50 protein-coding genes, 1 rRNA gene and 1 riboswitch (1 of these 52 running past the window's edge) are annotated in these 51,843 nt (G+C 70.2%); of the genes, 19 read left to right on the forward strand and 32 right to left on the reverse strand.

The genetic code is table 11. The features are described from left to right. From ACWBNA_RS33240 to fabG, 3 genes are all read right to left on the reverse strand, one after another. Positions 1-527, reverse strand: the 5' portion of a protein-coding gene (locus ACWBNA_RS33240) for an ABC transporter substrate-binding protein (RefSeq protein ID WP_482708213.1). It extends 1,054 nt beyond the left edge of the window; only the first 527 of its 1,581 coding nucleotides appear in the window; the start codon lies at positions 525-527; its stop codon lies beyond the left edge, outside the window. A gap of 211 nt (positions 528-738) precedes the next feature. Continuing rightward, on the reverse strand, positions 739-1,497 hold the full coding sequence (locus ACWBNA_RS33245) for an SDR family oxidoreductase (protein WP_482708214.1): 759 nt from the start codon (positions 1,495-1,497) through the stop codon (positions 739-741). A 17-nt stretch (positions 1,498-1,514) separates the two neighbouring features. Further along, the gene (gene fabG / locus ACWBNA_RS33250) at positions 1,515-2,276 is read right to left on the reverse strand and encodes a 3-oxoacyl-ACP reductase FabG (protein WP_482708215.1); all 762 of its coding nucleotides are present in this window, start codon (positions 2,274-2,276) and stop codon (positions 1,515-1,517) included. A gap of 283 nt (positions 2,277-2,559) precedes the next feature. Here fabG and ACWBNA_RS33255 point away from each other — a divergent pair, with 283 nt between their 5' ends. Further along, complete coding sequence (locus tag ACWBNA_RS33255; protein ID WP_482708216.1) at positions 2,560-3,012, forward strand: excalibur calcium-binding protein; 453 nt, start codon at positions 2,560-2,562, stop codon at positions 3,010-3,012. A gap of 22 nt (positions 3,013-3,034) precedes the next feature. Here the strand turns inward: ACWBNA_RS33255 and ACWBNA_RS33260 are convergent, their stop codons facing one another. The 3 genes from ACWBNA_RS33260 to ACWBNA_RS33270 all read right to left on the reverse strand — a co-directional run bounded on the left by ACWBNA_RS33260 (position 3,035) and on the right by ACWBNA_RS33270 (position 5,691). Continuing rightward, entirely contained in the window at positions 3,035-3,451 is a 417-nt protein-coding gene (locus ACWBNA_RS33260; RefSeq protein ID WP_482708217.1) for a DUF3037 domain-containing protein, read from the reverse strand. Next, complete coding sequence (locus ACWBNA_RS33265; RefSeq protein WP_482708218.1) at positions 3,448-4,212, reverse strand: HipA family kinase; 765 nt, start codon at positions 4,210-4,212, stop codon at positions 3,448-3,450. The genes ACWBNA_RS33260 and ACWBNA_RS33265 overlap by 4 nt, the downstream gene beginning before the upstream one ends. Before the next feature lie 201 nt (positions 4,213-4,413). Beyond that, positions 4,414-5,691, reverse strand: coding sequence for a hypothetical protein (locus ACWBNA_RS33270; protein ID WP_482708219.1), 1,278 nt, complete (start codon positions 5,689-5,691; stop codon positions 4,414-4,416). Between the two features lie 318 nt (positions 5,692-6,009). Here ACWBNA_RS33270 and ACWBNA_RS33275 point away from each other — a divergent pair, with 318 nt between their 5' ends. Continuing rightward, on the forward strand, positions 6,010-6,498 hold the full coding sequence (locus tag ACWBNA_RS33275) for a Rieske (2Fe-2S) protein (protein WP_482708220.1): 489 nt from the start codon (positions 6,010-6,012) through the stop codon (positions 6,496-6,498). A 3-nt stretch (positions 6,499-6,501) separates the two neighbouring features. Here ACWBNA_RS33275 and ACWBNA_RS33280 read toward each other — a convergent pair whose 3' ends face one another. After that, entirely contained in the window at positions 6,502-7,152 is a 651-nt protein-coding gene (locus tag ACWBNA_RS33280) for a cysteine hydrolase family protein (RefSeq protein ID WP_482708221.1), read from the reverse strand. A gap of 139 nt (positions 7,153-7,291) precedes the next feature. Between ACWBNA_RS33280 and ACWBNA_RS33285 the strand changes: the two genes are divergently transcribed. Continuing rightward, positions 7,292-7,759, forward strand: coding sequence for a pyridoxamine 5'-phosphate oxidase family protein (locus ACWBNA_RS33285; RefSeq protein ID WP_482708222.1), 468 nt, complete (start codon positions 7,292-7,294; stop codon positions 7,757-7,759). 44 nt (positions 7,760-7,803) lie between these two features. On the opposite strand, the gene ACWBNA_RS33290 is transcribed toward ACWBNA_RS33285, so the two are convergent. Continuing rightward, complete coding sequence (locus tag ACWBNA_RS33290) at positions 7,804-8,706, reverse strand: LysR family transcriptional regulator (protein WP_482708223.1); 903 nt, start codon at positions 8,704-8,706, stop codon at positions 7,804-7,806. Positions 8,707-8,780: 74 nt separating this feature from the next. Here ACWBNA_RS33290 and ACWBNA_RS33295 point away from each other — a divergent pair, with 74 nt between their 5' ends. Beyond that, positions 8,781-9,968, forward strand: coding sequence for a DMT family transporter (locus tag ACWBNA_RS33295; protein WP_482708224.1), 1,188 nt, complete (start codon positions 8,781-8,783; stop codon positions 9,966-9,968). Here the strand turns inward: ACWBNA_RS33295 and ACWBNA_RS33300 are convergent. Then, a complete protein-coding gene (locus tag ACWBNA_RS33300) occupies positions 9,965-11,296 on the reverse strand; it encodes an aminotransferase class I/II-fold pyridoxal phosphate-dependent enzyme (RefSeq protein WP_482708225.1) in 1,332 nt (443 codons plus the stop codon). The genes ACWBNA_RS33295 and ACWBNA_RS33300 overlap by 4 nt on opposite strands. A 35-nt stretch (positions 11,297-11,331) precedes the next feature. Here ACWBNA_RS33300 and ACWBNA_RS33305 point away from each other — a divergent pair, with 35 nt between their 5' ends. Then, positions 11,332-12,015 (forward strand): pyridoxamine 5'-phosphate oxidase family protein, encoded by a 684-nt coding sequence (locus ACWBNA_RS33305; RefSeq protein ID WP_482708226.1) that lies wholly within the window; start codon positions 11,332-11,334, stop codon positions 12,013-12,015. Then, the gene (locus ACWBNA_RS33310; protein WP_482708227.1) at positions 12,015-12,647 is read left to right on the forward strand and encodes an FMN-binding negative transcriptional regulator; all 633 of its coding nucleotides are present in this window, start codon (positions 12,015-12,017) and stop codon (positions 12,645-12,647) included. Before ACWBNA_RS33305 ends, ACWBNA_RS33310 begins: the two co-directional genes overlap by 1 nt. Positions 12,648-12,687: 40 nt before the next feature. On the opposite strand, the gene ACWBNA_RS33315 is transcribed toward ACWBNA_RS33310, so the two are convergent. The 3 genes from ACWBNA_RS33315 to ACWBNA_RS33325 form a co-directional block, all read right to left on the reverse strand. After that, a complete protein-coding gene (locus ACWBNA_RS33315) occupies positions 12,688-13,635 on the reverse strand; it encodes a DMT family transporter (RefSeq protein ID WP_482708228.1) in 948 nt (315 codons plus the stop codon). Between the two features lie 210 nt (positions 13,636-13,845). Beyond that, positions 13,846-14,850, reverse strand: a complete 1,005-nt coding sequence (locus tag ACWBNA_RS33320; protein ID WP_482708229.1) for an EamA family transporter — start codon at positions 14,848-14,850, stop codon at positions 13,846-13,848. A gap of 72 nt (positions 14,851-14,922) precedes the next feature. Continuing rightward, a complete protein-coding gene (locus ACWBNA_RS33325; RefSeq protein ID WP_482708230.1) occupies positions 14,923-15,474 on the reverse strand; it encodes a Clp protease N-terminal domain-containing protein in 552 nt (183 codons plus the stop codon). A gap of 282 nt (positions 15,475-15,756) precedes the next feature. Between ACWBNA_RS33325 and ACWBNA_RS33330 the strand changes: the two genes are divergently transcribed. Then, positions 15,757-16,185 (forward strand): type II toxin-antitoxin system Rv0910 family toxin, encoded by a 429-nt coding sequence (locus tag ACWBNA_RS33330; RefSeq protein ID WP_482708231.1) that lies wholly within the window; start codon positions 15,757-15,759, stop codon positions 16,183-16,185. Between the two features lie 83 nt (positions 16,186-16,268). On the opposite strand, the gene ACWBNA_RS33335 is transcribed toward ACWBNA_RS33330, so the two are convergent. Continuing rightward, complete coding sequence (locus tag ACWBNA_RS33335; protein ID WP_482708232.1) at positions 16,269-16,889, reverse strand: PadR family transcriptional regulator; 621 nt, start codon at positions 16,887-16,889, stop codon at positions 16,269-16,271. A 175-nt stretch (positions 16,890-17,064) separates the two neighbouring features. Here ACWBNA_RS33335 and ACWBNA_RS33340 point away from each other — a divergent pair, with 175 nt between their 5' ends. Continuing rightward, positions 17,065-17,874 carry a PhzF family phenazine biosynthesis protein gene (locus ACWBNA_RS33340; protein WP_482708233.1) on the forward strand — a complete coding sequence of 270 codons (810 nt, stop codon included), beginning with the start codon at positions 17,065-17,067 and terminating at the stop codon, positions 17,872-17,874. Positions 17,875-17,911: 37 nt separating this feature from the next. On the opposite strand, the gene ACWBNA_RS33345 is transcribed toward ACWBNA_RS33340, so the two are convergent. Next, positions 17,912-18,733, reverse strand: a complete 822-nt coding sequence (locus ACWBNA_RS33345) for a CPBP family intramembrane glutamic endopeptidase (protein WP_482708234.1) — start codon at positions 18,731-18,733, stop codon at positions 17,912-17,914. A gap of 189 nt (positions 18,734-18,922) precedes the next feature. Beyond that, positions 18,923-20,440, reverse strand: a complete 1,518-nt coding sequence (locus ACWBNA_RS33350; RefSeq protein ID WP_482708235.1) for a glutamate-cysteine ligase family protein — start codon at positions 20,438-20,440, stop codon at positions 18,923-18,925. 549 nt (positions 20,441-20,989) lie between these two features. On the opposite strand from ACWBNA_RS33350, the gene ACWBNA_RS33355 reads away from it, so the two are divergent. From ACWBNA_RS33355 to ACWBNA_RS33365, 3 genes are all read left to right on the forward strand, one after another. Beyond that, entirely contained in the window at positions 20,990-21,574 is a 585-nt protein-coding gene (locus tag ACWBNA_RS33355; protein WP_482708236.1) for a hypothetical protein, read from the forward strand. Between the two features lie 415 nt (positions 21,575-21,989). After that, positions 21,990-22,196: a DUF5999 family protein gene (locus ACWBNA_RS33360; protein ID WP_217242136.1), complete on the forward strand. Its 207-nt coding sequence runs from the start codon at positions 21,990-21,992 to the stop codon at positions 22,194-22,196. Positions 22,197-22,434: 238 nt separating this feature from the next. Next, positions 22,435-23,484: a LacI family DNA-binding transcriptional regulator gene (locus tag ACWBNA_RS33365; protein ID WP_482708237.1), complete on the forward strand. Its 1,050-nt coding sequence runs from the start codon at positions 22,435-22,437 to the stop codon at positions 23,482-23,484. Between the two features lie 617 nt (positions 23,485-24,101). Here the strand turns inward: ACWBNA_RS33365 and ACWBNA_RS33370 are convergent. From ACWBNA_RS33370 to ACWBNA_RS33390, 5 genes are all read right to left on the reverse strand, one after another. Beyond that, positions 24,102-25,172 carry an endo-1,4-beta-xylanase gene (locus ACWBNA_RS33370; protein ID WP_482708238.1) on the reverse strand — a complete coding sequence of 357 codons (1,071 nt, stop codon included), beginning with the start codon at positions 25,170-25,172 and terminating at the stop codon, positions 24,102-24,104. An 88-nt stretch (positions 25,173-25,260) separates the two neighbouring features. Next, positions 25,261-26,025: a carbohydrate ABC transporter permease gene (locus ACWBNA_RS33375; protein WP_482708265.1), complete on the reverse strand. Its 765-nt coding sequence runs from the start codon at positions 26,023-26,025 to the stop codon at positions 25,261-25,263. Between the two features lie 68 nt (positions 26,026-26,093). Continuing rightward, the gene (locus tag ACWBNA_RS33380) at positions 26,094-27,092 is read right to left on the reverse strand and encodes a carbohydrate ABC transporter permease (protein WP_482708240.1); all 999 of its coding nucleotides are present in this window, start codon (positions 27,090-27,092) and stop codon (positions 26,094-26,096) included. 6 nt (positions 27,093-27,098) lie between these two features. Then, positions 27,099-28,391, reverse strand: a complete 1,293-nt coding sequence (locus ACWBNA_RS33385; protein ID WP_482708241.1) for an extracellular solute-binding protein — start codon at positions 28,389-28,391, stop codon at positions 27,099-27,101. 183 nt (positions 28,392-28,574) lie between these two features. Continuing rightward, positions 28,575-30,077, reverse strand: coding sequence for a glycoside hydrolase family 43 protein (locus ACWBNA_RS33390; protein WP_482708242.1), 1,503 nt, complete (start codon positions 30,075-30,077; stop codon positions 28,575-28,577). Positions 30,078-30,430: 353 nt separating this feature from the next. Here ACWBNA_RS33390 and ACWBNA_RS33395 point away from each other — a divergent pair, with 353 nt between their 5' ends. From ACWBNA_RS33395 to ACWBNA_RS33425, 7 genes are all read left to right on the forward strand, one after another. Beyond that, the gene (locus ACWBNA_RS33395) at positions 30,431-30,985 is read left to right on the forward strand and encodes a hypothetical protein (protein WP_482708243.1); all 555 of its coding nucleotides are present in this window, start codon (positions 30,431-30,433) and stop codon (positions 30,983-30,985) included. Between the two features lie 284 nt (positions 30,986-31,269). Beyond that, on the forward strand, positions 31,270-33,222 hold the full coding sequence (locus tag ACWBNA_RS33400; protein WP_482708244.1) for an APC family permease: 1,953 nt from the start codon (positions 31,270-31,272) through the stop codon (positions 33,220-33,222). Between the two features lie 89 nt (positions 33,223-33,311). Further along, positions 33,312-33,707, forward strand: coding sequence for a TOBE domain-containing protein (locus tag ACWBNA_RS33405; protein WP_482708245.1), 396 nt, complete (start codon positions 33,312-33,314; stop codon positions 33,705-33,707). Positions 33,708-33,878: 171 nt separating this feature from the next. Beyond that, a complete protein-coding gene (modA, locus tag ACWBNA_RS33410; RefSeq protein WP_482708246.1) occupies positions 33,879-34,700 on the forward strand; it encodes a molybdate ABC transporter substrate-binding protein in 822 nt (273 codons plus the stop codon). Then, a complete protein-coding gene (locus ACWBNA_RS33415; protein ID WP_482708247.1) occupies positions 34,697-35,554 on the forward strand; it encodes an ABC transporter permease in 858 nt (285 codons plus the stop codon). Before modA ends, ACWBNA_RS33415 begins: the two co-directional genes overlap by 4 nt. A 331-nt stretch (positions 35,555-35,885) precedes the next feature. Next, the gene (locus ACWBNA_RS33420) at positions 35,886-37,013 is read left to right on the forward strand and encodes an ABC transporter ATP-binding protein (protein ID WP_482708248.1); all 1,128 of its coding nucleotides are present in this window, start codon (positions 35,886-35,888) and stop codon (positions 37,011-37,013) included. A gap of 57 nt (positions 37,014-37,070) precedes the next feature. Continuing rightward, positions 37,071-37,490, forward strand: coding sequence for a TOBE domain-containing protein (locus tag ACWBNA_RS33425; RefSeq protein ID WP_482708249.1), 420 nt, complete (start codon positions 37,071-37,073; stop codon positions 37,488-37,490). Between the two features lie 125 nt (positions 37,491-37,615). On the opposite strand, the gene gcvP is transcribed toward ACWBNA_RS33425, so the two are convergent. Further along, complete coding sequence (gcvP, locus tag ACWBNA_RS33430) at positions 37,616-40,501, reverse strand: aminomethyl-transferring glycine dehydrogenase (protein WP_482708250.1); 2,886 nt, start codon at positions 40,499-40,501, stop codon at positions 37,616-37,618. A gap of 184 nt (positions 40,502-40,685) precedes the next feature. Continuing rightward, positions 40,686-40,781, reverse strand: a riboswitch (glycine riboswitch). Between the two features lie 114 nt (positions 40,782-40,895). On the opposite strand from gcvP, the gene ACWBNA_RS33435 reads away from it, so the two are divergent. Further along, the gene (locus ACWBNA_RS33435) at positions 40,896-41,267 is read left to right on the forward strand and encodes a PRC-barrel domain-containing protein (protein ID WP_482708251.1); all 372 of its coding nucleotides are present in this window, start codon (positions 40,896-40,898) and stop codon (positions 41,265-41,267) included. Between the two features lie 362 nt (positions 41,268-41,629). On the opposite strand, the gene ACWBNA_RS33440 is transcribed toward ACWBNA_RS33435, so the two are convergent. The 11 genes from ACWBNA_RS33440 to rrf all read right to left on the reverse strand — a co-directional run. Then, on the reverse strand, positions 41,630-43,027 hold the full coding sequence (locus ACWBNA_RS33440; protein WP_482708252.1) for a DNA polymerase IV: 1,398 nt from the start codon (positions 43,025-43,027) through the stop codon (positions 41,630-41,632). A 58-nt stretch (positions 43,028-43,085) separates the two neighbouring features. Next, positions 43,086-43,730, reverse strand: a complete 645-nt coding sequence (locus ACWBNA_RS33445; protein WP_482708253.1) for a MerR family transcriptional regulator — start codon at positions 43,728-43,730, stop codon at positions 43,086-43,088. A gap of 259 nt (positions 43,731-43,989) precedes the next feature. Next, entirely contained in the window at positions 43,990-44,463 is a 474-nt protein-coding gene (locus ACWBNA_RS33450; RefSeq protein ID WP_004002801.1) for a bifunctional nuclease family protein, read from the reverse strand. An 85-nt stretch (positions 44,464-44,548) separates the two neighbouring features. Further along, entirely contained in the window at positions 44,549-45,283 is a 735-nt protein-coding gene (gene ftsR / locus ACWBNA_RS33455) for a transcriptional regulator FtsR (RefSeq protein WP_482708254.1), read from the reverse strand. A 17-nt stretch (positions 45,284-45,300) separates the two neighbouring features. Further along, a complete protein-coding gene (locus ACWBNA_RS33460; protein ID WP_482708255.1) occupies positions 45,301-46,206 on the reverse strand; it encodes an FHA domain-containing protein in 906 nt (301 codons plus the stop codon). A gap of 61 nt (positions 46,207-46,267) precedes the next feature. After that, entirely contained in the window at positions 46,268-47,101 is an 834-nt protein-coding gene (locus ACWBNA_RS33465; RefSeq protein WP_482708256.1) for a DUF881 domain-containing protein, read from the reverse strand. A 5-nt stretch (positions 47,102-47,106) separates the two neighbouring features. Then, a complete protein-coding gene (locus ACWBNA_RS33470) occupies positions 47,107-47,439 on the reverse strand; it encodes a small basic family protein (protein WP_003988855.1) in 333 nt (110 codons plus the stop codon). Beyond that, complete coding sequence (locus tag ACWBNA_RS33475; protein WP_482708257.1) at positions 47,436-48,341, reverse strand: DUF881 domain-containing protein; 906 nt, start codon at positions 48,339-48,341, stop codon at positions 47,436-47,438. The genes ACWBNA_RS33470 and ACWBNA_RS33475 overlap by 4 nt, the downstream gene beginning before the upstream one ends. A gap of 95 nt (positions 48,342-48,436) precedes the next feature. Then, positions 48,437-50,932 (reverse strand): sugar phosphate nucleotidyltransferase, encoded by a 2,496-nt coding sequence (locus ACWBNA_RS33480; RefSeq protein ID WP_482708258.1) that lies wholly within the window; start codon positions 50,930-50,932, stop codon positions 48,437-48,439. 105 nt (positions 50,933-51,037) lie between these two features. Next, complete coding sequence (gene clsA, locus ACWBNA_RS33485) at positions 51,038-51,655, reverse strand: cardiolipin synthase ClsA (RefSeq protein ID WP_482708259.1); 618 nt, start codon at positions 51,653-51,655, stop codon at positions 51,038-51,040. 109 nt (positions 51,656-51,764) lie between these two features. Further along, positions 51,765-51,843: ribosomal RNA gene (rrf, locus tag ACWBNA_RS33490) — 5S ribosomal RNA — on the reverse strand; the annotation flags it as partial.

Genomic DNA, 51,843 nt, shown 5'->3' on the forward strand with positions numbered 1-51,843 from the left:
GGATCCACGATCGACATGGCGGGCGTGGTCAGCACCAGGGGGAAGGTGGCGTCGGGCTGGCTGAGATGGAAGACGACCTCACGGTCACCCTTCACCTGCACCCGGGAGAGGGTTCCCAGCAGACCCGCGGGACCGCCGTTGACGTTGATCTTCTTGATCCGGTCGAACGAGTGCTTGACGGCCTGGGCGTCCAGCGCGTGCCCGTCGGAGAACTTCAGGTCCTTGCGCAGCGTGCAGCTGTACACGGTGCTCGTGTCGTCCGTGAAGGCACAGCTCTCGGCCGCGTCGGGCTCGGGCTCGGCTCCACCGGGGCTGTAGTTCAGGAGGGTTTGGTACACATTGCGGAACAGCTCCCAGGAGTTGTCCCAGGACGCCGCGGGGTCCAGCGTGGCCGGAGCACTGGTGGTTCCCACGACGAGCGCCGTCTCGTCTCCGGAGGCGTCCGAGGTGAACACACCACATCCGGCCAGCATGGATATGGAGGCCAGGGCCGCGAACGGCGGCAGGTATCGGTTCCGGATGAACACGCGCTTGCTCCTCGAAATGCCGTACCAAGGGTCGGCAGACCATACCGCAGCGCTCCGCCCGCTGAACCTCCCCGGGAATCGCTCTCTTGATCGATTCGGTGATGACCGCGAATGACGACGTTGTCATCGCTCTGTGCACCTGTGCGGCTCCTGTACGTCGGCACGGGCGCCCCTTCCGGTCAAGGAGCGCCCGTGCCGAACCACAGGAAGGTCAGCCCACGCCGGCGTTCAGGAAGATGCCGCCGTCGACGACGAGCGTCTGGCCGGTGATCCAGTCGGACTGCTCCGAAGTGAGGAAGGCCGTGGCGCCGCCGATGTCGGAGGGCACCCCGAGCCGGGCCAGCGGGTACCCCGCGGCGGCCTCCTCCTCCCGGCCCTCGTACAGGGCCTTCGCGAACTGGGTCTTCACGACGGCCGGGGCGATCGCGTTGACCCGCACCTTGGGCGCGTACTCGTGCGCCAGCTGGAGGGTCAGGTTGATCATGGCGGCCTTGCTGATGCCGTAGGCGCCGATGAAGGGCGAGGCGGAGACGCCCGCGACGGAGGCGATGTTGACGATCGCGCCGCCGTTGTCCTTCTGCCAGGCGTGCCAGGTCTTCTGCGCGAAGCCGAGCGCCGAGACCACGTTGGTCTCGAACACCTTGCGCGCCACGTCCAGGTCGAGGTCGGCGATCGGCCCGAACACCGGGTTCGTACCTGCGTTGTTCACCAGGAAGTCGACGCGGCCGAAGGCCTCCATCGTGCGCTCGACGGCGACGGCCTGGTGGGCCACGTCGTGCGCCTTGCCCGCGACGCCGATCACCCGGTCGGAGCCGAGCTGCTCGACGGCCTCCTTGAGGGCCTCCTCGTTGCGCCCGGTGATGCAGACGCGGTCGCCGCGCGCGATGAGGGCCTCGGCGATGCCGTAACCGATGCCCCGGCTGGCGCCGGTGACCAGGGCGACCTTGCCCGAGAGTTCCACAGTCGTCATGTCCCTGTTCCTCAGCCCTAGTTGAGCGGTCCGCCGGCCACGTACAGCACCTGGCCGGAGACGAACCCGGCGGCGTCGCCCGTGAAGAAGGCGATCGCGTTGGCGATGTCGTCCGGGTTGCCCACGCGCTGGACCGGGATCTGGGTGGCGGCCGCGGCCTTGAACTCCTCGAAGCCCATGCCGACCCGCTCGGCGGTGGCGGCGGTCATGTCGGTGGCGATGAAGCCGGGCGCCACGGCGTTGGCGGTGACGCCGAACTTGCCGAGCTCGAAAGCGAGCGTCTTGGTGAAGCCCTGCAGACCGGCCTTGGCGGCGGAGTAGTTGACCTGGCCGCGGTTGCCGAGCGCCGAGGACGAGGAGAGGTTGACGACGCGGCCGAACTTGGCGTCCACCATGTACTTCTGCACGGCTCGCGTCATCAGGAACGAGCCCCGCAGGTGCACGTTCATGACGGTGTCCCAGTCGGAGACGCTCATCTTGAACAGCAGGTTGTCGCGGAGCACGCCCGCGTTGTTGACGAGGATCGTCGGGGCGCCGAGCTCCGCGACGACGCGCGCGACGGCCGCGTCGACCTGGGCCTCGTCGGAGACGTCCGCGCCGACCGCGATCGCCTTGCCGCCCGCCGCGGTGATCTTCTCCACGGTGTCCTTGCAGGCTGCCTCGTCGAGGTCGATCACGGCGACCGCGCGACCCTCGGCGGCCAGGCGTACGGCGGTGGCGGCGCCGATGCCGCGCGCTCCGCCGGTGACCACGGCGACCCGCTGCTCAGTGGTGGACATTGCTGGTTCTCCTCGCCCTTGAGAAGGACGCCCATCTGGTGAGCGACCGCTTAGTACCTTCAGCAGACGTGACGCTAGAAGCCCTGGCACCCGGTGTCAACGTCACACGAGCCCGGTGTGATCCATTACCTGTGCGGCCGACCCCGGGCAGGCCGCGCCCCTGTCATCGTGCCGCACCGGCGCCCGTCGGCGGCACCCGATCGGCCCAGCGCTGCGCGCCCCTGCGCCAGATGGCCCATAGCGTCGGAACGCGGGCCACTCGTGGCCGGAAAGGAGGCGCTCGATGCGCCGTCGTACCGGTGCCGTCGGCACGCTGATCGCGATCACCGCGATAGTGCCGTTGGCCGACATCGCTCACGCCCAGGATCTGGACTGTCGCGACTTCACCTACCAGGAGGAGGCGCAGGCCGTGTTCGACTCGGACCCCACCGATCCGAACCGGCTCGATGAGGACCAGAGCCCGGACGACGGCATCGCCTGCGAGGCGCTGCCCCGGCGCGGCGCCCCCGTCATCTCCTCGACCGCCCTCCCCGTCGCTCCCGCCACTCCCGCAACCACTCCGGCGACTGTCAGCCCCTCGACTCCCGCCGCCGTCACCCCGACGCAGGGCGTGCGCGGCGGGCTGGGCGGGGCGTCGGCCTCCGGACCGAGCGGCTGGACCATCGGAGGCGGCCTGGCCTTGGTCACCGGTGGCGTCCTCGCGGCCGGCTATGTGCTGAGGCGACGCCGGGCCTGACGGCCGCCGGGCGGCGCCTCCGTCACCGCACCAGCAGGCCGAGGAGCCGGTCGGTCTCCGCGGCCGGGTCGGTGGTCAGTCCGGTGTGCACGGGCCCCGGCTGGACGACCGTCGAACGGGGCGCGATCAGCCAGCGAAAACGCCGCCCGGCGTCGTCATGAGCGGCCTGACCTGCCGCTTCGCCGCCCGCGCAGACCCCCTCGACGGCACGCAGGGCGGCCCTGACGCCGGCCACGTCCGCGTCCGGATCCAAGGCGAGGAGCCTCGCCTCGTCGAGGTGGGTACGCGCACCGACGTACGACTTGGCACGGCAGTAGACCAGCACGCCGGCGTTGATGCACTCGCCGCGCTCGATGCGGGGTACGACGCGCAGCAGCGCGTACTCGAAGACGTCCCGCTCGTTGCGCTCGCTCCCCCGGATGATGTGGCGCTCGGTCACTTGCTTCCCTCGATGCCGTTGATGCGGTCGTGGACGACGGCGGCGCGCGCGGCCAGCGGACGCGCGTAGGCCCGACGGAGTTCGTCCCGTGTGTCGAAACCGGGCTCGTCCGACAGCCACACGTCCGGGATCTTGGCGGTGACCTCGGCCAGGAGCTCCTCGGTGACCAGCGGTGCGAGCGCGGCGGCGGCCGCGGCGACGTCCGGCGCGAAGGACGTGAGCACGTGCTCGGAGGCGTCGTACGGGCGGGCCGCCGAGGTCTCGGCGCCGGGCCAGTTGTGGTGCCAGATCATGGTCGCGCCGTGGTCGATGAGCCACAACTCACCCTGCCACATCAGCAGGTTGGGGTTGCGCCAGGAGCGGTCGACGTTGTTCACCAGCGCGTCGAACCAGACGATCCGCCCGGCCTCCTCGGGACTCACGCTGAAGGCGAGCGGGTCGAAGCCGAGGGCGCCGGAGAGGAAGTCCATGCCGAGGTTGGTGCCGCCGCTGGATTTGAGCAGTTCCTGAACCTGGGGGTCGGGTTCGCCGAGCCCCAGCACCGGGTCGAGACCGATCGTCACAAGGCGCGGCACCCGGAAGCCGAGCCGCCGCGCGAGTTCCCCGCACACCACCTCGGCGACCAGCGTCTTGCGGCCCTGCCCGGCGCCGGTGAACTTCATGACGTACGTTCCGCGGTCGTCGGCCTCGACGAGTCCCGGCAGCGAGCCGCCCTCACGCAAGGGCGTGACGTAGCGGGTCGCGGTGACCTCTCTTAGCATTTTCCCAGGCCACCTGTCTCTTCAACCTTGCAATCCACGACTTGCCCCGGAGGGGCGCAGGGCATGAAGTGAGCATAGTAACCAAGGGTGATCGCCGGTGAGGAGTGCCCGAGTCACCGCGCCAAGGTCACAACGGGCTCCCCTTCTGAGGGCCTGTCCGGCGGATCACGTCGGAGACCGGATGATCCGCCGGACAGTTTTTCAGGAGCCGTCCGCGCGGACCGCGTAGACGTAGCGTTTGCCGGTGTATTCGCTGGCGTTCCAGATCACGGACTCGCTGTACGACCAGCCGGACGCCCCGCTGCTGTGGTAGCTGAGGTCCTCGCAGCCGACGGTCAGGTCGCAGACGGTGCTCGCGGTGGAGCCGCCGGAGTTGAAGGTACGCAGAGCGCCCTTGCCCGAAGGGCCGTTGCTCACCGAGAGGTAGTGCTTGCTGTTGCGGGAGACGACGCCCTGGATCTTCTGCTGGTTGACGGTGACGGCTTCCGTCGCGGTGAGGGAGGCCGGCTGCCGGTCGGTGTAGTCGAGGTTCCAGCGGACCACCTTGGGTGTGGTGCTGCCCGGGCCCGTGCCGTTGAAGTTGCCGTCCGCGTAGTCGACGGTGCCGGAGAGCGAGTACTCGCTGACCACCAGGCTGTCGGGGCTGCTGGCGCGGTCGAGCCCGATCGCCGTGTAGCGCAGGTACGTTCCTGCGTTGTCGTAGGCGTGGCTCTGCGGCAGGACGTACTGGTAGCCGTAGCCGTAGTACTGCCCGTCGGTGTGCAGTCCGCACACGTCCTTCTCCGCGGTGGCGACCTGGAAGAGGCTGCGCAGGTCGAACACCCGGAGCCCCTTGTAGGTGTCGACGACGTAGAGCAGGTCGCCGTACCACATGATGCCGCCGGCGTGTTTGCGGATGGGATTGAAGGAGTACGCACCCGTGCTGGTCTTGACGGGTTCGACCAGCAGCACATGCCGGTACGTCGGTGCGGACGGGCTGCTGTAGTCGACGAAGGTCACTCGCAGGCCCTTGTCGAGCGGGTACTCGTCGACGCCGTCGGTGTCGGGATCGGTCTCGAAGTACCAGGAGACGAGGACGACCTTGTTGCTTCCCCCCTCCGGGTAGAGCCCGTTGCCGTAGGCGTCGGCGCTGGTGGTGACGCCCTGGGGTATCCAGTAGTCCACCGACTGGTCGTCGGTGTCCCAGGCGAAGCCGGTCTGGAAGGCCGTAGCGGTACTGGGCGCGCTGGTGAGGGCTTTGGCGCTGCGGTTGGTGTCGGCTATGACGGTGGTCGCGCCGACCTTGGTGAGGCTGTTCGCCAGGCCGGCCGCCAGATCGGCGAACTGGCCATAGCTGTTGGAGGGCCGACTGGTGAAGCTGTACTGGCCGGCGTCGATAGTGGCCGCGTGGGCGGTGGCGGGGGCGAGTGCGCTGCCGGCCACACCGATGAACGGTGCGGTGGCCATGCCCTTGATGATCGCTCTGCGCGTCATGGTCATGACGGGCAAAAGTAGAGGCATTCGAACACGCGGCACAACTACAGGTGTTCGATCGTGCGCTATGCAACAGTCGCTCGGCCTCGGCACCGTGGTGCCGGGAGTCAGCCGGCGACGGAGACGGCCCGGACGATGGCGACGGCCCGGACGGCGGTGCGCCTGCCCCGACAGGAAACCGACAGGGCCGGACAGCGAACCGATAGCTCCGCTTTACCCACGGCTCGACGAGAGCGGGTCAAGATTCCGACATCGTCTGAACAGGCGATCTACGCCGACCGTACCTGTCGGCAGATCACGCAACCTTCCGAAGGGAAGCGCACCATGACCAGCGCATCGTTCAAGTCCACCTCGGGGCCGGGCCGTCGTACCGTCGTGGCGGCGGCCGGAGCGGCTGGGCTCGCCGTCGTGCTGACCGCGTGCGGCGGCTCGGACGACGACTCGTCGAACTCGTCCGCCCCCGCCGACTCGTCCGGCAGCAGCAGCCCCACCGGGGACGGTTCGGCCGGCGGCAACGCCGGGGGCGGCACGGCGCTCGCGTCGACCGCCGACATCCCCGAGGGCGGCGGGAAGGTCTTCGCCGACCAGAAGGTGGTGGTGGTGCAGCCGACGGCGGGCGAGTTCAAGGCGTTCTCGGCCACCTGCACCCACCAGGGCTGCGCGGTGAAGAGCGTCGCCGACGGCGTCATCAACTGCCCCTGTCACAACAGCAACTTCTCGATCACCGACGGCAGCGTGAAGAGCGGTCCGGCGAAGAAGCCGCTGCCCGAGATGCAGATAACGGTGAGCGGCGACTCGATCACCCTCGCGTGACCGTCAGCGCCGGACCGTACGGCGCTGACGGCTGACGCAGGCCAGCACCTCGTCCGTGGTCGCGACCGTGGCGACCAAGGCGAGGGTGTTGCGGATCATCGCGGGGGTGTAGTCGGAGGGCACCCCCGCGATGGCGTCCGTCGGCACGAGGGCGGTGTAGCCGCGGTTCACGGCGTCGAACACGGCGTTGGGGATCGCCACGTTGGCCGAGACCCCGGTGACGATCAGCGTCCGGCAGCCCAGGTTGCGCAGCAACGCGTCGACCTCGGTGCCCTGGATCGGCGACAGCCCGTGCAGCCGTCGTACGACGAGGTCCTCCTCGGCGACCTCGATCGGCGCGGCCAGGCGCACCGCGGTGGTGCCGGACAGCTGCTGGACGGGCAGCCGTTCGGCGGCGCGGAACAGGCGGGCGTTGCGGTTGGCGCCCCGCCCGTCGGGGCGGCGCTCGGCGATCGCGTGGATCACCTGGACGCCGCCCTGGTGCGCGGCCGCGACGAGCCGGGCGACGTTGGCGAGGGCCCCCGACGAGCGTGCCTCCTCGGCGAGTTCGGGCAGGGCGCTGTCGGGTCCGACGACGCCCTGCTGGCACTCGACGGTGAGCAAGGCGGTGGTCGCGGGGTCGAGAAGCTCACTGAGCTGTTCGTACGACGGCACGGCTTCCCCTGGTCGCCGAAGGGGTGGAGGCGCGGTGAGACTAGCCATCATTGCGTTAGGACGGAAGACGACCCATCCTTTTTCTGACGTGATGTCAGAGGATCTCCTCTGACACGACGTGAGAGAAAGAGGGGGCCGCATGACCGTCACTCAGCGCCGGGGCCGGAAGATCATGATGACGCCTGGTGAGCTGGACGAGTTCCTCACCAGCCAGCGCACCTGCCGGGTCGCCACCGTGTCCGCGGACGGCGCCCCGCACGTGAGCACGCTGTGGTTCGCCTGGGACGGCACGTCGATGTGGCTCTACTCGGTGGTGCGCAGCAAGCGGTGGACCGATCTGCGGCGCGATCCACGCGTGGCGATCGTGGTGGACACGGGCGAGGAGTACGACGAACTGCGCGGTGTCGAGCTGTCCGGCACCGTGGACTTCGTGGGCGAGGCACCGCGCACCGGGGAGCTGCGCGCGGAACTCGACCTGCCCGAGACCCTGTTCGCCCGCAAGAACTTCCGCCTCGACGAGATGCCGCACGACGGCCGGCACGCGTGGATCCGGCTGACCCCGGAGAAGATCGTCTCCTGGGACTTCCGCAAGCTGGGAGCGCTGTAGCCGGGCCCTTTCGACGTCAGGGCCCGGCCCAGGCCGGCCCATGCCTAGTCCAGCTTCTCGGCCGACTCCTTGAGTGCCTTCACCGCCGCCCGGATCGACGGGCGGCGGTCGGCGTCCGCGCGCCAGACGACGTACACATGCCGGCGCACCCGCTGCCTCAGCGGAACGGTCACGACCTGCGCGGGCATCGGGTGCCGCCCCAGCAGGGGTGCGATGCACACCCCCAACCCCGCGGCGACCAGCCCGAGTTGCGTGTGCGTCTCGGCGGCGCGGTGGCCGACGATCGGCTCGATGCCCTTGGAGCGCAGCGTGAACATCAGCCACTCGTGGCAGAACTCACCCTCGCCCCAGGTGATCCACTCGTCCTCGGCGAACTCGGCGAGGTCCACCTCGTCGCGGTCCGCGAGCCGGTGGCCGGCCGGCATCGCCACGTCGGCGGGGTCGTCCAGGATCTGCGCCTTGACCAGGCCGTCGGGCAGCGGCATCGGCTTGTTGTACCAGTCGAGCACGACGGCGAGGTCGAGGTCGCCGCGGATCACCCCGGCGATGCCGCTCTCGGGTTCCAGCTCGCAGGAGCGGACCCGCAGCGCCGGGTGCTGCGCGCGCAGGGCGGCGAGCGCGGTGGGGAACAGGCCGCGCGCGGCGGTCGGGAACGCCGACAGCCTGAGTTCGCCGACGACCTGTCCGCGCTGCGCCTCCAGGTCGGACTGGGCGAGTTCGACCTGCGACAGGATGCGCGCCGCGTGCTCGGCGAGCAGCCGGCCCGCGTCTGTGAGCCGCACCCCCCGCCCGTTCTTGGCGAGGAGCTGCTGTCCGACCTCCCGCTCCAGCTTCGACATCTGCTGCGAGACGGCCGACGTGGTGATGTGCAGCCCCTCGGCGGCACCGCTGACCGAGCCGTGCCGGGCGAGGGCGTCGAGGGTGCGCAGGCGCTCCAGGTTCAACATGTAAGCAATACTACGAGATACCGCTCGCGAAATTTCGATTGTGCTACGAGGTCGCACACACCATCGTGGTGGCCATGAGCACCGTCACCGCCACCCGCACCGCGGCCCGGACCGCCTCCCGCCCCCGCCCCGCCGTCGACTGGCGCCTGCGCTTCGGAGCCCTCTCACTGATCTGGGGCTTCAGCTTCCTGCTCATCAAGGTGGGCACCGAGGGCTACGCCCCCTTCCAGGTCACGCTCGGCCGCCTGGGCTTCGGCACGGCGGTGCTCGCCGCCGCGATGGCCGTACGGCGGGAGCGCCTCCCGCGCGGAACCCGCACCTGGGCGCACCTGACGGTGGCCGCGTTCTTCCTGAACGCGCTGCCGTTCTCGCTCTTCGCCTACTCCGAGCTGACGATCCCGTCCACGCTCGCCGGCATCTGCAACGCGACCTCACCCCTGTGGGGCATGGCCCTGTCCCTGGTCGCCCTCTCCGAGGACCGGCCCACCCGGGTCAGGGTCGCGGGTCTCGGCCTCGGCTTCCTCGGCGTCCTGACGGTCCTCGGCGCCTGGCAGGGCTTCCACGGCCTGGACGCCACGGGCACGGCGATGGCCCTGCTGGCCTCGCTCAGCTACCCGATCGGCTGGATCTACGTCCGTCGCACCCTGGCCGGCTCCAGCCACTCGAACCTCTCCCTCACCGGCGCGCAGCTGTTGCTGGCCACGCTGCAACTGGCGGTCGTCACCCCGCTGTTCACCAGCCTGCCGAGCGACTTCCCCGTCACGCCCCTGCTGGCGATCGCCGCGCTGGGCGCCCTGGGCACGGGGCTCGCGGTCCTCCTCCAGTACGGCCTGGTCGCCGAGGTCGGCCCCACGACGGCCCAGATGGTCACCTACTTCATCCCGGTCATCGCCACCGCCGCAGGCGTCGCCATCCTCGGCGAGTCGCTCAGCTGGTCGACACCGGTCGGCGCGGCGATCGTCCTGGCGGGGGCGGCGTTGACGCAGGCGAGGCCGAAGAGGCGCGACCACCTCCCCGAGGCGGGGTCCGGGTCCACTTCGGCAACCGGGCCCGCTTTCGCGACCGAGTCCACTCCCGCAACCGGGCCCGCTTCCGCAACCGGGTCCACTCCAGCAACCAATCCCACTTCGGAAACCGAGCCCACTCCCGCAACCGGGTCCACCGCCCCATCCGAATCCCCGGTCGGCCCCGCATCCGTACCCGGCCCTCCTGCCGACATCCAGGACGGCCCCGCGCAGTCCCTCACCGACGTCAGGTCCTAGACGTAACTGCGCACCGGGGCCGGCCTGATGGCGGAGGCGACCGCGTCCGCCAGCGGGCCGGTCTCGGTCACGGTGAGTGTCGAGACGGTGATCCGGATTCCGGGCGGTGCGCTCATCCGGAAGCGGGCGCCGGGCGCGACGGCCCACCCGGAGTGCAGCAGCCGGGCGACGGCGCCGGTCTCGTCGGGCACGGGGATCCACACGTTCAGTCCGGAGCGCCCGTGGGCCTCGACACCGCGGGCCGCGAGCGCGTCGATCAGCAGATCCCGGCGCGCCCGGTACGCGGCCGCCACCGCCGGCGTGTCCAGCGCGCCGTCGGCCCACAGCCGCCGCACGGCCTCCTGCGTGATCCGGCTGACCCAGCCGGGCCCGAGCCGCTGCCGTCCGCGCACCCGGTCGACGGTGACGGCGTCCCCGGTGAACACGCCGAGCCGCAGGTCAGGACCGTACGCCTTGGCGACCGAGCGCACGAAGGCCCAGCTGTGGGTGACCCCCGCGAGGGGATGCAGGGGCAGGTCGACGATCTTGTGGCCGTGGTCGTCCTCGATCAGCAGCGTCCGCGGGTGCGCCCGCAGCACGGACCGCAGGGCACGCGCGCGCGTGGCGCTCACCGCCGCCCCCGTCGGGTTCTGCGCCCGGTCGGTGACGATCAGGGCACGCGCCCCGGACTCCAGGGCCCTGCGTACGTCGTCCGGGAGCGGCCCCTCGTCGTCGACGCCCACGGGGGCGGTGCGCAGCCCGAGCGCCGGGACCAGGTCGAGCAGACCGCCCCATCCGGGGTCCTCCACCGCGACGACGTCTCCCGGTTTGAGGTGGACGGCGAGGATCCGCCCGATGGCGTCCAGCGACCCCGACATGACGGCGAGGGGGCCGTCCGGCACCCCGTCGGCGTCCATCGCGGCCCGTGCGAGCCGTGCCAGCTCCGGCTCGACCGGAGCCTCTCCGTACATGACCGGCCGCCGGTCGCTCTGCGCGGCGGCCGCCGCGAAGGCCTGTGCGAGGGAGGGCAGGAGCGCGGGGTCCGGATTGCCGTTCGACACGTCCCGCACGCCCTCGGGTACGTCGACGCGGATGTGTGCGCGGCCGGTGGTGGCCGGCTTGGGCCGCACCCGGCTGCCCCGGCGCCCGGCGGTCTCGATGACCCCGCGCTCGCGCAGGGTGCGATAGGCGGCCGCGACGGTATTGGGATTCACGCCCAGTTCGGTGGCCAACTCCCGCATCGGAGGCAACAGTTGGCCGGGTTCCAGGTCACCGGCACCCACCGCCTGCTCGATGCTCGCCGAAATCTCTGCTGCACGCCGGCCTGTGATCCGGTAATCTCCTAGCACAAAGCGAATTATGCACTAGTGCAATGGAGAGCGCAATGCAGGGGACCCAGCAGACGACGACACAGCCCGCCGCCTACGCCCCGACCGACCGCACCGTCCCCACGCGCGCCGCGCACAAGGCCTCGTACGACAGGGAGCTGGTGCACGCGATACTCGACGAGGCCTACGTCTGCCACCTGGGTTTCGTGCGTGACGGCGCACCGGTCGTGCTGCCCACGCTGTACGGCCGGGTCGGCGAGCGGCTCTACGTCCACGGCTCGACGGGTTCGCGTCCGCTGCGGATGACGGGACAGGCCGTCCCCGGTCTCCCGGTGTGCCTGACGGTCACGCACGTCGACGCGCTGATCCTGGCCCGCTCGGCCTTCCATCACTCGATCAACTACCGGTCGGTCGTCGTACACGGCATCGCCCACGACGTGACGGACCCCGAGGAGAAGCGGGTCGCCCTGGACGCGCTGGTCGACCACGTCGTACCGGGCCGGTCCCGCGACTCGCGGCCGGCCAACAAGAAGGAGTTCGCCGCCACCGCGGTGATCCGCCTCGACCTCGACGAGGTCTCCGCCAAGCTCCGCACCGGCGGCGTCAACGACGAGCCCGAGGACCTCGCCCTCCCGCACTGGGCCGGCGTCGTCCCCCTGCGCAAGGGCTACGAGACTCCCCTCGCCGACGCCGGCCTGGCCCCCGGCACCGAGGTCCCCGGCTACCTCCAGGCCCTGTGATGCTGATCCACCCGTGGGACGCGCCCCGCGACGACGCCGAATGGCAGGGTTGGCTGGACGTCCACGACTTCGGGCAGCTCGCCGTCAACGGCCTTGCGGGCGAGCCGCCGTACGTCCAGCCCCTGCACTTCGCCTACGACGCCGAGCGCGGCGAGGTGCTCACGCACCTGGCCCGTCCGAACCCCCTGTGGGACGCCCTGGAGACGAACCCCGAGGTTCTGCTGAGCGTGGTCGACGACTACGCGTTCATCCCCGGCCCCTGGCAGGCGCCGCCGGACGTCCCCTCCGAGCACGGCACGCCGACGAGCCTGTACGCGGCGGTCCAACTCCGCTGCACGGCCCACATCGTGGACGATCCGGCCGAGAAGGCCGCGCTCCTCAACCGGCAGGTCGGCCACTTCCAGCCGGAGGGCGGTTCCGCACGGGCGGCGGTGGGTGAGGCGCCGTACGGCCGGTTGCTCTCCGGGATCCGGGGGCTGCGGCTCGACGTGGTCGCCGTACGGGCGAAGTTCAAGTACGCGGGACACCGGCCCGCAGCGGTCCAGCACCGGATCGCGGCCGGCCTCGCCGACCGCGGCGGTCCGGGGGACGCGGCGGCGCGCGAGCACCTGCTGAACCGGCGCGGAATCTGAGCGGCGAGTGGCCCTCCCCCACGGGAAGGGCCACTCGTCGTCACACGAGGACGGGTTCCCCCTGTGCCGCACCTCGGGCTTCCGCCACCGCGAGCCCGGCGACCGACCCGAGCATCAGCAGAGTGCCGGCCAGCGTGGCCGCGGTGAGCCGCTCACCGAGCAGCACCACGGCGAGCACCGCGGCTCCCACCGGTTCCAGCAGCATGACCACGGACACGGTGGTGGACCGGACGACGGCGGCGGCCGCGAAGTAGAGGACGTAGGCGAGAGCCGTGGGGACGGCCGCGATGTAGGCCAACAGGCACAGGAGCAGGCCGGGTTCCGCGGTGTGCGGCACCAGTCCCTCGGCCAGGGCGAACGGCAGCAGGCACAGGCTGGTGACCGCGAGCGTCCACACGGACGCACTCGCGGCATCCGCACCGCCGTCCCGGCCCCGGCTCCGCGTGACCAGGGTCATCACACAGCCCCCGGCCGCCGACACCAGCCCGAACAGCACCCCCCACGGGCGCACGGACGCGTCCTCGCCCCCGAGCATCAGCACCCCCAGTCCGGCGAGCGCCCCGACAACAGCGAACGCCCCGCCCCGCCCGAGCCGCTCCCCCAGGGTCAGCCTCGCCCCCAGCGCGATGAGGACGGGACCGGCGCCGAGGGTGACGACGGTGGCCACGGCGAGACCGGTGGCCTCGACGGACGCGAAGTAGGCCGTCTGGAACACGGCCAGACACAGACCCGTGACACCGGCCCGCCGCGCCTGGTGACGCAGTGGTTCCCGTACGGCCGTCCGCGCGCCGCCCGTTCGCGGGAGGCGGGCGGCGAGCAGCAGCACGAGCCCGGCGGCGCAGCGCCAGAAGGACAGGGCGACGGGTCCGATGTCACTGGCGCCGTAGGCCAGGGAAGCGACCGCGCCGGCGGTGCCCCAGGCGACACCGGCGACGATCAGGTAGAGAAGGCCTCGCCCGACGGGCAGGCCGGAAGCAGCATTCGACACGCGTTCTCTCCGCAGTGCGCAAGGTGCGCTGAAGTTCGGGAAAGGACGCCCGCTGTGCGGGGTCCACGGACTTCGTCTGCGGGCAGCACCGTTCCGCCCGGCGGTGTACTGCCGGGCTCGGGGGGCTCAGAACACCCCGCTTCGCCGGATGGCCCGCCTCAGGCGGCCGGCGGCGGAAGAACGATGCGGTGAGGATGCATGATCGGGAGCCTAGGTGGCGGTTCCGCGGGCCGACAACTCACTTTCCGTGCCGCCGCTCGCCACCGGCTCCGGGGAACCCTTGGCGGGCGCCGACGACTGGGCGATGAACGCTCCCGCCAGGACGACCGCGCCACCGATGATCTGCGGTGCCGAGAGGTGCTCGCCGAGCAGTACCCAGGCAAGGACGGTGGCGATGACCGCCTCGAGGCAGGCCACGACGCCGGCGACCTGCGGAGAGAGCCGGCGCACCGAGACCACCCCGGTGACGTAGGCGAGGACCGTGGCGACGAGCACGATCCAGGCGAGCAGCAGACCGGCGGCGACCGGCGTGCCGTCCATGTCCGCGCTGCGGGCGAGCAGGGACCAGTCCATGGTCCAGGGGCGCGCCACGACGGTCAGCACCAGGGTGCCGACGAGGAGGCCGTACGCGATGACCCCGAGCGGGTCGGGTGCCTCGTCGCCGGAGTCGCTGCCCTGGTCGGACAGGACGAAGTAGCCGACCTGGCAGCAGGCGGCACCGAGCGCGAGCAGCAGACCGAGGGCGTCGAAGCTCAGACCGGACCAGACCTCGACGACACAGGCGAGTCCGCCGACCGCGAGGACCACGCCGAGCGCGGCGGCACGGGTCACCGGCCGCCGCTGCACGAACCGCACCCAGCCGAGCACGAGGGCGGGCGCGAGGTACTCGACGAGCAGCGCGACCCCGACGGGGATGCGGGAGATCGCGGCGAAGTAGCAGGCCTGGACGCCGGCCACCGCGAGCAGACCGAAACCGGCGAGCAGGGCGGGGCGGCGGCGCAGCAGCGCTCGGTGGCGTACGGCGACCGGGAGCATCACCACGGCCGCGCCCGCCACGCGCAGCCACACCACGTGGAGCGGGTCGAGGCCCGCCTCGATCAGCGGCTTGGCCGCGACTCCGGATCCGCCGAAGGCGAGCGCGGACCCGAGCGCGAGGCTGAGCCCGACGCCCCTTCCGCGGTGGCCCTGACTGCTCTCAGACGTATGCACCGGCACATGATGACAGGCGATGACATGAGCGTCATCCCCGTTGACACCTGTCTCAGCGGCTGGACCGCGGGGCTACCCCTACGTCCCGCTCACCGGGTTCGCCGAGAAGTGGCGGTTCACCCGCGCGAGCACCTCGGCCGCGTCGATCCCGGCTCGGCCGAGCACCTCGACGGCCCGCGCCTGCGGGTCCACGACGATCGCCGCGAGCAGGTCGATGCCCCGGGCCGGACCGCCGTCACGTCGGGCGGCGCGTGCCCGGGCGTACTCCATCGCCCCGGCGGCCAGCGGCGAGAAGCCCTCGACCCCGGTCACGACCGGTACGGCACCGGAGTCCTCGACGGTGCCCTGCCAGCGCAGCCCGTACCCGATGCTGCGCTGCACGAGGTAGCCGAGAAGGCGGGCGAACTGCGGTTCGGCGTCGAAGAAGACCCGCACCTCCGGATCACCCTCCAGGAGGGAGTGCAGCAGATGGGCCGTGTCGATCTGCCGGTCCCCGTCCCGGACCGCCCGCCGACGGGCACCGGAGACCACCGCTGCCAGTTCGGCACTGAGCCTGGCATCGTTGTCCGAAGGGAGCGGGGGCCGGCCGACGGGCTCTTGGGCCGACTGCCGGGGGATACGGGGTTGCACACCCCTACCCCATCAGTCCCGCCCTCTCGGGTCATCCGCGAAAGGAAGCATCTTCGCGTCCCACGGGAAGCGGACCCCGCAGGCCGGAATCTCCTCCTTACGGATGAGATCACGCCTTTCCGCTCCGAGAGGTGCGCGCCGCCTTGCCCTGCGGGTCCCGAGACCTGCGGATGAGAACCGCGCCTCCACACCATGCATTTCTGACGGCTCATCAGTATTGAATGTTCCGGGTCCTGCGGCTACGTTCCGCGACACCCCGGCCCGAGACGAAGAGGTGGTCGCATGGCCGAAGTCAGCGCGGAGGCGCGTATCGAGGCACCCGCGGAGAAGGTCTGGGCCCAGTTGACCGACTGGTCCGCGTACGGCGAGTGGAACGCGACCCACACCAGCTTCCCCAAGGGCGGCCCGGAGACCCTCGCCGTGGGCGGGACGTTCCAGGAGAACATGAAGCTCATGGGGTTCCCCGCCGAGGTCGAGTGGACCATCGAGGAACTGGAGCCGGCCCGGGTGCTCGCGATCCGCGGCAAGGGCCCGATGGCCGTGACCGTCGCCACGCGCTACACACTCACCCCCGACGGCGACGCCACGACGGCCCGCATCGACGGCGAGTTCACCGGCGCCGCCGTCTCGCTGATGGCGGGCAAGCTCAAGGACTCGGCGACGGCGGCGCTGAACGAGTCGCTGCGCAAGCTGGCAGGACTCGTGAGCTGACGGCCCCACGACTGCCCGACCGCCCACGCGAAAGGCGCCCCGCGGATCACTCCACGGGGCGCCCCTTCACTGCCGTCCGGCCGTCAGTCCTCATCGGCGAGGATCAGGTACAGCTTCTTGCGGGCGTCGTTGATCACGCCGACCGCCTTCTCGCGCTGTTCCTTGCTGCCCGTCTTCCAGACCTGCCCGAAGGCCTCCATCAGACCGAAGCCGGCCTGACGGATCTCACCGAGGGCCTCCCAGTCGACGCCGCGGGAGGCTTCCTCCCAGGGCGCGTCGGGGCCCTCCTCGGCCGCGGTGCGGCCGGCGTCGGTGAGCGCGAACAGCTTCTTGCCGCCCTCGGACTCACTGGTGATCAGCCCCTCGTCCTCCAGCAACTGGAGGGTGGGGTACACCGAGCCGGGACTGGGCTTCCACGCCCCGCCACTGCGCTCGGCGATCTCCTGGATCATCTCGTACCCGTGCATGGGCCGGTCCTTCAACAGGGCCAGGATCGACGCGCGCACGTCACCGCGCCGCGCCCTCCCCCGCGGTCCGCCTCGCCCCCGGGGCCCCCAGGGCCCCGGGCCGAAGCCCGGTCCGCCGAAGCCGGGACCGCCGCCGGGGCCACCCGGCCCGAAGGGCCCGAAGGCGCCACGCCGGCCCTCGAAACCGCCCCGGCCGCCGGCACCACCATGCCCACGTTCGAATCCATGGGAACGCATCGCCATCACTCCATTCCATCGTTGATCTGTCGCGATGCGTCAACGATATATCGGTAGTGTTCGCATGGCAAGCCCCTGCGGCTGAGCTTCCTCGCCCGGTCCAGGACCCGAATTCGGTCCAGTACTCCGGAATTGGCCTTGGTCCCCGCCGCGGCAGCGCCCCTAGCGTCGGGACATGCGTATCCGAATCGTCGACGCCTTCACCGACCGCCCCTTCGCCGGCAACCCGGCCGGAGTCCTGCTCCTCGACGCCTTCCCGGAGGACGAGCGGCTCCAGAACATCGCCCTGGAGGTCAACCACGCCGAGACGGCGTTCGCCCACCGGCTGCCCGAAGGCGGCGAGGCCGACTGGGCGCTGCGCTGGTTCACGCCCGCCGCCGAGGTCGACCTGTGCGGTCACGCCACGCTCGCCACGGCCCACGTCCTGCACACCACCGGCGCCCACGAGGGCCCGGTGCGATTCGCCACGCGCAGCGGTGTGCTCGTCGCGACGCTCCGCGAGGACGGTTCGATCACGCTGGACTTCCCGACGGCACCGCTCACCTCGGTCAGACTCCCCGACCAAGTCGCCGAGGCCCTCGGCGCCGAGCCGCTCACCGCCTTCGACACCGGCCCGAACATCGGCGACCTGCTCGTCGAGCTCCCCGACGAGAAGACGGTCCGCTCCCTCGCGCCCGACCACAAAGCCCTCGTCGCCCACTCGGAGCGCGGCATCATCGCCACCGCCCGCGCCGAGGACCCCGCCCGCGGCTACGACTTCGTCTCCCGCTGCTTCTTCCCACGCCTCGGCATCGACGAGGACCCGGTCACGGGCAGCGCCCACACGGCGCTCGCCCCCTACTGGTCCGAGCGCCTCGGCCGCCCTGACCTCACCGGCCTCCAGGCCTCCCCGCGCTCCGGCCGCGTCCGTACGGAACTGCGGGGCGACCGCACCCTGCTGACCGGCCGCGCGGTGACGGTGATCGACGGCGAGCTACTGGCCTAGCCAGGTGGGCGACGGCGTACGGCGTGCTGCCGATGGTTCACGCCGTCGGCAGCCAGCCCACCTTGCCCGCCAGCAGCGCGTAGCCCACGAACGCCCCGATGTCGAGCAGGGAGTGCGCCACCACCAGAGGTCCCACGCGCCCCCAGCGGCGGTACAGGTACACGAACACCACGCCCATCACCATGTTGCCGATGAAGCCGCCGATGCCCTGGTAGAGGTGGTACGACCCGCGCAGCACGGAACTGGCCACCAGCGCGGTGCCGGGCGTCCAGCCCAACTGGCCGAGCCGGCGCAGCAGATAGCCCACCACGATGACTTCTTCGAGGATCGCGTTCTGCATCGCGGACATGATCAGCACCGGGTACTTCCACCACACCTCGGGCAGTGCCTCGGGCACCACGGTGAGGTTGAAGCCGAGACCGCGCGCGGCCAGGTAGAAGGCGATCCCGGTGCTGCCGATGACCGCCGCGACCGCGGCCCCGCGGCCGAGGTCCGGCCACGGCCGGGTGCGGTCGAAGCCGAGGGCGCGCAGGCCCTGCCCCTCGCGGAGCAGGAAGTGCGCGACCAGCGCGACGGGCACCAGCGCCGAGGCGATCCCGAACAGCTGCCAGGCGAGGTCCAGCCAGGGTCGGCCGGGCGCGGCCGACGCGTTGAGGGTGGCCGCCTGGTCCTTGAGGCCTCCCGGCTTGGTGACCGATCCGACAAAGCTGATCAGGGCGGACACACCACTCGCACCGAGCGAGAGCCCCAGAACGAGCAGGGTCTCGTCCCGAAGGATCCGTCGTGAGGGCCGCTCCTCAGGAAAGGAATCGGCCTTCGAGCCCGCCTCCGACTGCACACCGGCCTCCAGTTGAGTCATCCCGCCGCATCCCCACGGCCGTCGGGACTCAACAGGGAGGGCCACCACCGTCGCGGGACGTCACAGCTTGCCCGATCAGTATGGGGCGGGCGGCAGCGACCCCCGGTCGTGACCGATCACCCAAGAAGGAGATCGTGAAGGCGATCGTGGCGCCGGGGGTGCGGGACGCCGACCGGCGTCCTCGCTTCCTCAGCCCAGCGGCACCGGCTCCGGCAGCCCCACCGGCCACGTGTGCACCGGCTCCCCCTTGTGCATCAGCTCGCGGTACCACCGGGTCGTGGCGGCCAGCGCGGCTTCCCGGGACAGGCCGCTCTCCAGCGCCCGGTGGAAGGTCGCGGCCTGCCAGGACGCGCCGTTGACCCGGCGTCGGCAGCGTTCCTCGATGACGCCGAGGTACAGGTCCCGGTCCGCGGGCTCGACGCCCCACGCGTCGAGGCCGGCCGCGGCCAGCGGCAGCAGTTCGTCGCGTACGAGGCTGACGGCGTCGACCTCGGTCGTGCCGCCGTAACGGCCGCGCCGGGGCCAGGTGAGGCGGGCGTCGATGCCGTGCCGGCACGCGGCGTCGAAGTTGGCGGCGGCGGCCTCGAAGGGCAGCCTGCTCCAGACCGGCCGTGACTCCTCGGCGAGGGCGCGTACGAGGCCGTAGTAGAAGGCGGCGTTGGCGATGACGTCGGTGATGGTGGGGCCGGCGGGCAGCACGCGGTTCTCCACGCGCAGGTGCGGGACGCCGTCGGCGATGCCGTAGACCGGGCGGTTCCAGCGGTAGACGGTGCCGTTGTGCAGGACGAGCTCGGCGAGCTTCGGGATGCCGCCCTCGTCGAGGACCTCCAGCGGGTCCTCGTCGTCGCAGATGGGCAGCAGGGCCGGGTAGTAGCGCAGGTTCTCCTCGAAGAGGTCGTACGCGGAGGAGATCCACCGCTCGCCGAACCAGGTGCGCGGGCGCACTCCCTGGGCCTGGAGTTCGGGCGGGCGGGTGTCGGTGGACTGCTGGAACAGCGGCGGCCGGGATTCTCGCCACAGCTCGCGGCCGAACAGGAACGGCGAGTTGGCGCCCACGGCGATCTGCGCCGCGGCGACGGCCTGGGCGGCGTTCCACACATCGGCGAAGCGGCCCGGAGTGACCTGGAGGTGGAGCTGCACGGAGGTGCAGGCGGCCTCGGGCGCGATGGACTTCGAGCTGCAGGTCAGGCGCTCCACGCCGTCGATGTCGAGGGCGAAGTCCTCGCCGCGGGCGGCCACGATCTGGTCGTTGAGCAGGACGTAGCGGTCGACGTCGGAGAGGTTCGAGGAGACCAGGTCGTCGCGGTCGAGGGTCGGCAGAATGCCGATCATCACGATTCCCGCGTCGAGCTCTCCCGCTTTCCTGTCGGCATATGCCAGTGAGGTGCGGAGTTCCTCGGCCAGCCGGTCGAATACCCGCCCACCCAATCGGTGTGGGGCTATGTTGACTTCCAGGTTGAACATGGCGAGTTCTGTTTGGAAATCTCGGCTTGCGATGCGTTCGAGCACCTGCGCATTGAGCATTTTCGGCATGCCGTCGGCACCCGTGAGATTCAGTTCGATCTCCAGCCCCATGAGGTTCCTGGGGCGGTCGAACCGCTTCTCGGCCAGGAGTCGCTCCAGCCCCGTCAGATTCCGGCGGAGCTTGTCGCGGTAGCGCTGGCGATCGGACAGGTCGAACTGACCTGCCACGACCTTCTCCCCCATCGCAGGGTCCTCTCGCATGGGCGGGCCGAAGACCGCCGCCGTGTCCGGGTCAGGTGGGATGATGCCCAGCCGGGACGATCGATAACGTCACGGGCGGGACCGGCAGTCGCTACTCTGATGGATGTGCCCGGTGGCACATTCACCAGGCATGGTGCACCGTGCAGTTGCGAGTTCCCACGGGAGCTCGTGAAAAACGCCGACAAGAATGGGCCGTCCGCCCTTTCGACGTTTTTCGAGGTCACCGCCGCGCAGTCGGCCCGGAACCGGGATGATTCCCACGAATCGTCGACCGAATGGACCCTTGTTCTCCTCGCCGGAAACGGCTAGACGAAACATCGTCTGAACATGTGTCGTATAAACTCCGCGAACAAGGCAGAAGGCTGGCGCCCGCGGCCCTCGATCCTGCCACCAGGTGACGCACGGCAGGCCTCGCGTGCACCCCTGGTCACCGGACCACGGCCCCGCCTCTCTGACCACGTGAGCTGACAGCGCCGTCCGCCCAGCCCCGCCCTCGCGCCACTGTGCCTGTCGAATGAGAGGCGACCCACCATGCCGCTGCATGTCCTCCCGGCTCCCGCGCCCGCACTTCGTTCCGTTCTCACCGCGCTGGGTTCCCCCACCGCGGTCCGTGAAGCCCGAACTCCTTCCCTGCTGCACGCCCAGGGCCCCGTCACTCCCGAACTCCCGCTGCCGGTGCACGTACTGGACGGCGTCGACACCGAGGGCGTCCCCGCCACCCGGCTGGCCGGCTGGCGCTTCCTGATCCGCTGCGGCGACCGTGCGGTGGCCGCGGCGGAGACCATGCTGACCCCCGACGGCTGGGCCTTCTCCCGCTTCTTCGAGGGCCCGTACATCGCCTCCACCGAGCTCGCGCTGCGCCAGGCGGACAACATGACGCAGCCCTATCAGCCACGCCTCCTGTCGGTACCCCGTCTCTACATGCTCACGCTCTGGCTGCACGGCGACTGCTCCGCGGACGGTGCCACCGGCCACCCCGCCGCCACGGACCTGCTGGTGCCGCTGGCGCCGGCGCCGCCCGGAATCGCCGCACACCGTCCGCACCGCGTGGCCGATCTGCTTCCGGTGCTGACCCATCGGGTGACACCGGCACCACTGCTGGGCTCACCGGCCTGACGTCCCCCTCGCGGCGGCCCTCGTACCCCGTTCCCGAATTCCGGGTGGCGGGGTACGACGCTGTTTCCGACGCCCTTTAGGCTCATACCGAGATCCCCGTCGGCCTTTTCGCTCGTACGAGCGCTTTATGGCTCGTACGAGCCGGATTCGGCCTCTTACCCGCCTGGACTAGCCCCATCCGGCCACAGCGAACCACCCGAAGAGGCAGTGCAGTTGGAATGAACCGTCCGCGCGAGTGATGCGTCATCATCCTGTGAGAAGCGGTGCTGCGAAATCCCTGCGGATTGACGCCCGTGGGGCAACACTGGGTTCCGACCGACTTATCACAACGGGGGCCGGCATGAACGACGCTTCAAGCCGCGGGACAGACACCACAGCCATCCCATCCATCACGACAGAGCGAAAGATCCCACCAATGTGCCAGCACCAGACACCGTGTCCGACAGCCGACTCAGCCGACCGGGAATCCGCCCGTCTCGTGGCGCACCACCCGGAACAGGGGTGGAGCCTGCTGTGCAACGGGGTTCTGCTCTTCGAGGACACCGGTGAGCTCCTGCCGGACGGACGGGTCATCGACCCGCACCGCCCGCTGGGCACCGCACAGGTGATGACCGCCGCCTGAGCGCCACCGGGCGGCACACCGCACCGCCCGGAGTACTGAGGGGCCGGCTCGCAGTGCCGACTGCGCACCGGCCCCGACGCATGTCCGGGGTCGGTCACTCCCCGTAGCCCTTCATGCGTGTTCCGATCGTCCGCCGCCCCGTCCCCTCCACTCAACGGCGCGGCCTCTTCCCACGGTCGCCTTTTTTCCGGAAGACTCCTGGAAGTTTCGAAGGACAGTCGGGTACGGAGGTGGGGAAGTGGCAGCACGCGAGGCCGACGCCGAGACGGCGCCCGAGGCCCGGGGCAAGGTCACGATCACGGAGATCGCCCGACGGGCCGGGGTCTCGGTGCCGACGGTGTCCCGAGTCGTCAACGGCCGGTCCGACGTCTCGCCGAAGACCCGGGCTCGGGTCGAGGACCTGCTGCAACGGCACGGCTACCGCAAGCGGCCCGCGGCCCCCGGCACCCGCGCCGCCCTCCTCGACCTCGTCTTCAACGACCTGGACAGCCCCTGGGCGGTGGAGATCATCCGGGGCGTGGAGGAGGTCGCGCACGCGGCCGGGGTCGGCACGGTGGTGTCGGCGATCCACGGTCGCACGGGCGACGCCCGCGAGTGGATGCGCAACCTGCGGGCCCGCGCCTCCGACGGCGTCATCCTCGTCACCTCGGCGCTGGAGCCGCTTCTTCACGACGAGTTGCGCATCCTCGGCGTCCCGCTGGTGGTCGTCGACCCGGCCGGCTCCCCCGCCCTCGACGTCCCGACGGTCGGCGCCGCCAACTGGGCGGGCGGCATGGCGGCGACCGAGCACCTGCTGTCGCTGGGCCACCGCAGGATCGGCCTGATCGCGGGCCCGCCCCGGCTGCTCTGTTCCCGGGCCCGCTCCGACGGCTACCGCGCCGCCCTCGAGGGCGCCGGCCTGGCGGTGGACGACTCGCTCGTCGTCCCCGGTGACTTCCGTCCGGAGTCCGGCTTCGCCGGCTGCAACGCCCTCCTCGACCTGCCCGAGCCGCCGACCGCCGTGTTCGCGGCCAGCGACCAGATGGCACTCGGCGCGATCGAGGCGCTGCGCCGACGCGGCCTTCGCGTCCCGGAGGACATGAGCCTGGTCGGTTTCGACGACCTTCCGGAAGTCCGCTGGTCGGCCCCGCCCCTCACCACGGTCCGCCAGCCCCTCGCCGACATGGGCAAGCTGGCCGCCCGCACGGTCCTGCGCCTGGCCCACGACGAACAGCCGGACTCCCCACGGGTCGAGCTCGGCACGGAACTGGTGGTAAGGGCGAGCACGGCGCCGGTGGCCGCGCCCTAGCCCCCCAGCGCCGCCGACGAGCCGCACCGGCGGCCCGGCCCGATCACCACCGCTCCCCGGCGCGCACCGACGATCAGCCCCGCCGCCACTCCGGAGCCACCCCGGTGGCCGGGCTCCTCACCGCCGTCCCCCAACCGCCCCGATCGCCAGACCCCAGCAGCACCGCTCCGGCCCACGGCCTGGGGCCCGGCCCTGTCACCCCAAGCCGCCCCGGACGCCGGGCCCCGAACACCGCCCCTTCCCGGGCGCGGGCGGGAGTGGCCAAACCCCTGGCCACCGCCGCCCCGAGCCGCCCCGGAGGCCCGGCCCCGAAGGCGCCGCCCAGGCCGGCCCCGGTCGCCAGGCTCCAGACACCCCCGTTCCCGGGCACCCCCCTCGTAGGTGTCCGGGAACGGGGCGTTGGGGCGGGGGGCNCCTTCCCGGGCGCGGGCGGGAGTGGCCAAACCCCTGGCCACCGCCGCCCCGAGCCGCCCCGGAGGCCCGGCCCCGAAGGCGCCGCCCAGGCCGGCCCCGGTCGCCAGGCTCCAGACACCCCCGTTCCCGGGCACCCCCCTCGTAGGTGTCCGGGAACGGGGCGTTGCTCCGGTGTCCCCTCACGGACGCCGGAGCAACGGGTCTTACTTCAGCGCCTCCCGGATGGCGAAGTACGCCGGCTTCGGCGCCAGTTGCTCGTCCCACGGGAGCGCCGCACCCTCGCCCTCGAAGAACGCGGGGATCCACGAGTACTTGTCGGTGTAGTCCCACAGCGTGATGCCCACGCACCGGCGCACCGCGAGGCAGGCCTCGGTCATGTCCCGGTACCACTCGGCCTGCGTGGCCAGCTTCGCCTCGTCCGCGGGCACGTACATGCGGACGTCCACCTCGGTGAGCGCGGTGTCCAGGCCGAGCCGGGAGAAGCGGCGGAGGTTGTCCTCCAGCGTGGTCGGATAGCCGTACTGAAGGGCCAGGTGGGCCTGGAGGCCGAAGCCGTGCAGCGGCACGCCCTGGGCCTTGAGTTCCTTGGCCAGCTTGTAGTAGGCGTCGCTCTTCGGGCCGATGGTCTCGACGTTGTAGTCGTTGAGGTAGAGCCTGGCCTTCGGGTCGGCCTGGTGGGCCCAGCGCAGCGCGTCGGCGATGTAGCCGGGGCCGAGCGTCTTGTAGAAGACCGTCTCGCGGTAGGTGCCGTCCTCGTTGAACGCCTCGTTGACGACGTCCCAGGCGTAGATCTTGCCCTTGTAGTGCCGCACCTCGGCCTGGATGTGCTTCTTGAGTACGGCCCTCAGCTCGGGGGCCGTCCAGTCGCGGCCGGTGAGCCAGTCGGGCAGCTGGCTGTGCCACACCAGCGTGTGGCCGCGCACCTTCTGGTGGTTGGCGCGGGCGAGGTTCACGATCTCGTCGCCCTTGGACCAGTCGAAGACGCCCTGCTGGGGTTCGGTGGCGTACCACTTCATGCCGTTGCCCGGCGTGATCATGTCGAACTCGCTGCCGAGGAGGGCCTTGTAGGGCTCGTCGACGAGTTCGGGGTTGTCGGTGGCGCTGCCGAAGTAGCGGCCGTGGCGCTCGGCCAGGTCGGCGAGCGTGGGCCGCTTGCCGTGCTCCTCGCCCGCCTGGGCGGCCGGCCCGGTGGCGATGCCCGCGGTGACCAGGACGGTCGCGAGGGCGCCGGCGAGTCTGAGCCGGGTGCGGGAGCGGATCGTCGTAGTGCGCATGGTGCGACTCCTCACATGCGGATGGGTTCCCCCGGCTCGAGCGCGGCCGAGAGCGGGGGAGGGTGAGCCGTACGTCCGGCGGCGCGGGTCATCCCTTCGTCGCGCCGGCGGTGAGGCCGCCGACGAGCTGGCGCTCGGCGACCGAGTAGAAGGCGAGGGCGGGAACCATGGCCAGCACCAGGTAGGCGAAGACCTTGGCGGTGTCCGAGGAGTACTGGCCCTGGAACTGCTGCACGCCGATCGGGATGGTCCACCAGGTGGATTCGGTGAACACCAGGAGCGGCAGGAAGAAGTTGTTCCAACTGGTGACGACGGCCAGGACCGAGACGGTGCCGAGCGCCGGTCGCGCCATGGGCAGCAGGACCCGCCAGAAGAAGCCGAACGGGGTGCACCCGTCGAGCGTGGCCGCTTCCTCCAGTTCCCCCGGGATCTGCCGGAAGAAGCCGCGCAGAATGATGATGGTCATCGGAAGTCCGAACGCGGCCTGCGGGAGGATCACGCCGAGCGGGTTGTCCAGCAGGCCCATCGAGCGCAGCAGGAGGAACAGCGGCAGGGCCGCCACCGCGAAGGGGAACATCAGCCCCATCGTGAACAGGGTGAACAGCACCTCCCGCCCACGGAAGGCGAAGCGGGCGAAGGAGAACGCGGCGAGCGCGGAGACCGCGACGACGATGACGGTCGTGCCCACCGCGATCAGCGTGCTGCTGCCGAGCAGCTGCCAGAAGGCGCCGGAGCCGAGGATGTCGGTGTAGTTGGAGATCACCCACGAGTCGGGCAGCCCGATCGGGTTGCGGGAGAGCTCGTCGGTGGTCTTGAAGCCGGAGATCATCGCGTAGAGCAGCGGCACGACCATCACCGCGCCGGCGACGATGAGGACGACGTGCACCGGCAGTGTCTTGCCACGGGTTTTCCGAGCGGTCGTCACTTCCCGCCTCCTCTCATCGTCGTGGTCGCTCCTTCGAGGTCGCGGCGGAGCACGAACCGCTGGTAGGCGAGGGCGAAGACGAGGCTGATGCCGAACATGACCACGCTGATCGCGCTGGCGTATCCGACCTGGTAGCGCTTGAAGCCGTACTGGAACATGGTCACGGCCATGGTCTCGGAGTGGTGGTCGGGGCCGCCCGCGGTGGTCACCCACACCAGGTCGAAGAGCTGGATGGCTCCGATGACGGACAGGAAGACGCTGATCCGCAGGGTCGGCGCGAGCAGCGGCAGCGTGACGTTGCGGAAACGCTGCCAGGGTCCGGCGCCGTCGATGAGCGCCGCCTCGGTCAACTCACGGGGGATGGACTGGAGTCCGGCCAGGTAGAGCATCATGTGGAAGCCGAAGTACTTCCAGGTCATGACGAGGAAGAGGGTCGCCATGACGGTGGAGGGGTCGGCGAACCACTCCCCGCCCAGCCCGTCCAGGCCGATCCCGCCCAGCAGCCGGTCGGCGAGTCCGTCGTCCGGCGCGAAGATCATGCTGAACAGCACGCCGGTGATGGCCTCGCTCAGCACGTACGGCGCGAAGAACAGCATCCGGTAGACGGCCCGGCCGCGCACCTTCTGGTTGAGCAGGACGGCCATGGCGAGCGCGAACGGCAGTTGCAGGGCGAGCGACAGCAGGACCAGGACGAGGCAGCGCCACAGGTCACCGAGGAAGACGGGGTCCTCGAAGAGCCGGGTGAAGTTGTCGACCCCGATGTAGTCGGACGGCATGCCGAAGCCGCCCCAGCGGAAGAACGCGGCGTACAGGGCGAACAGGATCGGCAGCAGCACCAGCACGCCGAACAGCACCAGGGCGGGCAGCTGGAAGCCGATCGCGGTGAGCCAGTTGAGCGTGCGGCGCCGGGCCCGCCCCCGGGCCTTGCGTGCGGCCGGGGGCGGAACACCGACGTCGGGGCCGGTCCGTTTGTCCGGCAGGAACGTGGAGGTCATCGTCGGCTACTGCTCTTCCTTCGCGACCTTGGTGATCGACTCGGCGACCTGCTCGGGGGACTTGGAGCCGGCGATCAGCGCGCCGACGCTGTCGTTGACCTCCTGGCCGAGTGCGGGCGCGTACGCCTGGTCGAGGTAGAGCTGGAAACCGGTGGCGCTCTTCAACTGCGCCTGTACGGCCTTGATGTTCGGGTCGGCGATGGCGCCCTCCGCGCTCGGAACCACCGGGAGGACGCCGGTCTTCTTGACGAGTTCCAGGTCGGTGGCCTCGGAGGCGAAGAACTTCAGGAAGTCGACGGCGGCCTGGGGTGCGCCCTGGCGCAGGGCGTGTCCGCCGCCCCCGCCGAAGACCTCGGTGATGGCACCCTTGCCGCCCTCGACCGCGGGGAACGGGAAGAACCCGAGGTCGTCACCGAGTCCCTTGCCGGCGTCCGCCTCGACGACCGGCGCCCACTGGCCCATCAGTTCCATCGCGGCCTTGCCGTTGCCCACCGCGGCGGCCTGGCCGGTGGGGCTGGAGTAGGCGGCGCCGAGGAAGCCCTTCTGGAAGGGCTTCAGGTCGACGAGTTCCTTGAGGTGCTCGCCGGCCTCGACGAACTCGGCCCCCGTGAAGTCCTTGTCGTCGTTGGCCTTCTGCAGTGCCTCGGCGCCGGCGGTGCGCATCGCGAGGTAGGCCCAGTAGTACATGCCGGTCCAGGTCTCCTTGCCCGCGAGGGCGAGGGGGGTGATGCCCTTGGCCTTCAGCTTGCCCACGGCGTCGAGGAAGCCGCTCCAGGTGGTGGGGGGCGTGCTGATGCCGGCCTGCTTGAAGAGCGCCTTGTTGTACCAGAAGCCGATCATGCCGATGTCGAACGGGACGCCGTACACCTTCTCGTCGATCAGGTACGGCTCCTTCGCGACCGACAGCAGCCCGTCGGCCCACGGCTTGGTGCGGTCCGTCACATCCTCGACGAGCCCCGCGTCGACCTGCTGCTTCAGGACACCGCCACCCCAGGTGTGGAAGATGTCGGGGAGCTTCCCGGAGGCGGTCAGCGCGGTCATCTTCGACTTGTAGGCGTCGTTCTCCAGTTGAACGATCTTTATCTTGACCTTGGGGTTCTGGGCCTCGAACTTCTTGGCCAGTGCGGCCCAGACGCCCTTGGTGGGCTCGGTCGTCGAGATGTTCCACCACTCGACGGTGGTCGTCCCCGACGACCCTCCGTCCGAGTCGCCACCGCAGCCGCTCAATGCCGTCATGCTCAGACCGGCCGCGGCGGACGCCGCCAGGAACCCGCGGCGGGACAGTGCCGGGTCGCCCATTTTGCGCTCCTTGGGTACGGGACGGCGCGTCCACGCCTGTCCGGTGGACCGAAAGTTTCGGAGTTGATCCAGAAAGGTTCGTTGTTGCCGCACCCTAGAGACAGCTCCCAAACGGTGGCAACCCCTTGTACGCGGGGAATGTTGAGCGAGTCCGCCGTCGACTTGTTCCGGAAAGCGGCTGCTTCAGGAGCTCGACGGGGTGTAGGCGAACCAGTCGAAGGACGCGCTGCCCTCGGTCACGTACATGCCGATCACGCGACCGGTGAAGCCGCCGGCGACCTGTGTGGACAGGTAGCGGCCGTCCAACTCGGCCAGGGGTTCACCGCCTTCGATCGAGAAGGCCACCGTGTCGGGCCCTCCGGCCCTGACTCCCGGAGCCCGGTCCCGGGAACTCCTGGCGGTCGGCGCGACGGGGGACGTACGGACCTCGACGACCAGCGTGACCGGCCCCGCGTGCACGGGCCGGCGGACGAGGCACTGCCGTACCGGACCGATCCGGGCGACGATGCTCACCTCTCCCCCGGCGACCTCGACATCGTAGTGGTGGGCTTCATCCAGCCGAACGGACAGGCCCGCGCGGGCGGTTGCGGGGTCCAGACGCGCCGCCACCCGGCATTGCGGATGCTGCTGACGGCGTCCGACGAAGGTGTGACCCGGCCGGTCGAGGCTGTCCCCGGTCGCCCACAGGGTCAGCCACCCCGGCCGCTCGCCGAGCGACCAGGCGCCCGCCGGCCTGTCGCGCGGGGAGATCCAGTGCGGCGCGAGCTGCCCGGCGTCGAAGTCGTCGCGCTCCGGCGGGAGTTCGACGGGCTGCCAGGCGGCCGGCGCCGGATGCCGCTCTCGCACGGGTCCGACGCGGGGCCAGCCGTCCACCCACTCGACCGGGGTCAGGAAGGTCTCCCGTCCCAGGACGTGGAAGGACGGGAAGAAGCCACCGGGGCGCGTGGCCAGGAGCAGCATCCACCACGTGCCGTCGGGCGCCTGGACCAGGTCGGCGTGGCCGGTGCACTGGATCGGCTCATCGGTGCCGCTGTGGGTGAGGACCGGGTTGGCCGGCGCCGGCTCGTAGGGGCCGCGCGGGTCGCGGGCGCGGGCGATCGAGACGCTGTGGCCGTGCGCGGTGCCACCCTCGGCCAGCATCAGGTACCACCAGTCGCCGATCCGGTAGAGGTGCGGGGCCTCGGGGTGCTGAAGTCCCGTGCCGGACCACACCGGAAGGGGACCTTCCAGCACCTTGCCGGTCACCGGGTCGATGCGCGCGACCCGGACCCCGGAGACCGCGCACCAGCAGTTTCCGTCGTCGTCGAAGGCCAGGTCGGGGTCGATGCCGGGCAGGTCGATCCACACCGGGTCGGACCACGGGCCCTCGGGGCGATCGCTGGTCACAAGGAAGTTGCCCTTGCCCGACACATTGGTCGTGATCATGTGGAAGCGGCCGTCATGGTGTCGGATCGTCGGGGCGTAGATGCCACCGGAGGCCACCGTGTCGTCGGGCAGCTCCAACTGTCCGGGCCGGTCCAGCACGTTGCCGATCTGGCGCCAGTGCACGAGATCACGGCTGTGGAAGAGCGGGACACCGGGGAAGTACTCGAAGCTCGAGCACACGAGGTAGTAGTCGTCACCGACCCGGCACACACTGGGATCCGGGTGGAAGCCACCGATCACGGGATTGCCGTACGTCCGCATGCGTGTCAGTCCCTTCGAGCATCGCACGGGCGAAACTTTCGGATGATCTAACGAACGTTACGGGGCGCACTGTAGGTGGCCCGGACAGGCGGGGCAAGATGCCGTCAGCCGTGCTCGCTCGCCTTCCCGGACGTGCGTCCAAAGGCTCGCCGATGAAGCCGAGAGGGCGTGCTCCGGTGTGCGCGGTCAGGGTCGTGGGCGGAGAGTTGGTGGCGCCCCAGGAGCCCTCACCACGGCGAGGAAGTGAACCACCCCGCCGTGCACCCGCGGTTGACGCGTCAAGAAGCGCCGAATACCCGTCAGAGTGGCGTCAACGCATGCCGCCCCGCCCCGGAAATCCCTACCGTCGACCCATGGGACTCCGCGACGCGTGGCACGAGCCGGCCGGCGCAAGCGCTCCGGGACCCGGCGTGGCGGTGCACGACCGGCGCTGGGTGCGGGAGTTGCACAGTTCCGTCCGCTGCGCGGGCACGCTCCTGGTGCTACTGCTCGTCATCGACTGGGGCGAGGGCTTCTTCACCCCTTGGCGCGGGACGCTGTGGCTCGCCCTGGGCCTCCTGCTGTTCGTGGTGCTCTGCCCGCCCCGGGTGTGCGCCGGCGAGGGCTGGCTGGCGTCCCGTGGGCTGCTGCGCGAACACCGGGTCCGCACCGACCTGCTGGTCTCCGTCAGCTGCCCGGACGGAGTGAGCCGCCGGCTGGTGTTGCGGGACGCGCTCGGTGGCCGAGTGGAGATCGACCCGCAGATCCTGGTGGACAACCCGGATCTGTGGCACCGCCTGGACGAGGACGCCCAGACGTCCGTGTCCCGCGGCTCGCTCACCTGCGGCGCCCTCGTCCTGGGCCGCCTCGCCCGGCGGATCGACCACGAGACCGCCCTGCACGTGTTCAAGGTCTCCGGCCTCGAGTGACGGCGCCGCCCGCACAGGGAGGCTGGAAAAGGCCGTACGGCATGGCCCCGAGGTGTCCGTCCTCGGGCAGCCCCCCTCAGTCACCGCGGCCCGTCGCGGCAGCCGTCGGACCGGCGCGCACCCGCCTGACCTGCTGCTGACGTCCGCCGGCCCGTCTTAACGGAAGCTTGACGCGCTCAGACACCTCATCCGTGGGCCAAGGCATCACTCTCCGCCTACGCTGATCCGGCCGTACACGTGATGGCCGGATCCACACGCTGAGCCGCACCCCAGGAGCACGCCCGATGGCCACCACCGAACACCCCCCGCCCAGTCGTCTGCACTCCTGGATGCTGGAAGGTCTGTCCGACATGGGCAAGGGCGGCGGCCCCCAGGGCCCGCACGCCACGCCCGAGCCCGCGCACCAGGGCCGACGCTGGTGGCGGGTCATGTGCCTGACCGGCGTCGACTACTTCTCGACCCTCGGCTACCAGCCGGGCATCGCGGCCCTCGCCGCCGGCCTGCTCTCTCCCGTGGCGACCATCGTGCTGGTGATCGTCACCCTCGTGGGCGCCCTGCCCGTGTACCGGCGGGTGGCCGAGGAGAGTCCCCGGGGCGAGGGCTCGATCGCGATGCTGGAACGGCTGCTGTCCTTCTGGAAGGGCAAGCTGTTCGTCCTGACCCTGCTCGGCTTCGCCGCGACCGACTTCCTGATCACCATCACGCTGTCGGCGGCGGACGCCTCGACCCACCTCGTCGAGAACCCCCACCTCACGGGTGCCCTGCACGACAAGCAGCTGCTGATCACGCTGATCCTGGTGGCGCTGCTGGGCGCGGTGTTCCTCAAGGGCTTCCTGGAGGCGATCGGGGTCGCGGTCGTCCTGGTGGGCGTCTACCTGGCGCTGAACCTCGTCGTCGTCTTCGTCGGCCTGTGGCACGTCATCACGGCCGGCCACGTGGTCACCGCCTGGTCCAGCGCACTGACCGCCGAACACGGCAACGTCTTCGCCATGATCGGCGTGGCCCTGCTGGTCTTCCCCAAGCTCGCTCTCGGCCTCTCCGGCTTCGAGACCGGCGTGGCGGTCATGCCCCACGTCCAGGGCGACCCGGACGACACCGACGAACAGCCGACCGGCCGGATCCGCGACACGAAGAAACTTCTCACCACCGCCGCCCTGGTCATGAGCGCCTTCCTGATCGCCACCAGCTTCATCACCACCCTGCTGATCCCGGAGAAGGAGTTCGAGCCGGGCGGCCAGGCGAACGGACGCGCCCTGGCGTTCCTGGCGCACGACTACCTGGGCAACGCCTTCGGCACGGTCTACGACGTCTCGACCATCGCCATTCTCTGGTTCGCCGGTGCCTCCGCGATGGCCGGGCTGCTCAATCTGATGCCCCGCTACCTGCCCCGCTACGGCATGGCCCCGCACTGGGCCCGCGCGGTGCGCCCCATGGTCATCGTCTTCACCCTCGTCGCCTTCCTCGTCACCTGGATCTTCGACGCGAACGTCGACGCGCAGGGCGGTGCCTATGCCACCGGCGTACTGGTGCTGATCAGCTCCGCGGCCATCGCGGTGACGATCGCCGCCCGCAAGGCAGGCCAGCGGAACTGGACCGTCGCCTTCGCGGTGATCTCGGCGGTCTTCCTCTACACGACCGTCATGAACGTCATCGAGCGACCCGACGGCGTGAAGATCGGCGCCTGCTTCATCGCCGGCATCATCCTGGTCTCCCTGCTGTCCCGGCTGGCCCGCGCCTTCGAACTGCGCGTGACCGGCGTGACGCTGGACGACATGGCAGAACGTTTCATCCGCGACATGGCCAGCCGCAAGATGCGGTTCATCGCCAACGAGCCCGACCGCCGGGACAAGGCCGAGTACCGCGACAAGATCGAGCAGATCCGGGAGGACAACGACTTCGCCGGAGAGGACTTCGTCTTCGTCGAGGTCACGGTCGTGGACCCCTCCGAGTTCGAGTCGGGTCTGACCGTACGCGGCGAGGTCCTGCACGACCGCTACCGCGTCCTGACCCTGGAGTCGTCCTCCATACCGAACGCACTGGCCGCCCTGCTCCTGCACGCCCGCGACGCCACCGGCTGCACCCCGCACATCTACTTCGAATGGACCGAGGGCAACCCCTTCACCAACTTCCTGCGCTTCTTCCTCTTCGGCCAGGGCGAGGTCGCCCCGGTCACCCGCGAGGTCCTGCGCGAGGCGGAACCCGACCGGACCCGCCGGCCACGCGTCCACACCGGCTGAGCGCGCCACCACCCCGCCCTCGGCGCGCCCTGCCCCACATACACGGCCCGCCATCCACGACCCACCGTTCACGGCCCTATCGTGACCGCATGCAGTCCTACACGATCGGCCAGGCGGCGAAGCTGCTCGGCGTGAGCCCCGACACCGCGCGCCGCTGGGCGGACGCCGGCCGGGTGGCGACCCACCGCGACGACAGCGGGCGGCGGCTCGTCGACGGGCGGGATCTGGCCGCGTTCTCGGTGGAACTGGCCAGGGCGGCCGGCACCGACGAGGACACGCCGTACACCTCCGCCCGCAACGCCTTCCCGGGCATCGTCACGGCGATCAAACTGGGCGACGTCGCCGCCCAGGTCGAGATCCAGGCAGGCCCGCACCGGCTCGTCTCCCTGCTGACCCGCGAAGCCGTCGAGGAACTCGGCCTGGAGGTCGGCATGGAGGCGACGGCCCGCGTGAAGTCGACGAATGTACACATCGACCGCGTCTAAGACTCCCCTCGGCGTGACGTACGTGTGAACGCACATGCAACCCTGCACGATTCACACCCCAGCTCATGCGATGCCACAGCGGACTTATGCCTCGCATATGCGGAAGTATGATCGGTGCACCGGAAGGGTCCGACGGGCTCTTTGCAGGCAGACCGAGGGAGTGGACCCGTGATGACCCGTTCCGCGCGCCGGACCCGCCGGACCCTTCAGGCGGTCGGCGCGGCAGCCGCCGCACTGCTGGCCCTCGGCGCGTGCTCCTCCTCCGGCTCCTCCGAAGCGGACTCGGGCTCGGCTGGATCCGACTCCTCCGCGAAGCTCTCCGGCACGGTGACCGTCTTCGCCGCCGCCTCGCTCCAGGAGAGCTTCACGACCCTGGGCAAGCGGTTCGAGAAGGAGCACCCCGGCACGAAGGTCACCTTCAGCTTCGGCGGCAGCGACACCCTCGCCGCGAACATCACGGGCGGCGCCCCGGCCGACGTGTTCGCCGCCGCGAGCGCCAAGCCCATGGCGATCGTGACGGACGAGAAGGACACGGCCGGCCCGCCCGCCACGTTCGTCCGCAACCAGCTGGAGATCGCCACCCTGCCGGGCAACCCCGACAAGGTCACCTCCCTCAAGGACCTCACCGAGTCCGACCTGAAGGTCGTCCTGTGCGACAAGACGGTGCCGTGCGGCTCCGCCGCCCAGACGGCCCTGGAGACCGCCGGCCTCAAGCTCACCCCGGTCTCCTACGAGCAGGACGTCAAGAGCGCCCTCACGAAGGTCGAGCTGAAGGAGGCCGACGCCGCCGTCGTCTACAAGACGGACGTCAAGACGGCCGGTGACAAGGTGACAGGCGTGGAGTTCCCCGAGTCGGCAAAGGCCGTCAACGACTACCCGATCGCCCTCCTCAAGAACGCGCCCAACCCCGCCGCCGCCAACGCCTTCATCCAACTGGTGAGGTCCGCCGAGGGCCAGAAGGTCCTGACCGGGGCCGGGTTCCTCGCGCCATGACCAGGCCCGACAAGACCACGCCCGCAGACGTCCTCCCGGAGGGTGGGCGGCGGCGGCCTCTGCGGACAGGCGCCCGCCGAGGCGTGCCCCTGCCCCTCCTCGTCCCCGCCCTGGCAGGGCTGGCGTTCCTGCTCCTCCCGCTGGTCGCCCTGCTCGTACGAGCTCCCTGGCGCAGCCTCCCCGAGCAGCTGACCAGCGCGGAGGTCTGGGAGGCCCTGCGCCTGTCCCTGGTGTGCGCCACGGCGGCGACCGCCCTGAGCCTGGTCGTCGGCGTCCCCCTGGCCTGGCTGCTGGCCCGCACCGACTTCCCCGGACGCGGTCTGGTCCGCGCCCTGGTGACCCTGCCCCTGGTCCTGCCCCCGGTGGTCGGCGGCGTCGCACTGCTGCTCGCCCTCGGCCGCAACGGCGTGGCCGGGCAGTGGCTGGACTCCTGGTTCGGGATCACGCTCCCGTTCACCACGGCCGGCGTGATCCTCGCGGAGACCTTCGTGGCGATGCCGTTCCTCGTCATCAGCGTCGAGGGCACCCTGCGCGCCGCCGACCCGCGCTACGAGGAGGCGGCCACCACCCTCGGCGCCTCCCGCTTCACCGCGTTCCGCCGGGTCACGCTGCCGCTGATCATGCCGGGCATCGCAGCGGGCTCCGTCCTCGCCTGGGCACGAGCCCTCGGCGAGTTCGGGGCCACGATCACCTTCGCGGGCAACTTCCCGGGCCGGACCCAGACCATGCCACTCGCGGTCTACCTGGCCCTCCAGAACGACCCGGCAGCCGCCATCGCCCTCAGCCTGGTCCTGCTGGGCGTATCGATCGCGGTCCTGGCAGGCCTGCGCGACCGCTGGACAACACCCTCATGACCCCCCGACCCGCCCGATTCGGCGCCCCACCCACCCTGCCCAGCTGGGTTGGCCGACCGCATCAACGCACCCCAGCCTGCCGCCAGTCATGCCACTCAGGACGACAAGGGCGAGCACAAGCGACACCCCACCCCACAACCTGCGGACAGTCACACCACTCAAGACGACACCGGCGAGCACAAGCGACACCCCACCCCACAACCTGCGGGCAGTCGTGCCGCTTGGGGCGGCACGGGTGGGCGCAGGCGGTACCCCGTCAGCGCCGGGCAGCGCGACCCACCCCCGGCCCGCACCGACCCCGGTCACGCACAGACTCCAGGAAACGCCCCTCATGACCAACGTCGACGACACCACAACCGGCGCCACCGCCACCGCCAGCGGCACAGGCACCGGCACAGGCACGGGCACGGGCACCCACACCGAAGGCCTCAACGCCCACCTCATCGTCGCCCGCGACACCTTCCGCCTCGACGTCACCCTCACCGCCGCCCCCGGCGACGTCGTCGCCCTGCTCGGCCCGAACGGCGCCGGCAAGACCACCGCCCTGCGCGCCCTCGCCGGCCTCGCCCCGCTCACCGGCGGCCACCTGCGCCTGGACGGGGCCGAGTTGGACCGTACGCCCCCCGAGTCCCGCCCGGTCGGCGTCGTCTTCCAGGACTACCTGCTCTTCCCACACCTCTCCGCCCTGGACAACGTGGCCTTCGGGCCCCGCTGCCACGGCGCGACCAAGACGGAGGCCCGCGCGCAGGCCGCCGAGTGGCTGAACCGCATGGGCCTCGCCGACCACGCCGGTGCCAAGCCCCGCCGCCTCTCCGGCGGCCAGGCCCAGCGCGTCGCCCTGGCCCGAGCCCTGGCCACCAGTCCCCGTCTGCTCCTCCTCGACGAACCCCTGGCAGCCCTGGACGCCCGCACCCGCCTGGAGGTGCGCGCCCAACTCCGCCGCCACCTCGCCGAGTTCGAGGCCGTCGCCGTCCTGGTCACCCACGACCCGCTGGACGCCATGGTGCTGGCCGACCGGCTGGTGGTCGTGGAGCACGGCCGGGTCGTCCAGGAGGGCACACCCGCCGACATCGCCCGTCACCCCCGCACGGACTACATCGCACAGCTGGTCGGCCTCAACCTCTACAGAGGCCAGGCCGAAGGCCACACGGTCCGTCTGGACGCCGGCCCCGCCATCACCACCACGGAGGACCTCTCCGGACCGGTCTTCGTCGCGTTCCCCCCGAGCGCCGTGACCCTCCACCGCGACCGCCCCACCGGCTCCAGCGCCCGCAACCTGTGGCGCTGCGAAGTGGCCGGCCTGGAGACCCACGGCGACCAGATCCGCGTGGACCTCACCGGCGGACTCCCCCTCGCCGCCGACCTCACGACGGTCGCGGCGGCGGAGCTCGACCTGCACCCGGGCGCACCGGCCTGGGCAACGGTCAAGGCGAGCCAGACTCACGCATACCCGGCATAAGCCCTGCCTCCGACTACCGTGGGGGCCCCACTCCCCACCCCCAACGAGGCCCTCTCCATGAGCCTGAGCATCCGCAACCAGCTCCCCGGCACCGTCACCGCCGTCACCCCCGGCGAGGTCATGGCCACGGTCAAGGTCCGCCTCACCGGCGGCCGGAACCTCACCGCGGCGATCACCCTGGAGGCCGCCGAGGAACTCGGCCTCGCCGCGGGTTCCGCCGTACACGCCCTGGTGAAGTCGACGGAGATCTCCCTGGCCACCGCCCCCGTCGAAGGCGTCTCCATCCGCAACCAGCTCGCGGGCACCGTCCGCGACCTCACGACCGGCGGCGCCATGGCCTCCGTCAAGGTCGCCCTCGACGGCGACGACCTGACGGCGGTGATCACCAGGGACGCCGTGACGGACCTGGCCCTCGCACCCGGCACGGCGGTCGTCGCCCTGATCAAGTCGACCGAGATCTCCCTCGCGACCCCGTAACGCACAGGGGCTCCGCCCGACGAACCGACGCACAGGGGCTCCGCCCGACGAACCGCCGGACGGAGCCCTCATCACCTAGTGGCCCTCACCACGTACTACGCGTCAGTCCTCCCGAGTACTACACGTCAGTCCTCGTACGCCTCCAGCGGCGGGCAGGAGCAGACCAGGTTCCTGTCGCCGAAGGCCTGGTCGATCCGACGCACCGGCGGCCAGTACTTGTCCGCCACCGACACACCGGCAGGGAAGACGGCCTCCTCGCGCGTGTAGGCGTGCTCCCACTCCCCGCCCAGCGCTCCGGCGGTGTGCGGCGCGTTCCGCAGCGGGTTGTCTTCCGCGGACCACTCGCCATTGCCAACCTTCTCGATCTCCGCACGAATGGCGATCATCGCCTCGCAGAACCGGTCGAGCTCGGTCAGGTCCTCGGACTCGGTCGGCTCGATCATCAGCGTGCCGGCCACCGGGAAGGACATCGTCGGCGCGTGGAAGCCGTAGTCGATGAGCCGCTTGGCGACGTCGTCGACGCTCACACCGGTCGCCTTGGTCAGCGGCCGCAGATCGATGATGCACTCGTGCGCGACCAGCCCGCCCGGGCCGGTGTAGAGCACCTGGTAGTGCGGCTCCAGACGCTTGGCGATGTAGTTGGCACTGAGCACCGCCACCTGCGTGGCCCGCTTGAGCCCCTCCCCGCCCATGAGACGGACGTACGCCCACGAGATCGGCAGGATCCCGGCGGACCCCCAGGGCGCGGCCGAGATCGGCCCGACGCCCGTCTCCGGTCCGGCCGCGGGCTGCAGCGGGTGGTTCGGCAGATACGGCGCCAGGTGCGCGCGCACGCCCACCGGGCCGACACCCGGCCCACCGCCGCCGTGTGGGATGCAGAAGGTCTTGTGCAGGTTCAGGTGCGAGACGTCACCGCCGAAGTGCCCCGGCTTGGCCAGGCCCACCAGCGCGTTCAGGTTGGCACCGTCGACGTACACCTGCCCGCCCGCCTCGTGCACCTGGGCGCAGATGTCGGCGACGTGCTCCTCGAAGACACCGTGTGTCGACGGGTAGGTGATCATCAGCACCGACAGCTCGTCCCGGTACTGCTCGATCTTCGCCCGCAGGTCCTCGACGTCGATCTCGCCGTCACCGGCGGTCTTCACGACGACGACCTTCATCCCCGCCATGACCGCGCTGGCGGCGTTGGTGCCGTGCGCCGACGAGGGGATCAGGCACACGGTCCGCTGATCGTCACCGTTCGCACGGTGATACCCGCGTACGGCGAGCAGCCCGGCCAGCTCGCCCTGCGAGCCGGCGTTGGGCTGCAGCGACACGTTGTCGTACCCGGTGACCTCGGCGAGCCGCTCCTCCAGCTCGCGGATGAGCGTGAGGTAGCCCTGCGCCTGCTCGGCGGGCGCGAACGGGTGCAGCTGCCCGAACTCGGGCCAGGTGACCGGCTCCATCTCGGCGGTCGCGTTGAGCTTCATGGTGCAGGAGCCCAGCGGGATCATGCCCCGGTCGAGGGCGTAGTCGCGGTCGGCCAGGCGGCGCAGGTAGCGCAGCATCGCGGTCTCGGAGCGGTACTGGTGGAACACGGGGTGCGCCAGGTACTCGTCGCTCCGCAGCAGCGCGTCCGGCAGAGTCTCCTCGGTGACCGCGTCGAGCGCCTCGATGTCGCCCTCGACCCCGAACGCGGCCCATACGGCGCCCAGCTGGGCCCGCAGAGTGGTCTCGTCGCAGGCCATGGACACGTGGTCACCGTCGACGAGCCGCAGATTGACGCCGTTGGCCCGCGCGGCCGCGACGGTCTCGGCGGCCCTCCCCGGCACCCGGACGGTCAGCGTGTCGAAGTAGGAGCCGTGCACGACCTCGACCCCGCCGGCCGTCAGGCCCGCGGCGAGGACCGCGGCGTACCTGTGGGTGCGCCGCGCGATGGTCCGCAGGCCGTCGGGGCCGTGGTAGACGGCGTACATACCGGCCATCACCGCGAGCAGCACCTGCGCGGTGCAGATGTTGCTGGTCGCCTTCTCCCGGCGAATGTGCTGCTCACGGGTCTGCAAAGCGAGCCGGTACGCCTTGTTCCCGTCGGCGTCCACTGACACCCCGACGAGCCGTCCGGGCAGGCTGCGCGCGAACTTCTCGCGCACCGCCATGTATCCGGCGTGCGGGCCGCCGAAGCCCATCGGCACACCGAAGCGCTGCGTCGTGCCGACCGCGATGTCCGCGCCGAGCTCCCCCGGGGACTTCAGCAGCGTCAGCGCCAGCAGATCGGCGGCGACGGTCACCAGCGCCCCGAGTTCGTGCGCCTGCTCGATCACGGGCTTGATGTCGCGTACGGCACCGGAGGCGCCCGGGTACTGGAGCAGCACGCCGTTGATCTCACGCCCGGCGATCTCGGCCGGAATACCGTCGCTGAGATCGGCGACCACGACCTCCACACCGGTCGGCTCGGCGCGGGTCTCGATCACCGCGATGGTCTGCGGCAGCGTGTCCGCGTCGACCAGGAAGAGGCCCTTCTTGTTCTTGCCCATGCGCCGCGACAGCGCCAGGGCCTCGGCGGCCGCGGTGCCCTCGTCGAGCAGCGAGGCGCCCGAGGTCGGCAGCCCGGTGAGGTCGGCGACCATGGTCTGGAAGTTGAGCAGGGCTTCGAGCCGCCCCTGGGAGATCTCGGGCTGGTAAGGGGTGTACGCCGTGTACCAGGCGGGGTTCTCCATGACGTTCCGCAGGATGACGGGCGGCGTGAAGGTCCCGTAGTACCCGAGCCCGATCATGGAGTCGAGAACCTGGTTCCGGTCGGCCAGCGAGCGCAGCTCGGCCAGCACCTCGGCCTCGGTGCGGGCCCCCGGCAGCTCCAGCGTGTCGGCGTTCTTGATCACGTCCGGGACCGCGGCGGCGGTGAGCTCGTCGAGCGAGCCGTACCCGACCTGCGCGAGCATCTTGGCCCGCGCCTCCTGGTCGGGCCCGATGTGGCGCTGCTCGAAGGGGATTCCCTGCTCGAGCTCGGAGAGCGGAATGCGATGGGCGGTCATTACGGAGGCCTCCTGGTCTGACACGACCTTCGAGGGTCACCGCGGCGCGGGTACCCGGACGGCCTCCCCCTCTGTCATCTCAACCTGAGAGCTTCACCGGACACCCGAGGGCACCCGACTTTCACCGTCGGTGAGAGCGGAAGCCGTCGACGCCGTCGGCACCCGCCCTGCTTTCCAGAGTGACCTCGTCCGTGCGGTACGTGGGCCTGAGAGATTCCGGGGAGGATTTGCTCCTTCGGCGCCTCCGATGATGTCTGGAGGACTCTCCCGCACGGGGTCAGCAGCCGTTTGTCAGCGTACCAGCGCGGTCCACGCTCCAACCTTCGAGTGGCCGCCTTCCAGATTCTGCTCTTTTGTAGTGCCTACGGATGAGTTGCGACCATGTGGAGGGCCCGTGCAGACCGACATCGATCCGCGCAACCTGATCGGCCGCAAGGCGTTCGACCGCAACGGCACCAAGCTCGGCACCATCGACGAGGTCTACCTCGACGACGCGACCGGTGAACCGGAGTGGGCCGCCATACGCACCGGCCTCTTCTCCCGGGACGCCTTCGTCCCCCTGGAACCGAGCGAACTGATCGAGGGCACCCTCCACGTCCCCTACGACCGCGCCCTGATCAAGGACGCCCCCGACTTCGGCGTGGGCCGCCACCTCTCCCCCGAACAAGAACTCCAGCTCTACCACCACTACGGCCTGGACCTGGGCGCCCCTCCCCCCATCCCGGACCACACCTTCGGCAAACTGGCAGGCACCGACGACCCCTGACCCTCACAGCCACCCCGCCGCCAACCTGCGGGCAATCGTGCCGCTCGGGGCGGCACCAGTGGGCCCAGGCGGCACAGGCGCCACCCCGTCAGCCTGCGGGCAGTCGTGCCGCTCGGGGCGGCACGGGTGGGCGCAGGCGGCACCCCGTCAGCGCCGGGCTGCGCCACCCACGCCCGGCCCACACCAACTCCGGTCACGCACGAACCCCGCGAACCGCGAACCTCCGTCCGCAGACGCCCCCGCATCCCCTCTCGGCCGACGCGGGTGCACCTCGCGCACCCATCCCGCCGGCCCACCTCCCACCTCCCACCTCCCACCAACTCATCCGGACACCCACTCATCCGCACAACCCCCACCGCGCTTCACCCCGCCCGCACCCGGCCCCCCTCCGCCGAAGACGCCCCGCCCTCAGCCGCCCCAGGTCGTCGCTCCACCAACGGCAACGGCTCCGCCGGCTCCAGGTCCGGATCGTCGACCCGGAAGGTCCGCACACGCCCCGGCTCCGAGTCCGGTGTCTCGAACCGCACGGTCACCCGCCCGAGCCCGCTCCCCTGCACCCACCCGTGCCCGTACTCGGCATGGGCGACATCGTGCCCCGAGACCCACCGCCGCTCGACCGGCGCGGCCGGCTCCACCGCGGGCACCTCGTCGGCGTCCTCCACCGACCCGGCGCTGTCCGCCAGCTCCCCCGCCGCCTGCGCGAACAGGTCCTCCTGTGTGTAGTCGGCCAGGCCGCTCACGCCCACTCCCAGCAGCCGCACACCCCCTGTCGTGTCCACCGAGTCCAACAGGCGCGCGGCCGCCTCCCGCACCACCGCCGGATCGTCCGTGGGCCCCCGCAAGGTCTCGGACCGGGTCAGCGTCGAGAAGTCGTATCTCCGCACCTTCAGCACGATGGTCCGCCCGGACAGTCCCGAGCCCCGCAACCGCCGGACACACCGGTCGGCCAGCCGCTGCACCTCCAGCCCCACCCTGACCCGGTCGTGGATGTCGACGTCGTACGTGTCCTCCACGGACACCGACTTCGCCTCCCGCTCGGCCACCACCGGCCGCTCGTCGTGCGCCAGCGCCATGGCGTACAGCGCGTGCCCATGGGCCTTGCCCAGCAGCCGTACGAGTTCGTCCTCACCCGCCTCGGCGATCTCGTCGATCGTGTGGATCCCGGCCCGCCGCAGATGGTCGCCCGTGGTCGGCCCCACCCCCGGCAGCGTCCGCACCGACATCGGCCCGAGCAGGGCCCGCTCGGTCCCCGGTTCGATGACCACCAGTCCGTCGGGCTTGGCCTGCTCCGAGGCGATCTTCGCGAGCATCTTGGAGGCGGCGAGGCCCACCGACCCCGTGAGCCCGGTGACGGCCCGTATGTCGGTCCTCAGCTTCGCCCCGGCCAGCCGCGCCGACGCGTCGTCCCAGGCCGCTCCCCCGGCCTCCAGGTCCACGAACGCCTCGTCCAGGCTCAACGGCTCCACAAGAGGCGACAGCGCCCGCAGAAGCCCCATCACCTGCTCGCTGATCGACCGGTAGAACGCCCCGCGCGGCACCAGATACGCCGCGTTCGGGGCGAGCCGACGCGCCTGGGCCATCGGCATCGCCGAATGCACTCCGAAGACCCGTGCCTCGTACGACGCCGTGGCCACCACGCCACGCGGCCCGAGCCCGCCCACGACGACGGCCTTCCCGCGCAGGCTCGGCTTGGAGGCCTGCTCCGCCGAAGCGAAGAAGGCATCCATGTCGAGATGCAGGATCGTGGGCGCGCTTCTCACATCTCCGATGCTGCCCTACGCCACTGACAATGCCGTCTCCGAAGAGCGGGGCGGACTGTCAGACCGCCCGGTTGCGCCGCCGCGCCAGCTCGTCCGCGGGGTTGTGCCCGACAAGGGTCTCCCCGGTGTCGATCCGCTCCCCGTGCAGCTGAGAAAGCGCGTTCTCCACGTCCCGCCACACGACACCCACGGCGATCCCGAAGATGCCCTGGCCGCCCTGCAGCAGCGCGTGGACCTCGTCCGGCGAGGTGCATTCGTAGACCGTGGCACCGTCGCTCATCAACGTCATGCGCTCCAGGTCGCAGAAACCGCGTTCCCTCAGGTGCTGAACGGTGGTGCGGATGTTCTGCAGCGACACCCCGGTGTCCAGAAAGCGCTTGACGATCTTCAGGACGACAACGTCCCGGAAGCTGTAGAGACGCTGCGTCCCCGACCCGTGGGCGGGCCGCACACTCGGCTCGACGAGACCGGTGCGGGCCCAGTAGTCCAGTTGCCGGTAAGTGATACCGGCGGCCGCGCAGGCCGTCGGACCGCGGTAGCCGATCTGCTCGGACGCCATGGACGTCGCCCCTCCGCTGCTCGGCACGGCCGTCGGTCGCTGCGGAGCGTGATCGGCCGCGTTGCTGTGAAGCGGGTACGGACCGCTCGCCCCGAGACCGCGTCCGGGGGCACCCCCAGCCGTACCGTCGCCGCTGCTTCTCACGCCGACCTCCGTCCTTGACCTGCCTTCTCGACGGTAGGCAGTCACCAGGGGCGCGTCAACGATCGCCACACTCGGCACGCCGGGTGATAATCACCCTTCGAGTGGTTTCCCGCACCCCACCGCGGGGAAAGGCTAGCCGAATGTGCTCGGAGCGGCCCGCAGGACTCTCTCACGCGCCGCTGGCAAATGCCGGCATTTGAGGCGTCAACGGACCTTGCCAGGCCCCGCGGGCTGGTTCGCCCACGAGGCGGCGGACGCCTCACTGGCTGCTGGTTCCGAAGTCCTCGGGCGAGATCTGGTCGAGGAACTCGCGGAACTTCTCCACCTCGTCCTCCTGCTCGTCCGGAATCGCGATGCCGGCGTCGTCGAGCACACCGTCACTGCCATAGATCGGCGTCCCGGTGCGCAGGGCCAGCGCTATGGCGTCGGACGGCCGGGCGCTCACCTCGACACCGCTGGCGAAGACCAGCTCCGCGTAGAAGACGCCTTCACGCAGGTCCGTGATGCGCACTTCGGTGAGCTCCTGCCCGACGGCCTCCAGCACGTCCTTGAACAGGTCATGGGTCAGCGGTCGAGCGGGGGCCATGCCCTGCTGCGCGAAAGCGATCGCCGTAGCCTCCCCAGGCCCGATCCAGATGGGGAGGTAGCGGTCGCCTCCCACTTCACGCAGGAGCACGATCGGTTGGTTGGAGGGCATTTCGACCCGGACACCTACGACATCGAGCTCGTTCACACAGCAACCCTAGGCCGTGCCCGGGATGTTTGGGTAGTCGGGCAGGGAACGGGTGGCCTATCCGACCCGTGCGAACCCTCCCGCTTCACGGCAGCCGCACGCCCAGCGCGGTCTGCACGAGCGCCGCGTGCAGCTTCACCGTGAGCCCCGCCAGCTCCTTCGTACGGGCCTCGGCGTGTGCCCTGGTCTGCGGGTTGCGATGGCGCCTCAGCGGGGCCACCACCTGGTCGACCAGCCCCGCCTCCCGGTCGGCCGCCGCCTTCATCACCCGCAGATGCCGCGGCTCGATCCCGAACCGCCCGAGCTCGACGATGAGCGAGGCCACAGTGGCCGCCTCGGCGTCGTACGCCCCGTCGGGCAGCGGAGTGATCAGCCCGTAGGACTCCCACTCCTGAAGTTCCTGCTCGCCGATCCCGGCGGCGGCCATCAGCTCGGCCCGCCCGATCCTGGCCGCCGTCGGCGCCTCGATTTCCGCGAGACCCTCGCCGTCCCGCTGCCGGCTCACCGTCGGCAGTGGCGCGGCCTCACCGCGTTCCATGGCGTCAAGGTGCTCGCGGATCACCTTGAGTGGCAGATAGTGGTCCCGCTGCATCCTCAGGACGTGACCGAGGCGCTCGACGTCGTCGGCGCTGAACTTGCGATACCCCGACGGGGTCCGCTGCGGCTCGATGAGCCCCTCCGACTCCAGAAAACGGATCTTGGAGATGGTGACTTCGGGGAACTCGTCACGCAGCGCGTTCAGCACCGTGCCGATGCTCATCAGCCCGCTGTCCGTGGCGGCGGTACCGTGCCCGGCACCGCCGCTCGGTGTTTGCAGCATGGACCTTCCCGGGAGGGTCAGTAGCCCCGCTGGCTCGCGTAGAAGACCAGCCGGTACTTGCCGATCTGCACCTCGTCACCGTTCGACAGAGCGACCTGGTCGATCCGCTCACGGTTGACGTACGTGCCGTTCAGACTGCCCACGTCGGCCACCGTGAACGAGCCGTCCGGACCACGGCGGAACTCAACGTGCCGACGGGAGACCGTCACGTCGTCCAGGAAGATGTCGCTCTGCGGGTGACGCCCGGCCGTGGTCAGATCGCCGTCCAGCAGGAAGCGGCTGCCCGAGTTCGGACCACGACGCACCACCAGGAGCGCCGAGCCGAGCGGCAGCGCGTCGACGGCAGCCTGCGCCTCCGGGGAGAGCATGGGCATCTGCGTCTGGCCCGTGACCTCGGCGTCGTAGGCCTCGAGCCCGGAGATGGAGATCGTGGACGTCGTCTCGGAAGGACGCTCGGGCGTTGCCCCGGCCCGCAGCGGAGCGCCGCAGTTGGAGCAGAAGCGGCTGTTCTCCGCGTTGCGGTTACCGCACCTCGTACACACCAGGGCCGACATAGGGGAAAACCCTCCACCCGAACTTGAGGTTGACGGTTGCCCGAAACCTATGCCTCCGGACTGGGCAGGGTCAACTGACGGCGCGCCCTGACCTCCGGAAACGTCATCACCCGGACCATCGAGCTGGTCCCGGAACAACGGCCGCTGGCCTTCCGCGTCGGGCTGTGCGCGATGACGGGCGGTCGCATTGTCGCTGCCCTCTCGCGCGCTCTTGCCGAACAACTTCGCAAACAACTTCACGGGCGATTCCCCTTGACCGAAACAGACCCGCCCGTGGGGCAGGACGAACCCTGATTGAACACACCGGTCGATCCGGACATCCTCACAACGTCCGTGTCCACCGGACAGTTTCCACCACGCACCACCCAATCGGTGCGCCGACCCCCCGCAACCTCATGCCCTAGCCGGACGTCCCCCATGCACCCCCGGTTCACTGGGAGGACGACCGAGCGTAGTCAGGCCGCTTCGCCGCTCGCAAGGCGTCCACGACGATCTTGTCCGACCGCTCGACGGTCACGGTGGCCTGCTCCTTCTCGAGAGTCTGCACCACGCCTCCAGGGATGTTGAGCGCCGGTTCGAGGTCCTGCGGCTTGCCGATGACCTTGAAACGGTAGGGGGTGTTGATCTTGTTCCCGTCGACGCTCACGCTCTTGCCGGAGTCGGCCAGATAGGTGCCCGCGACGACCCGCACGCCGTTCACCTGGATCGCCTCGGCCCCGGCCGCGCGCAGCTCCTGGATCGCGTCGAGCAGCATGTCCGCTTTGACCGCCCCCTTCATGTCGTCGACGGTCATCGTGATGCCCGGTCCCTGCGCGGCCACCGTGCCCGCCAGGATGCCGAGCTGCTTCTCCTTCTCGACCGTCTGCTTGCGGGCCTCCTCCGCCTGGTCCGAGCTGTTCTCCAACTCGTCCCGCTGCTTCTCGAGACCCTGTTTCTCGTCTTCAAGACGCTGTGTACGGTCATCCAGTTCATCGAGGATACGAACAAGATCTTCCTGACGCGCCCCCCGCAGAGCGCTGTCACTGTCACTGTTCGACGCCACCTGCACGGCGAGGCCGAATCCCAGCCCGAACAGCAGTACCGCGACGATGAGTTGGGCCCTGGTGACACGCGGCGGCCACAGCCCGTCCACCAGCCGCTGACGGCCGGTCAGCTGCGGCGGCCCCTCGGAGGCGTCCGCGGCCGCCGCGGGAGGCTCGGCGGTGACTTCCTCCGGCAGCTCCCTGCGCAGCCTGTTCTCCGGCGTCTCGTCCTGGTTGCTCATCCGCCTCACGCCCGGAACACATGCCGGCGGATCGCCGCGGCGTTGGAGAAGATCCTGATCCCGAGCACGACCACGACACCGGTGGACAGCTGGGCACCGACGCCCAACTTGTCGCCCAGGAACACGATCAGCGCGGCCACGACCACGTTCGACAGGAACGACACGACGAAGACCTTGTCGTCGAAGATGCCGTCGAGCATGGCCCGCAGACCTCCGAAGACGGCGTCGAGGGCCGCCACCACGGCGATCGGCAGATAAGGCTCGACAACCGCCGGAACCTCGGGACGGACCAACAGGCCGGCCACGACTCCGACGACGAGGCCCAGTACGGCGATCACGATGTGCCCTTCTCACTTCTCGGCTGTGCTGTACGTACGATCACACTCGGTGCGGCGGGCAGCCGGAGGTCGTCCGCCACGGAAATGGCGGTCCGGATGCCGTAGTTCTCCTGCAGGGCATGCAGATACAGGCCGTCGGCGCTGTTCTGGAACCTGGTGCTCAGCCGCTTGCCGTCCCCCACGGCAAGCACCGTATACGGCGGAACGAGCGGCTTGTTGTCCACCAGTATCGCGTCGCCCGCGGCCCTGATCGCCGACAGCGCCGTCAGCCGCTGCCCGTTGATCGACACCGCCTCGGCGCCCGATTCCCACAGTCCGTTGACCACCCGCTGCATGTCCCGGTCACGCACCCGCCCGGTGTCGGAGAACCCGGAGGTCTCGCGGGGGCCGCCGTCACCTCCGGAGGTGGCTTCCTTGGCGTCGTCCACGACCAGTTTCACCCCGGGGCCCCGCACGGCCGTGGCACCCGAGAGAATGCCCACGAGTTCCGCCTTTTCGCTGCCGCCGCTGTCCCTGAGGGCCGCCCGCTGGCGCGCGCTCACGTCGTCGCGCAGCTCGTCGACGGAGTCCTCCAGCTTGTCCGCGGCCTCGGTCTCCCGGTCGATGCGGTCGATCAGTTCCTCGCGCTCCTTGGCGACGACCGGAGCGGCCACCCGGGCCTGGGCGGCCCCGACGGTCACGACCAGTGCGGCGAGCACCAGGCCGGCGGCCAGACCCAGCTTCGACCGCAGCGTCTTGGGCAGCCCTCCGTCGCCCGCTTCCTTCTTGCGGACGGCGGCCTCGGCGTACCCGTCGTCGAGGCTGTGGTCCATGACGTTGGTGAGCAGCGACATGGACGCGTCCGGGCGCGAGGGGCGCGGAGGAGTGCTCCGAACGGGGGGCTGCTGCGGCATGCCGCACATCGTCGCACGTCGCGACCACTACCTCCGAATGGCCCCACCGGCGTGCCGGGCAGGCCCCGTGGGGACACCTGCCCGACACGCACGCGTACGAGGGTTCAACGCCCGGCGCTGTCCACGACCGCCGCCCACTCGTCCAGCAAGGCCTGGGCGGAGGCGTCGTCCGGCCCCTCCGCCCACAGGTGAGTGACCGCTTCCGCCGGGTCCGGCAGCACCATGACCCAGCGCCCGTCGGTCTCCACCACCCGCACACCATCAGTTGTGTCCACGAAGCGATCTCCAGCCGCCTCGACGACCCGCCGCATCACCAGGCCCTTGACGGCCCAGGGAGTCGCCAGATCCCGCTTGAGGACGTGCGCCCGGGGAATCCGCGCATCGATCTGGCTGAGCGTCAACTGCGTCCGCGCCACCAGCCCGATCAGCCGCACGAAGGCCGCCGTACCGTCGAAGACACTGCTGAACTCGGGGACGATGAACCCGCCCTTGCCGTCCCCGCCGAAGATCGTCGTCTCGTCCCGACCGACGCGGGTCAGGTCGTCCGGAGAAGTGGTCGTCCACTCCACCTGCGTCCCGTGATACGCCGCCACCTGCTCGGCGATCCTCGTCGTGGTCACCGGCAACGCGACGCGGCCACTGCGCCGCTCCGCCGCCACCAGGTCGAGCATGACGAGCAGAGCGCGATCGTCCTCGACGATCCGCCCCTTCTCGTCGACCAGCGACAACCGCTCACCGACGGGGTCGAACCGCACCCCGAACGCGGCCCGTGCCGACGCCACGATCTCTCCCAGCCGCACGAGCCCCGACCGGCGCCCGTCTGCCGACTCGGTGGGCCTGGACTCGTCGAGCCCCGGGTTGATGGTCAGCGCGTCCACACCGAGCTTTCCGAGCAGGCTGGGCAGGACGAGCCCGGCGCTGCCGTTCGACGCGTCGACGACGACCTTGAGCCCGGACTCGGAAATGCCCGTGGTGTCGACGTTCCGCAGCAACGACCCTGTGTACGAGTCGAAGACACTGGCAGGGAAATGCAGGTCCCCGATCTCACCCGGGAACGCCCGCCGGTACTCCTGCCGTGCGAACACCCGGTCCAGCTTCCGCTGGCTTCCCTGCGAAAGATCAGCCCCGTTCCCGTCGAAGAACATGATGTCCACGGAATCCGGAACACCGGGCGTTGTCCGGATCATGATCCCGCCGGCACTGCCCCGCGCGGTCTGCTGCCGCGCCACCGGCAGTGGCACGTTCTCCAGGTCTCGTACGTCGATGGCGCTGGCCTGCAGGGCGGAGATGACCGCCCGCTTGAGCGCACGCGCACCACGGGAGTGGTCACGAGCCGTGGTGACGGTCGAGCCCTTCTTGAGCGTGGTCGCGTAGGCGCCGGCGAGACGCACGGCCAGCTCGGGCGTGATCTCCACGTTCAGGATCCCGGACACTCCACGGGCGCCGAAGAGGTGTGCCTGCCCTCTGGACTCCCAGATCACCGAGGTATTGACGAAGGCGCCGGCCTCGATGGTCTTGAACGGGTAGACCCGCACATTGCCCTGCACGATCGATTCTTCACCGATCAGGCACTCGTCTCCGATGACGGCGCCGTCCTCGATCCGGGCCGCGCGCATGATGTCGGTGTTCTTTCCGACGACACAGCCCCGCAGGTTGCTGTGCTGACCGACGTACACGTTGTCGTGCACGACGGCCTTGTGCAGGAAGGCCCCGGTTTTCACGACGACGTTCGAGCCGATGACGGTGTGCTCACGGATTTCGGCGCCGGCCTCGACCTTGGCGTAGTCACCGATGTATAGGGGACCGCGAAGAACGGCGTCGGGATGCACCTCGGCGCCTTCCGCCACCCACACGCCCGGGGAGATCTCGAAGCCGTCGAGATCGACGTCGACCTTGCCCTCCAGGACGTCGGCCTGCGCCTTCACGTAGCTCTCGTGGGTACCGACGTCCTCCCAGTAGCCCTCGGCGATGTAGCCGTAGATCGGCTTGCCTTCCTTCATCAACTGCGGGAAGACATCACCGGACCAGTCGACGGAGACATCGGCCTCGACATAGTCGAAGACCTCGGGCTCCATCACGTAGATACCCGTGTTCACGGTGTCCGAGAAGACCTGGCCCCAGGTCGGCTTCTCCAGGAAGCGCTCGACCTTGCCCTCCTCGTCGACGATCGTGATGCCGAACTCCAGCGGGTTGGGCACACGCGTCAGGCAGACGGTGACCAACGCACCCTTTTCCTTGTGGAAATTGATGAGCTCGGTGAGATCGAAGTCGGTCAGGGCATCACCGGAGATGACGAGGAAAGCATCGTCCTTCAGCGCCTCTTCGGCGTTCTTGACGCTTCCGGCGGTACCGAGTGGCTTCTCCTCATTGGCGTAGGTGAGCTCCATACCGAGCTCCTCACCGTCACCGAAGTAGTTCTTGACCAGCGAGGCCAAGAACTGGACAGTAACGACGGTCTCGTTGAGCCCATGCCTTTTGAGCAGCCGCAGAACGTGCTCCATGATCGGCCTGTTGGCCACCGGCAGGAGCGGCTTGGGCATGCTCGAGGTCATAGGGCGAAGGCGTGTGCCTTCGCCTCCGGCCATCACGACGGCCTTCATGTCGGAAGCGTCCTCCTATAAAGAGATGACGGTCTAGCCGACTTCACCCGTCAGATTGTCCCGCACTTTTCCGCCGCGGGCCATCGGGCCGATACAGCCGTTGAATCAGCGAGTTCGGTCGGCCATGGCGTCCGCACGAACCAGGCGGCGGACCTGTACCACGTAGAGGACTCCTGCCCACCAATACAGCGTTGTACCCCATCCGGCGAACGCCCATCCGAAAATAGCACCGAGTGACGCGATCCATCCGCTTCCGTCACTGAGCAGCAGCAGGGGGAAGGCGTACATCAGGTTGAAGGTGGCGGCCTTGCCCAGGAAGTTCACCTGGGGAGGTGGATAGCCGTGGCGTCTGAGGATGCCCACCATCACCAGCAGGACCAACTCGCGTGCCAGAAGTGCAGCGGTCAACCAGATCGGCAGAATCTCGCGCCAGGTGAGACCGACCAAAGTCGAAAGAATGTAGAGCCGGTCAGCCGCGGGATCCAGGAGCCGGCCGAGACTGCTGATCTGGTTCCAACGCCGGGCCAGCTTCCCGTCCAGGTAGTCAGTGACCCCACTCAAAGCCAGCACCAGAAGCGCCCACCCGTCGCTCTGGGGACCGCCGAACTCAGGCCTGAGGATCAGCCACAGGAAGAGCGGCACTCCAGCGAGCCGCGCCATGCTGAGGATGTTGGGGATGGTGAGGACCCGGTCCGTCTGGACGCGGGTCTCCTGGACCTCCACCCGGGAGCCTCCTGTGCACAATGAGCCGACGATGCCCCCTGACCTTACCTCAACGCAAAAAAGCTCTGGCCCTTGGGCTGTGTGCCCAAGAGCCAGAGCTCTAAAAGAAGTTCGGCGGCGTCCTACTCTCCCACAGGGTCCCCCCTGCAGTACCATCGGCGCTGTAAGGCTTAGCTTCCGGGTTCGGA

It is taken from the genome of Streptomyces sp. Q2, assembly GCF_056820935.1.

What these genes read in the sequence shown, in the direction of transcription:
- ACWBNA_RS33290 (WP_482708223.1), bottom strand. Translation starts at nt 8,706, where the DNA reads ATGTTGAACCTGGAGCGCCTGCGCACCCTCGACGCCCTCGCCCGGCAC.
- ACWBNA_RS33340 (WP_482708233.1), top strand. Translation starts at nt 17,065, where the DNA reads ATGCGTATCCGAATCGTCGACGCCTTCACCGACCGCCCCTTCGCCGGC.
- ACWBNA_RS33400 (WP_482708244.1), top strand. Translation starts at nt 31,270, where the DNA reads ATGGCCACCACCGAACACCCCCCGCCCAGTCGTCTGCACTCCTGGATG.
- ACWBNA_RS33415 (WP_482708247.1), top strand. Translation starts at nt 34,697, where the DNA reads ATGACCAGGCCCGACAAGACCACGCCCGCAGACGTCCTCCCGGAGGGT.
- ACWBNA_RS33425 (WP_482708249.1), top strand. Translation starts at nt 37,071, where the DNA reads ATGAGCCTGAGCATCCGCAACCAGCTCCCCGGCACCGTCACCGCCGTC.
- modA (WP_482708246.1), top strand. Translation starts at nt 33,879, where the DNA reads ATGACCCGTTCCGCGCGCCGGACCCGCCGGACCCTTCAGGCGGTCGGC.
- ACWBNA_RS33385 (WP_482708241.1), bottom strand. Translation starts at nt 28,391, where the DNA reads ATGGGCGACCCGGCACTGTCCCGCCGCGGGTTCCTGGCGGCGTCCGCC.
- ACWBNA_RS33480 (WP_482708258.1), bottom strand. Translation starts at nt 50,932, where the DNA reads ATGAAGGCCGTCGTGATGGCCGGAGGCGAAGGCACACGCCTTCGCCCT.
- gcvP (WP_482708250.1), bottom strand. Translation starts at nt 40,501, where the DNA reads ATGACCGCCCATCGCATTCCGCTCTCCGAGCTCGAGCAGGGAATCCCC.
- ACWBNA_RS33265 (WP_482708218.1), bottom strand. Translation starts at nt 4,212, where the DNA reads ATGCTAAGAGAGGTCACCGCGACCCGCTACGTCACGCCCTTGCGTGAG.
- ACWBNA_RS33370 (WP_482708238.1), bottom strand. Translation starts at nt 25,172, where the DNA reads ATGCGCACTACGACGATCCGCTCCCGCACCCGGCTCAGACTCGCCGGC.
- ACWBNA_RS33335 (WP_482708232.1), bottom strand. Translation starts at nt 16,889, where the DNA reads ATGCGTTCCCATGGATTCGAACGTGGGCATGGTGGTGCCGGCGGCCGG.
- ACWBNA_RS33330 (WP_482708231.1), top strand. Translation starts at nt 15,757, where the DNA reads ATGGCCGAAGTCAGCGCGGAGGCGCGTATCGAGGCACCCGCGGAGAAG.
- ACWBNA_RS33275 (WP_482708220.1), top strand. Translation starts at nt 6,010, where the DNA reads ATGACCAGCGCATCGTTCAAGTCCACCTCGGGGCCGGGCCGTCGTACC.
- ftsR (WP_482708254.1), bottom strand. Translation starts at nt 45,283, where the DNA reads ATGCTGCAAACACCGAGCGGCGGTGCCGGGCACGGTACCGCCGCCACG.
- fabG (WP_482708215.1), bottom strand. Translation starts at nt 2,276, where the DNA reads ATGTCCACCACTGAGCAGCGGGTCGCCGTGGTCACCGGCGGAGCGCGC.
- ACWBNA_RS33390 (WP_482708242.1), bottom strand. Translation starts at nt 30,077, where the DNA reads ATGCGGACGTACGGCAATCCCGTGATCGGTGGCTTCCACCCGGATCCC.
- ACWBNA_RS33375 (WP_482708265.1), bottom strand. Translation starts at nt 26,025, where the DNA reads ATGGTCGTGCCGCTGCTCTACGCGATGATCTCCGGCTTCAAGACCACC.
- ACWBNA_RS33245 (WP_482708214.1), bottom strand. Translation starts at nt 1,497, where the DNA reads ATGACGACTGTGGAACTCTCGGGCAAGGTCGCCCTGGTCACCGGCGCC.
- ACWBNA_RS33270 (WP_482708219.1), bottom strand. Translation starts at nt 5,691, where the DNA reads ATGACCATGACGCGCAGAGCGATCATCAAGGGCATGGCCACCGCACCG.
- ACWBNA_RS33395 (WP_482708243.1), top strand. Translation starts at nt 30,431, where the DNA reads ATGGGACTCCGCGACGCGTGGCACGAGCCGGCCGGCGCAAGCGCTCCG.
- ACWBNA_RS33360 (WP_217242136.1), top strand. Translation starts at nt 21,990, where the DNA reads ATGTGCCAGCACCAGACACCGTGTCCGACAGCCGACTCAGCCGACCGG.
- ACWBNA_RS33380 (WP_482708240.1), bottom strand. Translation starts at nt 27,092, where the DNA reads ATGACCTCCACGTTCCTGCCGGACAAACGGACCGGCCCCGACGTCGGT.
- ACWBNA_RS33475 (WP_482708257.1), bottom strand. Translation starts at nt 48,341, where the DNA reads ATGTGCGGCATGCCGCAGCAGCCCCCCGTTCGGAGCACTCCTCCGCGC.
- ACWBNA_RS33305 (WP_482708226.1), top strand. Translation starts at nt 11,332, where the DNA reads ATGCAGGGGACCCAGCAGACGACGACACAGCCCGCCGCCTACGCCCCG.
- ACWBNA_RS33355 (WP_482708236.1), top strand. Translation starts at nt 20,990, where the DNA reads ATGCCGCTGCATGTCCTCCCGGCTCCCGCGCCCGCACTTCGTTCCGTT.
- ACWBNA_RS33295 (WP_482708224.1), top strand. Translation starts at nt 8,781, where the DNA reads ATGAGCACCGTCACCGCCACCCGCACCGCGGCCCGGACCGCCTCCCGC.
- ACWBNA_RS33350 (WP_482708235.1), bottom strand. Translation starts at nt 20,440, where the DNA reads ATGGGGGAGAAGGTCGTGGCAGGTCAGTTCGACCTGTCCGATCGCCAG.
- ACWBNA_RS33465 (WP_482708256.1), bottom strand. Translation starts at nt 47,101, where the DNA reads ATGAGCAACCAGGACGAGACGCCGGAGAACAGGCTGCGCAGGGAGCTG.
- ACWBNA_RS33345 (WP_482708234.1), bottom strand. Translation starts at nt 18,733, where the DNA reads ATGACTCAACTGGAGGCCGGTGTGCAGTCGGAGGCGGGCTCGAAGGCC.
- ACWBNA_RS33420 (WP_482708248.1), top strand. Translation starts at nt 35,886, where the DNA reads ATGACCAACGTCGACGACACCACAACCGGCGCCACCGCCACCGCCAGC.
- ACWBNA_RS33285 (WP_482708222.1), top strand. Translation starts at nt 7,292, where the DNA reads ATGACCGTCACTCAGCGCCGGGGCCGGAAGATCATGATGACGCCTGGT.
- ACWBNA_RS33405 (WP_482708245.1), top strand. Translation starts at nt 33,312, where the DNA reads ATGCAGTCCTACACGATCGGCCAGGCGGCGAAGCTGCTCGGCGTGAGC.
- ACWBNA_RS33255 (WP_482708216.1), top strand. Translation starts at nt 2,560, where the DNA reads ATGCGCCGTCGTACCGGTGCCGTCGGCACGCTGATCGCGATCACCGCG.
- ACWBNA_RS33310 (WP_482708227.1), top strand. Translation starts at nt 12,015, where the DNA reads ATGCTGATCCACCCGTGGGACGCGCCCCGCGACGACGCCGAATGGCAG.